The sequence below is a fragment of the Lentzea rhizosphaerae genome, from assembly GCF_042649515.1.
GTDB lineage: Bacteria > Actinomycetota > Actinomycetes > Mycobacteriales > Pseudonocardiaceae > Lentzea > Lentzea aerocolonigenes.
Map to the genome: position 1 here is coordinate 112,996 of NZ_JBHRZI010000022.1, position 50,912 is coordinate 163,907.

The following is a 50,912-nucleotide window of genomic DNA, read 5'->3' on the forward strand; positions in this document are numbered from 1 at the left end:
TCGCGGTCATGGTGTCCGCGTGGATCCTGCTCTCGTTGTTCGTCCGGCGACTGCCGAGTTTTTCGCGCCACACGACCATCGTGCTGTTGGCGGTGTACGCCGCGATGCCGGTGATCGTGCCGTTGCTCCAGTACGTGGCCAATGACGAGATCACCACGCCAGGTGCCGAAGGACCTGACTACGAGTGGTGGGTCGTCCCGCTGTGGTTCATCGCCTTCTTCGGCCTGGCCTTCGTGGCGACCATGCTGGCCACCACCTACGGCCTGGGCGCGTTGCTGAAGGCCGCCATCCGGCACGTGATCGCCGACCTGCGCAACAGCGTGCACCTGCTCGGCCGGGCACTGCCGCCGATGCTGTTCGTGACGCTGTTCCTGTTCTTCACCGGTGAGCTGTGGCAGGCGATGAACCGGCTGCACTGGCCGCGGGTGAGCCTGATCGTGCTGCTGTTCGCCGCCATCACCGTGCTGGCCGCGGCCACCCGCCTGCGCGACGAGATCGGCAGGGTCGAGCAGGACCTGCGGCCGGAGATCCTCAAGGGTGCCTGCAAGGGCACGCCACTGGCCGCGGTGGACATCGCCGAACCGTTGCAGCCCAAGCGGTTGAACGGCCGGCAGAGCCGCAACCTGCTGGTGATGCTCGCGATCCGCCAGCTCGTGCAGGCGGCGGTGGTCGGACTCGCGCTGTACGCGTTCTTCGTGGTGCTCGGCCTGATCGTCGTCACGCCGGAGATCGCCGAGCAGTGGATCGGGGCGCCGCCGACCATGTCGTGGCTCGGGGTGCCGTCCGCGATGTTGCGCAACGCGACGCTGTTCGCGGCGTTCGGCAGCATGTACTTCTCGGTGATCTCGATGAGCGACGCCGAGCACCGGCGCCAGTTCTTCGCGCCCCTGATCGAGAAGGTCGAACGGACGCTGGAGGTCCGCGCGGTCTACCTGACCGTCAGAGAGCAGGTTGCGGCCTGAGCAGCGCGTCCCGGCTGGGCGGCGCGCCGAACTGGCGGCGGTACTCGCGGCTGAACTGCGACGGGCTGTCGTAGCCGACCCGGTGGCTGACGCTCGTCACGTCCCGGCCGGTCGCGAGCAGCAGCCGTGCCTCCTGCAGCCGGATCTGCTTCTGGAACTGGATCGGGCTCATCGCGGTGACGGCCTGGAAGTTCCGGTAGAACGCCGACTCGCTCATGCCCGCGATCCGCGCGACGTTGCCGACCTTGAACGACTCGGCGTAGTTCTCCCGGATCCAGCCGACCGCCCTGGCGATGTGGCCCAGGCTGCTGTCCCCGGACCCGAGCTGACGCACCACCGCGCCCTGCTCACCGGTCATGACCCGCCAGAGGATCTCCCGCTTGACCAGCGGGGCGAGCGCCCTGGCGTCGCGCGGGTTGCCGAGCAGGCGCGCGAGCCTCGTGACGGCGTCGACGAGTTCCGGGGTCGCGTCGCTGACGGCCAGTCCCTCCGGGGTGCCCGCGGACTGGGGGAGGTCGTTGTCGCCCAGGAGTTCCGCTACGTGCTCCGGACGCAGGACCAGACCGATGCCGAGCGCGGGTGCGGACGGGCTGATGCCGACGTAGTTGCCGGTGATCGGCAGGTCGATCGAGGCCACCAGGTACTGGCCTGCGCGGTAGTCGTACACGCGGTCGCCCAACGCGATGCGTTTGCGGCCTTGAGCGACGAACGCGAGGATCGTGCCGGTCATCGACGGCGTCGGTGGGCCGCCGACGGTGGTCTTCGAGACCAGGACGTCGGGAATCGACGTGGTCAGGTCCGGGCGAGCGTGCTGGGAGAGCAACGCGCGTAGTTCGTCCACGCGCTCGATGGTTCCCGGCGGTGGGACGATCAGGCAAGTGAAACGCTCGGCCGGGACAACCCGGCCGAGCGCTCGGTGGAACTGGGATCAGCACTTGGTCCCGTTGATGATCAGGCCCTTCGGGTTGGCCGGCTCGATCTTCTTGCTGCCCTTGTCCTTCGCCGGAGCGACGAAGCACTTCCAGATGGTCGTGCCGCCGAAGCCGTTGAAGGCGAAGCTGAGCGCCCGGTTCTCGTTGCAGTGGTTGTTGTAGTACACCGTGGTGGTCTGCGAGCCGCTTCCCCAGGAAACGTTGATCTTCTTGCCGCTCGGCGAATCGCAGCTCGCCGACTTGCGGGTCACGTCGTCGGCGGACGCGGCGGGTGCGGCCACTCCGGCCAGCGCGAGGCTGGCGCCGACCATCGCCAGAACGATGTTGCGAGACTTCACGTAATACCCCTTGAGCGATCTGTTCGGGTTGCCCCTCTGACGCTCACAACGGTGGGGCAGCCGTCTGAAACGAACCTAAGATGGATCTTGAATCGGCTGATGGGAGTGTCTTGACGTTCGACTTCGCGTTGCTCGGTGACCTGGAGGTCCGCGTGGACGGGGTCCTGGTCGACATCGGGCACGTCAAGCAGCGGGCGGTGCTGGTGGCGTTGCTTGCGGACCAGGGGCGTCCGGTGCCCCTCGACCGGCTGGCCGACCGCGTCTGGGGAGACCAGACGCCGTTGCGCGCCAAGGACACGCTGTACGTCTACCTGTCGAAACTGCGGCAGGTGCTCGACATCCAGCGGGAGCCGGGTGGCTACCGGCTGCGGGCGGACTCGGTCGACCTGCACCGGTTCCGGGCGCTGGCCGAGCAGGCGCGCGGGCAGACCGGCGAGCGTGCGCTGGAGCTGTTCGACGAGGCGCTCGGGCTGTGGCGCGGGCCCGCGCTCGCCGGGCTGGACTCGCCGTGGCTGGCGGCGTTCAGGGAGGAACTGCACGTCGAACGGGTCGAGGCCGAGCTGGACCGCAACGACCTGGCGATCGAGCTCGGCCGCACCGTGCTGCCGGAGCTGCTCAAGGCCGCCGAGGAACGGCCGGTGGACGAACGGCTGGCCGGGCAGCTGATCCTCGCGCTGCACCGCGCGGGCAACTCCGCCGAGGCCCTGCGCCACTACGAGGCGCTCCGGCAGAGGCTGGCCGAGGAACTCGGGGTGGATCCCGGTGCACCGCTGCGCGCACTGCACGCGCGCATCCTCGCCGCGGAGCCCACCCGCACACCTCGCCAGCTGCCCGCGCCGCAGCAGTGGTTCACCGGCAGGGAGACCGAGCTCGCCGACGTGCGCGGCGAAGGCGTGACGGTGATCGCAGGCGCGGGAGGTGTGGGCAAGACCGCGCTGGCAGTCCAGTGGGCGCACCAGCACCTGGACGACTACCCGGACGGCCAGCTGTACGTGGACCTGCGCGGGTTCGACCCGTCCGGCGAGCCGCTCACGACGGACGCGGCGCTGCGCGGGTTCCTCGACGCGCTGGGCGAGCCAGGCGGGCCGGTGAGCGCCGACCGCTACCGCAGCCTGCTCGCGGACAAGCGCGTGCTGATCCTGCTGGACAACGCGCGCGACACCGGACAGGTGACCGGGCTGCTGCCGGGGAACCCGTCGTGCGCGGTGCTCGTCACCAGCCGCAACCGGATGCCGGGACTGCTGGCCGCCGGTGCTCATCTCCTGCCGCTGGACGTGCTGGGTGCGAGCCAGGCGCGGGAGTTCCTGGAGACCCGGCTCGGGCGGGCGCGCGTCCCCGTCGAGCCCGGTGACCTCAGCGAGCTGGTCTGGTGGTGCGGCGGGCTGCCGCTCGCGCTGAGCATCGTGGCGGCGCGCGCGGCCATGGACCGGGACCTGCCGTTGTCCGCGCTCGCCGACGAGCTGGCCGAGTGCCGCCTCGACGCCCTCGACGCGGGGGAGGCCGAGGCGAACCTGCGGACGGTGTTCTCGTGGTCGCGCGACGCGCTGAGCGCCGAGGCCGCGGAGCTGTTCGCGTTGCTCGGGTTGATCCCTTCCCCGGACGCGAGCCTGGCCGCGATCGACGCCCTCTCCTCGCGGCCGCGGGTGCGGATGGTGTTGCGGGAACTGGAGAACGCGCACCTCGTGCAGCAGCACGTGCCCGGTCGCTACCGCATGCACGACCTCGTCCGCCTGTACGCGGCCGACCTGGCCGGGAAGAACACCGAAGCCCTGCGCCGCTTCGTCGACCACCTCGTGCGGCGCGCGGGGGCCGGTGCGCTGACGCTGGAACCGCACCGGCCGCTGCCGGAGCTGGAACCCTGCGAGAGATTCCCGGACGTCCCGGCCGCCATGCGGTGGTTCGACGAGGAGCACGAGTCGTTGCTCGCCGTGCAGCGGGTCGCGGCCGAGCAGGGCTGGCACGAGTCCACCTGGCTGCTGGCCAGGACGGTGAACCACTACCACCGCAGACGGGGCCGCACGGCCGACGAGCTGACCACGTGGCACCTCGGCCTCAGCGCCGCGGAACAGTTGGGGGACAAGCCGAAACAAGCGGCCGCCCACCTGAGCGTCGGCCTGGTCTACGCCCAGCTCTCGCGTGACGCACTGGCCCGGAACCACCTCACCCGCAGCCTGGAGCTGCACGACGAGGACGACTTCGCGGGCCGCGCGGGCGCCCATCGCGCGATGGCGTGGGCGATGGAACGCGCCGGAGACCTCGCCGGTGCGCTGGAGCACGCGCTGCACACGCTGAACGGCTATCGGAAGACGGACCTGGAGCTGCGGGAAGCCGAGGCCCTGAACGAGGTCGGCTGGCGCTACGCGTGCCTGGGTCGCTACGCCGAGGCCGCGGACTACTGCGAACAAGCGATGGCGCTGAGCAGGAAGCTCGGCCACGCCGAGGGCGAAGCGGCCACTTTGGACAGTCTCGCGCACATCGCGTTCCACGACGGCAGGCCCGCGGCCGCGATCGAGCACTACCACGAGTCGTTGGAGGTGTATCGGCAGCTGGACAACAGCTACGAGGAGGCCACCGTGCTGCACCACCTCGGCGACGTGCACGCCGCGCTGGACCAGCGCGAGCAGGCCCGTGAGCTGTGGGACCAGGCACTCACCCTCTACCTGGCGCAGGGGCGGGCCGACGACGCGGCGTCGCTCGTCGCGCTGCTGGACGGCTGATACGTTGCCGGTAGCCGGGTCGATGAGGATCCGTCGGCCCCCGCTCCAGGAGGTTGGCTCGATGAGCTTGCTGCGCAGCTACGTGTCGGGTGGATGGCACACGCCGTCCGTGGAGGGCGCGCCGTTGCACGACGCCGTGACCGGGGAGGAGATCGCCCGGATCTCGTCCGCGGGTGTCGACATGGGTGCGGCGCTGCGGTACGGCCGCGAGGTCGGTGGGCCGGCGTTGCGCGAGCTCACGTTCCACCAGCGCGCGCAGCTGCTCAAGGCGCTCGGGCTGTACCTGAAGGAGCACAAGGCCGAGCTGTACGCGCTGTCCGCGCGCACCGGTGCCACCAGGTCCGACTCGTGGGTCGACATCGACGGCGGCTTCGGCGTGCTGCTCGGGTACGCGTCCAAGGCCAAGCGCGAGCTGCCGAACGACAAGGTGTTCGTCGACGGCGCGCTGGAGCCGCTGGGCCGTGGCGGTACGTTCGTCGGCCAGCACATCTGCACGCCGTTGCGCGGTGTCGCGGTGCAGATCAACGCCTTCAACTTCCCCGTGTGGGGGCCTCTGGAGAAGTTCGCGCCCGCGTTCATCGCCGGGGTGCCGTCGCTGATCAAGCCCGCGTCCCAGACCGCCTACGTGACCGAGAAGATGGTCGAGCTCATGCTCGCGTCCGGGCTGCTGCCCGAGGGCTCGCTGCAGCTCGTCTGCGGTTCGGCAGGTGACCTGCTGGACCACCTGACGCCGCAGGACCTGGTCGGATTCACCGGGTCCGCGTCGACCGCCCAGCACCTGCGCACGCACCAGGCCGTGATCCGGTCGTCGGTGCGGTTCAACGCCGAGGCGGACTCGCTGAACTGCTCGATCCTCGGCCCCGACGCCACGCCCGGCACGCCCGAGTTCGACCTGTTCGTCGGGCAGCTGGTGACCGAGATGACCACCAAGGCGGGGCAGAAGTGCACCGCGATCCGGCGCGCGCTGGTGCCCGAGTCGTTGATGGACGCGGTGGCCGAGGCGACGGCGGCCCGGCTGGCCGAGGTCGTGATCGGCAACCCGGCGGACAAGTCGGTGAACATGGGCGCGCTGGCCGGTCTGGAGCAGCGCGAGGAGGTCCGCCGGTCGCTCAAGGCGTTGCAGGAGAACGCCTCGGTGGTCTGCGGCGACGGCCCTCTGTCCCTTGTGGACGCTGACGCCGAGCGCGGTGCGTTCATGGCGCCGATGCTGCTGCGTGCCTCCGCTGACGCCGTGCAGCCGCACGAGGTCGAGGCGTTCGGGCCGGTGTCGACGCTGATGCCGTACTCGTCGGTCGACGACGCAGTCACGTTGGCAGCGCGCGGTTCCGGTTCGCTGGTCGGCTCGATCGTGTCCGCCGACACCGACTTCGTGCGCGACGTCGTGATCGGCGTGGCACCGTGGCACGGCCGGTTGCTGGTGCTCGACCGCGAGGACGCCGGCGAGTCGACCGGGCACGGCTCACCGCTGCCGATGCTGGTGCACGGCGGCCCCGGACGTGCCGGCGGCGGCGAGGAGATGGGCGGCATGCGCGGCGTGCTGCACCACATGCAGCGCACGGCCGTGCAGGGCAGCCCGCGCACGCTGGCCGCGGTGACGAACCGCTGGGTGACCGGCGCGCCCCGCCGCGACGACGCGGTGCACCCGTTCCGCAAGACGCTGGCCGAACTGCGCCTGGGCGACACGGTCGTCGCCGGCCCGCGCGAGGTGACGCTGGAGGACATCGAGCACTTCGCCTCGTTCACCGGCGACACGTTCTACGCGCACATGGACGAGGAGGCCGCCGCGGCGAACCCGTTCTTCGGCGGACGGGTCGCGCACGGCTACCTCGTGGTGTCGTTCGCGGCGGGCCTGTTCGTCTCACCGGAGCCCGGCCCGGTGCTGGCCAACTACGGGCTGGAGAACCTGCGCTTCCTCACGCCGACGTTCCCCGGTGACACGCTCACGGTGACGCTGACCGTCAAGCAGATCACGCCACGCGAGGACCAGGAGTACGGCGAGGTGCGCTGGGACGCCGACGTGGTGAACCAGAAGGGCGAGTCGGTGGCGCGCTACGACGTTCTGACGTTGGTGGCGAAGAACTAGGCACCAGGCCAAAACTCCTGTCCGCACCGTCGCTGCCCCGGTTTTGGCGCGAAAAGCACGTTCGGGCCGCTAGATCGCCCGAACGTCACGTTCGCTCCCCAGGCCCGTTTGGCGCGAACGTGACATTGGGGCCAATAGATGGCCAGAACGTGCTTTTCGCGCCAAACAGGAGCAGCGACGGGCAGGACGTTCGGCTACCCGGCCTAGCGGGGGTCGCGCTTGGGGAGGGGCTTGGTCGCCGGCCCCTCCAGCACCTCCCCGTCGATGTCGAACCGCGACCCGTGGCACGGGCAGTCCCAGCTCCGTTCGGCGGCGTTGAACCGCACCAGGCACCCGAGGTGCGTGCAGCGCAACGACACCGCGTGCAGCTGCCCGTCGGCGTCGCGGTAGACGCCGGTCTTGCCCAGCCCGTCGCGGATGACGTGGGCGTGGTCGGGCGGCAGGTTCTCGCTGGACGTCGCGTCGGCGGGAATCACCCTGTCACCGACGAACTCCACCGCGACCTCGGCGTTCTTCTTCACGAGTTCCGGCAACGACTTCAGCGACAGCCGGTGCGGGCTGAAGCGCTCGGCCAGGTCGTTCGGCTTGCTGGTCACGAGGTCCGCGAGCAGTGACGCCGCGAACGTGCCGCTGGTGAGCCCCCACTTCATGTAGCCGGTGGCGGTGAACAGGGTGTCGCTGCCCGGCGTGTAGCTGCCGATCATCGGCAGGTGGTCGTAGGACGTCGGGTCCTGCGCGGACCAGCGGTGGGTGATCTCCTCGACCTGCCAGTGCCTGCGCGCGAAGTCCTCCAGCCGCCGGAACGGTTCCACGGCGGGCTTGCCGGTCGGGTGGCTCTGGCCGGCGAGGATCAGCTTGTCCCCGTGCGCCGCCACCGACCACGACGGGCTGCCGGTGCTGATGGCGAGCGACTCCGGCGGCCTGCTCACCCGTGCGGCGATGCAGTAGGCGCGGGTCAACTCCATGCGCGCGAAGTAGAGACCGCGGTCCAGCGTCGGGAAGTGCGTGGCGATCACGATCTGCGAGGCGTTGACGTGACCGTCCTCTGTGGACGCCCGCGTGCCCGTCACGTCGATCACGCGACTGTGCTCGCAGACCCTGCTTCCGCCGCCGTCGACCGCGTTCGCCAGTCCCTGCAGGTACTTCACCGGGTGCAGCGCGATCTGGTCGTCGAGCCTGATCGCCGCGTGCACCTCGAACGGAAGGTCGACGTCAACGCTCGCCCGGACCGGCAGCCCGACCTGGCGGGCGGTGATCAGCTCGTGGTCGACGTCCTGCACCTCGGACTCGGTGTAGGCGTAGGTGACGGCGGGTGCGCGGCGCAGGTCGCACTCGATGCCTTCGAGCTTCACCAGGTCCGCGACCTGGGCGACGGCCGCCTGGGACGCCGTGGCGTAGTCGGTGGCGGCTGCGAGGCCGTGGGTGCGCCGGATCTGCGAGTACACAGTGGACTGCAGGGCGGTGACCTTGGCGGTGTTGTTGCCGGACACGCCGGACGCGACCCTGTCGGCCTCCAGCACCACCACGCTCAGTCCGCGCCGCTTGAGCAGCAGGGCCGTGGTGAGGCCGGTGATGCCACCGCCGACCACGGCCACGTCGTAGGTGTGCTCGCCGGTGAGAGGAGGCCGGGGAGTGCCGAGGGCGGCGAGCCAGAGCGACTGGTCAGCAGTGGTGGTCATGGCGGGCGGATACCCGGCGTTCGGAGTTGGTATGCGGTCCGGAGTGAGGGGCCGTTCAGCCACCGCTGCCAGGCGTGCCGGATAGCGGGCGCTCCGAGTGGGTACGTGACTGGCATGGGTAAGCACCGCGTAGTCGTTGTCGGTGGTGGTTTCGGCGGCCTGGGTGTCGTGCGCGGGCTCAAACGCGCCGACGTCGAGGTCACGTTGATCGACCGCACCAACCACCACCTGTTCCAGCCCCTGCTGTACCAGGTGGCGACCGCTCTGCTGCCCGCTGGCGACGTCGCGCCGGCGTTCCGGGCGATCCTGCGCAAGCAGCGCAACGCCCGTGTGCTGCTGGGCGAGGTGACCGGGTTCGACACCACGAACCGGCTGGTCCACGTCGACGTGACGGACGGGCGGTCGCGGGAGGTCGCGTACGACACGCTGGTCGTGGCGGCGGGCGCGCGGGACAGCTACTTCGGGCACGACGAGTGGGCCGCGTCGGCGCCGCCGATGAAGACCCTCGAACAGGCCGTTGACCTGCGGTCGCGGTTGTTGCGGGCGTTCGAGACGGCCGTGGCGTCGGACGATCCGAAGCAGTGGCTGTCGTTCGCGGTGGTCGGGGCCGGACCCACCGGCGTGGAGCTCGCCGGGCAGCTCGCGGACCTCGCGCGGCGGGCGTTGAAGGGGCAGTTCCGCGAGATCGACCCGCGCGACATCCGGATCACGCTGCTGGACGCCGCGCCGGACGTGCTGCCGCCGTTCTCCGAGCCGCTGCGGAAGCACACCCGCCGGAAGCTCGAGCAGCTCGGAATCACCGTCATGACCGGCGCCATGGCCGAGTCGATCGACGACGAGGGCATCACCACCAAGAACGGTGACCGGGTCGAGGCGCGGACGATCATCTGGGCGGCCGGGGTGCAGGCCTCTCCGCTGGCGCGCGAGCTCGCCGAGGCCACCGGTGCCGAAACCGACCGCAAGGGCCGCATCAAGGTCAACCCCGCGGACTGCTCGGTCACCGGGAACGTCTTCGCCATCGGCGACATGGTCAACCTCAACGACCTGCCCGGCATCGCCGAGCCCGCCATCCAGGAAGGGCACCACGTCGCCCGCGTCATCAAGGCACGGCTGCAGGGCCGTGAAGCCAAGCCGTTCAGGTACCTCGACCTCGGCACGATGGCGACGATCTCACCCGGTGACGCCGTCGCCGACGTCAAGAAGCTGCGGCTCAAGGGACTGATCGGCAAAGCGGCGTGGGCGGTCGTGCACATCGCGTTCCTGGTCGGGTGGCGCAACCGGGCCGCGGTGCTGATCCAGTGGGCGTGGAACATCGTCACCGGGCGCCGCGCTCAGCCGATCATCCTCGAACCGGTGCAAGCGAAGGAACGGGAAAAGCTGTGAACACGGAGCTGCTGGGCATCTACCTCAACGACCACCTGGCCGGGGCGTCCGCGGGCACCGAACTCGCGCGTCGCATCAGCCGCACGCACCCCGAACTGCGCGTCCTCGCGGACGACGTCGACGCCGACCGCAAGGAGCTCCTCGACGTCATGCGCTCGTTCGGCGTCGAGCCGCGCCCGCACAAGGAGGCGATCGGCTGGCTCGCCGAGAAGGCGGGCAGGCTCAAGCTCAACGGCAGGCTGCTGGGCCGTTCTCCGCTGAGCGACGTGGTCGAGCTGGAGGCGTTGCGCACAGGCATCGACGCCAAGGCGACGATGTGGCGCACGCTGCAGACGTTGCCCGGCGTCGACGCGGAACGGCTGGACCGGTTGCTGCGCCGGGCCGAGAGTCAGGCGGAACTGGCGGAGCAGCAACGACTTCGCCTCGCGCCGCGGTCGTTCAACGCGCCGCAGCAGACCGGTGTCGACGTCGAGCGCACGTTCACCGTCGCGTCCTCGCCCGAGGGGGTCGTGGAGTACCTGCGCGACTTCGCCCGCACCGAGCAGTGGGATCCGGGCACCGTCACGTGCACGCGGCTCGACGAGGGACCGGTCGAGGTCGGTTCCCGCTGGCGCAACGTGTCGACGTTCCTCGGCCGCAAGACCGAGCTGGTCTACGAGCTCACCCGCGACGACCCCAACGGGCTCCAGTTCGTCGGCCGCAACGACACCGCCACCGCGACGGACGACATCTCGATCACCGCCGGCTCCACGCCCGGCACGACGAGGATCGGCTACCACGCCCACCTCGAGTTCACCGGACTGGCGAAGCTCGGCGCTCCGGTGGCGAAGCTGGCGCTCGAGAAACTGGGCAACGACACCGAGAAGAGCCTGATCCGCGTGCTCGGGCCGGTGCGGTAAAGACAAAGGAAAACCGCAGGTCAGAGCGGATTCCCCGTTCTGAACGTGATCCCTAGACTCCCTCGCGCCGGTGGTGAGACAGGCCCCTCGTCCTGTCCGCCCCGGCGAGGACACAGAGGGAGAACTGGGGTGTTCGAGAACAACGTCACCAGGCGCGGCTTCGTCACCGGCGCGGCGGCCGTCGCCGGTCTCGCCGGCCTGTCCACCATCGCTCCGGGCCTGGCGAGTGCCGACCCGAAGATCGCCGACCAGCACACCGACGCGGAGATCCAGGCCGCCGAGGCCGGTGCCCTGGCGATGATGACGTTCCAGAAGATCGACGGCACGCCCGTCTACTACTGGCGTTCCAACCGCGGCAACACCACCCTGCGCAACTGGCAGTGCACCGACGCGTTCTACAACGCGCTCGTCGCCTGGATCCGGGACCTGCGCTCGCTCTCGTCGGCCTACGGCTCGATCAGCTACATCGTCTCCGCCGGTTTCTACGTCGACAAGCCGGGCCAGCACGGCGCCGGCACCGCGATGGACCTCGACCACGTCCGCTGGTCCGGCGGCAACACCATCTCGCCGCTCGACAAGGCCCACGCGTCGGGCACCGCCTCGGTCCGCAAGCGCTACCTGGCGACGGAAGCCGTGTGCCGCCGCAGGTTCCGCTACGTCCTCGACGGCTGGTACAACGCCGACCACGCCGACCACATCCACGCCGACTTCGGTGGCATGCCGGTCCGCGTGCTCAAGGACTCCGAGTCCGACACGAAGTTCGTTCAGGCCGTGTGCAACAACTTCCGCGGTTCGGGCCTCGTGATCGACGGCGACTGGGGCACGAACACGCAGAACGCGTTCAACGGCCTCAAGTCCGCGCTCGGCGTCACCGGTGACCCGCACACCAGCTCCTCGGTGTGGCAGGCCATGCTGTCGAAGATCGCGACCAAGGGCTTCGCGAACCAGAACATCTGACAGCGGTAGCAGCAGAAGGCCCCTTGGTCCCGTGCGGCGGGAACCAAGGGGCCCGGCGGCCTGTCCAGGTGCCGTCTCCTACTTGGGGCACTTCTTCCACGCGAAGTGGTACAACGTCGAGAATGAGACGTCGGTCGAATCCATCGTCATGAAGCTGGTCTTCTTCGGGTCCGACGTGCCCTTCTCCACACGCAGCTCGGTGTTGACGTTGAAGTTCCGCCTCTCCCCGCACGGGTGGTAGATGATGGAGGCGACGGGGGTCTGGTGGGTGACCTGCCAGTTGTCGCTGATACCGCCGTTGAACGTCTTCGAGCGCTGGTCGGTGTCCGACATTCCCTGGAAGTAGTAGCTCGCCTTCGTCGTGCCCTTCGCCCCCCTCTGCAGGTCGGCGAAGCCTCTGTAGTCGGCCTGCGCGATTCCGTAGGTGAATCCGCCCGGCACGTTGACCTTCAGGTTCAGCTGGCAGTTCTTGCGGAAATCGGTGGGCTTCGCCTGCGGGCCGACCTGAGCCAGATACTCGCTGTAGGTCACGGTGAAAGCCTTGTTGTCGGGGGACACCGCGACGGCGGCCGTGCCGAGGCGGCAGCCGGAGCCGTTGACGGTCACGACGTCGATGGTGATCTGTCCCGGCGGGGGCGGATCCACGGCCGGGGGAATGACGATGGTGGACAGAGCCAGACCGGCTGCAGCCAACGCGCTAATCATGGGACACCTTTCCGAATGTGCAGGACAGTTCGGGCGGCGTGATACGAGACCGTATCGGATAAGGGTGTCGAACAACCGTCCGCCAACCAGAGCAACATTGCCGGGTGCGGACGCAATTAAATGCGCGCCAACTATTTGTCACATTTTGTGTTCGATCGGTTACAGCATCTGAAGGCCGAGTCGGGGAGCGTGTCGGTCAATTTCCACCCGTACCGCAAGAACGCTGTTCAGAAACGTGAGGCTCCGGCGCCGCGGGAATGTAACACGCCTCGAACGGAGCAGTGCACGTCTGGGCTGTGGAACTCAATTCGTGAAGCGTCCACACCGGTGTGTCCGGCAGGCACGAAAAAGGCGCGTCCACTGATGGACGCGCCTTTCCGGGTGAAACTCGTGGTGAAGCGGTTTACCGCTGGTTGCCGCCGCCCATCGAGCCGCCGAGGCCGAACAGGATGCGCTGGATGAGCTCGGGATCGACGTCCGGCTCGTCGCCCAGGGCCTCGGCTGCGGGGGAGCGGCGCTTCTCGCGCCGGGGCAGCGGTACCGCGTTGGCGTTCACGCCGGTCGGCAGCGCGAGCTCGCACCAGATCAGCTTGATGCCGCCGGCGAGTTGCAGCTCGCCGGTGCGCAGGTCGGGCGAGGTGGGCGGCATCGTGAACCGGGCCGCTTCGAGCTCGATGACCAGGTAGTCACCGCTCAGCCTCAGTCGCAGCGTGATCAGCCGCGAGGTCTTGGGGTCCGCGGACTCGATCGCCGCTTCGACCAGCGCACACGCGACGGCCGAGCACTCGCCGATCATGTTGCGCAGCCGCCATTCACCGAGGGTGAAGCGCACGAACAGATCCGCGCAGTTCACCGCGGTGGGCAGCGCGATGAGTGTCAGGTCGTCGACCTGGGCGGTCTGGGCGTTCGCCTGCATTCTGCCTCCGTTTCGCGTGCGGCGCGCGATCCAACGACGGTCACCCGAATGGCCGTCGCGGTGTGCGGGAATCTACATGGGTATACGGAGGAAGCAATGGCCTGGTTGACTCACCCGTCAAAAGTCACGTGCGGGTCACGGTGAGAGAGCCCGGCGTTCACCGTGAGTAGAACACCGGGCGCGCTCCGTGATCATTCTTGCTCAGCATCGCTTCCAGGCGAACTGGTAGCGGGTGTTGACGCTGCCGTCGGTCGAGTCCATGGACACGAACGCCGGCTGGTTCGTCGAGGGGTTCGCCGTCACGCGAACCTCGGTGTTCACGTTGAGGTGCCGCACCATGCCGCACGGTGCGAAGACGATCTCCGCGACGGGGGTGGAGTCGGTGAACTGCCAGTTGTCGGTCAGGGGGCTGGGGATGTTGTGCGTGCTCTGGGTGGTCGAGGACGAGCCGGAGAAGTAGTAGCTGGCGCGTTGCATGCCCTTCGCGCCTCTGGGTAAGTGTGCGAACCCGCGGTAGTCGGCCTTCGCGATGCCGAACGTGAAGCCCTGCGGGTAGTGCACGCGCAGGTTCAGCTGGCAGTTCTTGCGGAAGTCCGTCGGTGACGATCCGGAACCGGCCTGCGCCGTGTAGTCGCTGTAAGTGACCGTGAATGCGGTGTTGTCGTCCGCGACGGCGACGGCGGCTGTTCCCGCCGGGCACCCGGAACCGTTGACGGTGACGACGTCGACGGTGATTTTTCCGGGAGGAACGACATCCGCGGTGCTCGGCGCCTCGGGGGCGACGAGGAGCGACACTGCCAAACTCGTTGCTGCCATCACACTGAGCATGAGGCGCCTTCCATTTCGGGGGATGGATGGCGGCGGAGTGGCAGTGACGTTATCTTAAATGGACTTAACCCGAGGACAGCCGACCGGGCGAACTTAAATATATTTAAAACGGATTAATCGTCTGAACGGTGGATTGGCGACGGCGGCCCGTCGGCTAACTTCGTGTCAGATCGCAAAAACGATCACACAGACCAGCTGAATACGCCGGTCCCCACACCAGACGCCGAGAGCCCCGGCTGATCCACCTCTTACACCGGTGTGGGAAGGCGAGCGCGCACTGCTCATCGGGTTCCACCCTCCTGCTCGGAACTCGGTGGTGCGGCAGCGGTGCGGCGCAGCCGGCCGGTGCCCGCCGGCGGCGACGGACCCGTCCCACGGTCCGTTCGCCGCCGGCGGTGTTCTTTCCGCCCCACGAGGGCGCCTAGTGCCTCCGGAGCCTCAATTGCACGCGCGCCCCACCCAACGGCCCGCGGTCGACGTGGAGAGAACCACCCGTGCTCTCCGCGGCGCGGCGGGCGATGTCGAGCCCCAGTCCGGTGGAACCACCACCGCTGGCGCCGCGCCGCACCGCCCGTTCGGTGTCCGCGATGCCGGGACCGGCGTCCTCGACCACGAGCGCCACCAGATCGGCCTGGTGCACCAGGGTGACGGCGAACCGGGTGCCCTCCGGCGTGTACCGGAAGACGTTGCCCAGCAACGCGTCCAGCGCGGCGGTGAGATCGGTGCGGGACAACGGCACGTGGGCCGGCTTGTCGGCGCCCCGGACGGTCCACGGGCGTTCCTGGTCGTCGGCGAGCGCGGACCAGAACACCAGCCGGTCGCGGACGACACTTGCCGCGTCGACCCCGCTGTCGTCGGGCTGGAGGCCGGACCGGGCCGCCTTGATGATCTCGCCGACCTCTCTCTCAAGCCCCTGAACGGCCGTGCGCACGCGATCCGCCCCCGACCCCTGTCCGAGGGCATCCGCGTCCAGGAGAAGGGCCGTGAGGGGGGTTCTGAGGCGGTGCGAGAGGTCGGCGACCACCTCCCGTTCGGCGGCGAGGAGGTGCCGGACGCGTTCGGCCATCGTGTTGAACGCCCTGCCGACCTCCGCGAGCTCCGGTGGTCCCTTGACCGGGACGCGCACCGTGAGGTCGCCCTGGCCCATCCGCCGGGCGCCCTCCGCCAGGCGTCGCGTGGCCTTGACGGCCCGCGCGCCCAGGCGGTCGGCGACGAACACCGAGATGGCGACGAGCCCGACCGCGACACCGGCCAGCGCCCACCACGTGCCGATCACACCGTGGGTGAGCTGCTCGCGCGGGACGAACGCCTCGATGATCGCGACCCCGTTGGCACTGGTGGCCAGCGGCTGGAGATAGGAGATGCCATCAGGCCGCTCGACAGTGGAAGCCGTCGCCAGTTTTCGGGCCTCCTCGAGGTTGGCGGCGGTGATGTGAGAGGTGCCGAGGGTGCCGGCCGGGACACCGGTGTGCACCGCGAGTCGCTGCTGCGCGCCGTACGGGGTGCTGCGGATGGCCTGCCGGATGTCCGCGGCCTTCTTGGTGATCACCAGCGCCGGGACGAGCGCGTTGGCCTGCTTCTCGGCCTCGCCGAGTGCGCGCTCGTACGCCGCGCTCTTGACGACGAGAGCGAGTGGGATGAGGAAAGCCAGCGCCACCAGACTGGTCGCCGCGAGAGCGACCAGGACCAGTGACCGCCTCATCTCGGTGCGACCAGACGAACGCCGACCCCGCGCACCGTGTGCAGGTAACGCGGCTGCGCGGCCCGTTCACCGAGCTTGCGGCGCAACCACGACAGGTGGACGTCGAGCGTCTGGTCGTCGCGCGTCGACGGCCACAGGCTCGCGAGGATCTCGGCGCGCGGGACGACCTCGCCCTGCCGTGCCGCGAGATACGACAACAGCTCGAACTCCTTGTGCGTCAAGGAGAGGTCCTGACCGTCCACAGTGGCCCTGCGGAGGTTCACGTCGATCTCGAGGCCACCGACGACGAGCTGCTTGCTGTCCCGCGCACGCCGGAGCACGGCCTGCAGCCGGGCTTCCAGGTGCTCGCTGGAGAAGGGCTTCACGAGGTAGTCGTCCGCGCCCGCGTTGAGCAGCCGGATGATCTCGGCCTCGTCGTCGCGGGCGGTCGCGATCACGACCGGGGTGTTCGTGACGCCTCGGATCATCCGCAGCGCGTCGCCGCCGTCGAGGTCGGGGAGCCCGAGGTCGAGCACCACGACGTCGTAGCTGTTGGCGGTGACTTCGCGCAAAGCCTCGATCGCGAGCGCGACACCGTGCACGATGTGGCCCTGGCCCGTGAGAGCGCGCGTGATCGCCGCTCGCACCACCGGGTCGTCCTCGACCAGCAGTACCGATGCCATGCTACGGGAGGGTCCTCGCGGTGAGACGGTCGATCGGATACCTGGTCGCCTGGGCGTTGGTGACCGCCGTGACCATCGGCCTGTCCTGGTTCGGCATCCGGTTGGCGATGGAACCCGCGCCCGTGGCCGCGGTGAACTCCCCGACGGGCCCGGCGGTGCTGCCGATGCCGACCGTCACCTCGATCAGCGTTCCGGTGCCCGACGACGGTCCCTCGATCAGCCCGTCCCCTGTCACGCCCTCGTCCACCAGGCCTCCCAGTTCGTCCGTTCCGGCTCCTCCCAGTAGTACGGATGCGCGTCCCACCTCGGCTCAACTTCCGCAGGGGGAATGGCAGTCGGACGGCTCGTACGTCCACGCGTTCCACCTGCGCGGCGGTGACGTGGTCGTGCGCTACCGCCAGGCGGGCGTCGAGGCTTTGTCGGCCACTCCCGCCGACGGCTGGTCGGTGGCCGTGGAACAACCCGGCGGCCCGCTGGTGGTGAACTTCCGCAACGCCGAGGGCCGCCTCTCCCGCCTGGAAGCGACGTGGTCGAACGGCCCCACCGCCCGCGTCATCGAGAAGTAGGTGTGCTCGATGAACGGCGCATTCGTCCACCTGACGTGAACGAATGCGCCGTTCATCGACTCAGAGGCCGATGGCCTTGGCGATCTGGGCGGGCTTGAGCACGCGCAGGATTGCCTCGAAAAGGTAGTAGTCGCCGTAGGGCAGCGAGACCTCCACGCCGTCCTCGGACGGCCGGTTGCGGGTGCCGCGCGCCATGATCGCCTCGGCGCGCGCCGACCTCGTGGTGAGGCACGTGCCGACCAGGCCGTCGAGGATCTTCAGGGCGCGCTCGCGGTAGCGATCGGAGCCGGTGACCTTGGCCAGGTCGAGCAGTCCGCACGCCATGATCGCGCCCGCCGACGAGTCCTTCACGTCGTTGGCGCCCAACGGAGAGCGGTAGTCCCACACCGGCACGTGGTCCGGGGTGAGCGCGGACAGCGCGAAGTCCGCCATCTTGCGGGCGGTGTCGCGGAACTCGCGCAGGCCCGTGCGGCGGTACATCGTCGTGAAACCGTAGATGCCCCACGCCTGGCCGCGCGCCCAGCAGGACGTCGGGCTGTAGCCCTGCACGGTGTTCGGGCCGATCGGCGCGCCGGTGTCCGGGTTGAAGTCGAACACGTGCGGCGTCGAGCCGTCCGCGCGGACGAAGTGCGTCTGCGTGGTTCTGGCGTGAGCGATCGCGATGTCGATGAACTTCCGGTCGCCGGTCTGCTCGGTCGCGAACGCGAGCAGGTCCAGGTTCATCATCGTGTCGATGATGACGCGGCCCGCGTTGCCCGGCGTGCCGAGCTTGCCCCACGCGCGGATGAACTTCCCGGTGGCGTTCCAGCGCTGGATCAGCGTGTTCGCCGCGTCGACCGCGCCGTCACGCCACAACGCGGCGCCGGTGAGCCGGTAGGCGGTGACCCAGGACGGGGAGAACAGGAACCCCAGGTCGTGGTCGCGGGGTTCGAGGCGGCGCGGCGCCAGCCTGTCGTTCGCGGCCTCGGCCAGCGCGCGGAACTGCGCGTCGCCGCTGTCGAGGTGCGCGAGCCACAACGTGCCCGGCCAGAAACCGCCGATCCAGCCGCCGTCGGCGACGTAGGTCCACTTCTCGAACCGGGTGATCTCCGGGAACGACGTGATGCCCGGTGCGACCGCCCTCAGCTTGGTGAGCCCGTAGTCGAGCGCGCCGCGCAGCTCGGCAGGGGAAGCGGCAGCCTCCCCGGCACCGAGTGCGACCCCGGCTCCGGTGAGCAGGGGAGTGGCCGCGGCAGACGCCAGAAGGGTGCGTCGAGACAGATTCACGAGACCGTCCAGTCCCTTTCATGTCCTTGCGCCCGGCGTCACCCTGCCAGATCCGATCAAGGTCTGTAAAGAGAAGTCAAAAATTGATTTGGCTGGTCAGATACGTGAACGCGCTGGATTTCGACGTTGTGAAAGAATTGTTCACAAGGGTGAACAATTCAGATTCGGATCAGCGTGGCGTCGAGAGGGCACGGGTGCAGTCCGTGCCGCCGCTTGAAGCTCGCGTTGCCCCTGCCGTCCTCCAGCGTGGTCCTGCCGAGCCGGATCGCCAGCCTGATCGACTCGGCGAACAGCACGCCGTACGGGCTGTACCGGCCGTCGACCGCGTAGTCGACACCGCATCTCCACGTGTGGAAGCGGGTCGCGTCGGTGAGACAGACCCCGGCCGCGACGAGCCTGCCGTGCTGCCGGACCTCGACCACGTGTGCGAGGTCGCCGAGCGCGGTCACGAACTTGGCGAACGCCGGCCCGGAGAAGAACCCGCCGTTGTCGTAACGGGTCGCGGTCTTGTCGCACAACAGGGTGATCTCGTCGAGCGCGGCGTCCTCGACGCCCACGACCTCGGTCACGACGCCGGCTTCCCGCGCTCGGCGTTCGTTGCGGCGCAGGTTCGCCCGTGCGCGTTGGCTCAGCCGGGCGAGGTAGTGCTCGTACGACCCGAGTTCGGTGGCCCACCTGGCGGCGAGGTGGCGCGCGGGCAGACCGTTCGCCCGCAACGCCACGGAGAGGTCGCTGCCGCGCCGGACGTTCTGGAAGCCGCACCACTGCGCCTTGAAGATCGACGCCGTGCGGATCATGGCGTCGAGCAACCTCGGCAGGACCTCCGCGGTGGCCGGCACGCGCGTGTCGTAGCAGTGCCAGGCGTGGCTGAGCAGTGCCCGCTGGTCGCGTGCCTCCGGGTACGCCTCGTGCAGGCGGCGCAACGGATCCGGCGCCGTCTGGAGGTAGGCGGGCGTCACGGCGACGGGCTTGTCGCCGTCACGCACCACGAAGTACGCGAACGCCTCGACGTCCGTCAGCGGCGCCTGTTCGAAGGCGGTGAGGTACGCGTGCTCGTAGAAGACCGGCGCACCGCTCTCGCGGACCACCGAATCCCAATCGGCAGCATCGATTTCCCTTATGGAGCTCGAAAACTCGATGCGCACACCACCTACTGTACGGCCTGCCAGACCGCGAAGGGCACGTCGATCTCGTCCCGGCTCAGGCCGCCGTGCTCGAACTTCCTGGAAGGGTCCGGGATCGGGAACCTCGGCGACGCGGCGACCGCCACGACCGGACCGGCTTCGGGTTGCGGCAGGCCCAGGTCGCCGGCGTGGTGCACGGTGGCCGAGGAGCCCAGAGTCGTTGCCACGCGGTCGAAAACGGCGTCCAGGCGCTCGGCCTTCGGGTAGAGCCACCTCGTGCGTCCCGCGCCGCCGGATCCGATCACGCACTCCTCGCGCACGATCGCGTCCCAGGCCTCCACGAGGTCGGGATCGGGGTCGACGGCGACCTGGCCGTGGTCGGAGTGCGCCACGACGGTCCAGCCCTGTGCGGCCCAACGGGAAGCGTGTGCGTCCAGACGCAGCATCGCCTCGTGCACCGACTCGTCGTACCCGTTGCGGTGCACGTGGTCGTCGACGTTCACGTACGTCCAGAGGAACCTGGCGTCCGGCAGCGCCTTGTCCAGGTCGGCCACCACGTTCGCGACGAGCAGGGGCGGATCGTCCGCCTGGGCGCCGAGTTTGTGCCGCGGGGGCGCGGGTATCCGGGTGCACCCCCGCAGGAGGGCCTGGGCCCAGGTGCCTTCGAGGTGGTCGAGCTCGCGGGCCGCAACGGTGGCGCCGTGCCGTTCCAGCACGGTCGGCAGGTCCGGGATCACGGGTGCGCCGTTGATGGCGTGCACGAGGCCGGATCCGTTGCGGTACACCGTTCCCGGCACGCGGTGGACGTCGGCGGGAACGCCGGTCAACGCGGTCAGCCACGCCGTCGCGGACGTCGACGGCACGGTCGAGGAGAGCGTGGAGGTGGTGGAGGCCGACAGCCAGGACTGTTTGGCCACGTCCGAGGAGAGACCGTCCACTGCCAGGACGATCACGCCGCGATCTGCCGATTTCAGGGCGCGTTCGAGCCGGGAAGGGATCTCCGCCAGTGACATCGGGTGACTGTAACGCATCTCATCGGTCCAAGATTGCCTGTTCGGGTGCTGAGTTCCGCACAATGGCCGTCGATGGGGTGGTAAAGAAGACTTGGTAGAAGGAAGGTGGCGGATGTCGGTAGGTGTTCTGGACGTCGGGTGCTTCAGCGCACACCTGGTGGTCGTGGAACGAGACCTGCTGCGTCCGCTGGTGTCCCACAAGGTCCGGCTCCGGCTGGACCGGGAGCTGGACTCGGACGGAGCCATCAGCAAGGCCGGCATCGAGTCGCTGTGCGCCGCCGTGCTCGTCGCCCGCAAGAGTGCGGGCGACGTCCCCTTCCTGCCGTTCGCCACGTCGTCCGTGCGGGACAGCGCGAACGCGGCCGAGGTCATGCGCAAGGTCGCGAGACGCACCGGCGTCGAGCTGAAGGTCTTGTCGGGCAAGGAAGAAGCACGCCTTTCCTACACCGCGGCGCGGCACTGGTTCGGTTTCAGCGCCGGCCCCATGGTGGTTCTGGACGTCGGCGGCGGCACTGTCGAGCTGGCGGCGGGATCGGGTGCGGAGCCGGACCGCGCGGTGTCTTTGCCCTTGGGGGCGCGGACTTTGACGCGGGCCGGGCTGACCGTGCAGGACATGCGGGCCGAGGTCCGCGACCGGATCGCCGCCGCGTTTCCCCGCGATGAGAGCGCTCGCGCGGTCGGGTGCTCGAAAGTTTTCGAACAGCTGGCCCGGCTCGCCGGCGCGCGCAACGACACGTACGCGTCACGTCAGTTGCGGCTCAAGGACCTGGAGAAGTGGATCCCCCGGCTGGCGAAGCTCTCGGTGCGCGAACGCGCGGCCCTGCCGGGGATCTCCCGCCACCGGGCCCAGCAGTCGCTGGCGGGCGCGGTGGTCGCGGAGGCGTTGATGAAGGTCTCGGGGCACGACGTCGTGGACATCTCGCCGTGGTCCACGAAAGAAGGCCTGTTGCTGGATCTCGTGGAGCGCTCGCGCAGCCGTGCGGAGTCAGCCGCCTAGCAACCGCTCAGCGCCGTGACGGCGTCGTCGACGTCGTTGAACAGCAACAGAAGCTGGTCGACGGCCGTCATTTCCAAGGGGCGCAACACGACTCTGCTGTCGCTGACGACGCCGAACTTCACACCGAGCTCGTCTGCCTGGCTCTGGGTCTCCACGAGGGTGCGAATCCCCTCGGATCCGAAGAACCGCACTTCCCGCAGGTCGATCACCAGTGCGGGTGGCTTGCGGTCGAGCAGCTCGGCGATCCTGCTGGTCACCGGGGCCGAGGACATCATGTCGATCTCGCCGGTGAGAGCGACGATCGGGATGGACTGGACGTAGGTGGTTCTCTGTCGAAGCTGGTTCATGTGGACTCCCGTCCGCACTGACCGTACGCGCCATCGGAGGGCGACCACAAGCCGAGCCGGTTTTCCCCAGGCCACGGCGGGTACACGCCGAGTGACCGCAAATTCCCTGATAGACGAGGAGGAGCCGTGTCGACCACGGAGACCGGTCACGTCACGGGTACGAAGGACAAGGACTACAACATCCTCTGGTTCACCGAGGCGTGCCTCGACAACGCGCTGCGCCTGGAGACGTTCATCCAGGACGCGGAACGCGACGGAGACAACGAGCTCGCGGAGTTCTTCAAGAAGGCGCAGAACGACAGCCGCAAGGGTGCCGAGCAGGGCAAGCGCCTGCTGGCGTCGCGTCTTTCCGGCAACTAGGCGAGCAGGAAGGCCTGGGTCAGCATCATCGCGGCCACCAGGACGGCGATCAGCACGATGAGCGCGATCACGATCCGCCCGGTGGTCGCCTTCGGAGGGGTCGGTTCGCGGTGGGACAGGCCCGAGGTCTGCCCGGATTCCGGCGGGGTGTCACCCGGCCGCACCCCGCCTCCGGGCTCGAGCCCCGGCGTGCGCTGCGGGTCGGGATCAGGCGGTGTCGCTGTCATAGGGCTTGAGGTACCCGTTTTCAGGACGCCAACTCGGCCCAGACCACTTTCCCGTCATCACCGGGTGTGGTGCCCCAGCGCACGCTCAACGCCTGCACCAGCTGCATCCCCCGGCCACGCGCCGAGCTGGGGTCCACGGGTCTGAGCTGAGGCTGCTTCGGCGACTCGTCGTGCACCTCGACGAGCATGCCGCCCGTCTTCCTGCTCACGGTGAGTGTGATCGGTCCCTCACCGTGGTCGATCCCGTTCGACACGAGCTCGGTCACGACGAGCTGCGCGTCGTCCGAGAGGTCCTCAGGCAGACCCCACGACGAAGCGGCGTCACGCACCACCTGACGTGCCCGAGCGCACGAGCCGCCCTCGGCGGTCAGGGTCACCCGCACCTCAGCCAGTGGGTCGTTCAACACAAGGCGCATCGTCGCACATCCGGCGGCCCGTTCGGATCTTTCAGCCCCCCGGTGGTCGCATGGTCGGCCCCCGTGCTGCACGATTTGGGTCGCACGGAGTCGGGCGTGGCGGAAGGAACGGCGACGATGGAGCTCAACGTCGGCAGCGAGGTCCAGCGGGGATGGCGTGTGCTCGCCGTCGCCGGTGAGCTGGACATCGACACCGTCCCCCTGCTGTCCGCACGGCTCGATTCGGACGTTACGGGCAGGCATGCGGTGCTGGACCTGTCGGGGTTGCAGTTCATGGACTCGACTGGGCTGGCGCTGGTGTTGGACTGGCATCGGCGGTTGGCTGAGGCCGGGGGCCAGTTGCGGATCGCCGCCACGCAGGCGCCGGTGCGCCGGTTGTTCGAGCTGGCGGACGTGGCCGAGGTGCTGAGCCTGCACGAGACGGTGGACGCGGCGGTACAGGAGTCGGCGGACACGGCGAGCTGACGCATCCCTGAGTGCACGCGGGGAGCTTTCGTTCACTCAGAGAGCACGAAAGGGCCCCGCGTGCGTCAAAAGCCTCAGGCCTCGGCTGAGACGCCGAGGTAGTAGGCGATCAACCGGATCAGGTGTTCGGTGTCCACCGGCTTCGTCACGTAGTCCGTGGCTCCCGAAGCCAGTGACTTTTCTCGGTCGCCCTTCATCGCCTTGGCCGTTACCGCGATCACCGGAAGATCGGCGTACCGTTCCATTGCCCGGATGGCCGAAATCGTCGCGTTGCCATCGAGTTCGGGCATCATGATGTCCATCAGGACGATGGCCACGTCGTCGTATTGTTCCAGCGCGCGCACGCCCGTTATGCCGTTGTCGGCGTAAATGGCTTCCAGGCCGTGTAGTTCCAGCACGCTCGTCAGTGCGAAGACGTTGCGCAGGTCGTCGTCTACGACCAGGACCTTTTCGCCGTGGAAGCGGATTGAACCCGACGCCGCGAGTACGGGGGCCGGGGTGACGATCGGGGTGGGTTCTGGGACCACGAAGGTGTCGTTGACGACCTTGCCGAGGGGGAGGCAGAGGGTGAACGTCGAGCCGATGCCCGGTTCGGAGCGGACTCGGAGGGCGCCGTTCAGGAGTTGGGCCAGTTCACGGCTGATGGACAGGCCCAGGCCCGTGCCGCCGTACTTGCGGGAGGTTGTGCCGTCTGCCTGTTGGAACGCCTCGAAGATGACGGCGAGCTTTTCGGCCGGGATGCCGATGCCCGTGTCGTGGACGTCGAACGCCACCGTTGACGGGTCGTCCATGCGGACGTGCAGGCGGATGCCGCCGTCGTGGGTGAACTTCACCGCGTTGGACAGGAGGTTGCGGAGGATCTGTTGCAGGCGGTGCTCGTCCGTGCGGAGGGTTTCCGGGACGTTCGGGTCGACCCTGACGGAGAACTCCAGGTTCTTCTCGGCGGTCAGGGGGAGGCAGAGGGTTTCCACGTAGCGGACCAGTTCGTCCAGGCGGACCGGGTCCTCGTGCAGGGTCATGTGGCCCGCCTCGACCTTGGTGAGGTCGAGGATGTCGTTGATCAGCTGCAGGAGGTCCGAGCCGGAGGAGTGGATCGTGCGGGCGAACTCGACCTGTTTGGCGTTGAGGTTGCCGTCGAGGTTGTCGGCGAGGAGCTTGGCGAGGATCAGGAGGGAGTTGAGGGGGGTTCGGAGTTCGTGGGACATGTTCGCCATGAACTCGGACTTGTACTTCGACGCCGTCTGGAGCTGGCGTGCTCGGTCCTCCAGCTCCTCGGAGCCGGCCCTGAGCTCGGTCGTCAGGCGCTGGGACTCGACCAGGAGGGCATCGGTGCGGGAGTTGGCGAGCATCGTGTTCACGTTGACGCCGATGGCCTCCTTGAGCTGGTCTAGGAGGTCCAGGTGGACGTCGGTGAAGACGTTCAGCGAGGCCAGTTCGATCACGCCCAGCGTCTCGCCCTGGAACAGGATCGGCAGGATCACCAGGTTCACCGGTGCCGACTCGCCCAGGGCCGACGAGACGGTCAGGTAGCCGCCCGGCACGTCCTTGACCAGGATCGTTTTCTTCTCGACCGCGGACTGGCCCACGAGTGACTCGCCCATCGCGACGTGCGTCACGCGGGCGGCGTCCAGGCGGAAGCCGTAGGAGGCGGTGAGCTCCAGGGTCTGCTTGGCGTCGTCGTCTTCCTGGACCTGGAAGAACGCGCCGTGGTGGGCGCTGACCAGCGGCGTCAGCTCGCTCATGATCAACGACGCCAGCGCGCGGAGGTCGCGGTGGCCCTGCATCAGGCCGGACAGGCGGGCCAGGTTGGTCTTGAGCCAGTACTGCTCGCGGTTCGCGCGGGTGGTCTCCTTGAGGTTGGCGATCATCTGGTTGACGTTGTCCTTGAGCTCGGCGAGCTCTCCGGAGGCGTCGACGGTGATCTGCCTGGTCAGGTCGCCCGCGGTCACGGCGGTGGCGACAGCGGCGATCGCGCGGACCTGGGTGGTCAGGTTGGACGCGAGCTGGTTCACGTTGTCGGTCAGCTTCGACCACGTGCCCGCCACGCCGTCGACCTCGGCCTGGCCGCCGAGCTTGCCCTCGGTGCCGACCTCTCGGGCGACACGAGTGACCTCGTCCGCGAACGACGAGAGCTGGTCGACCATCGTGTTGATCGTGGTCTTGAGCTCCAGGATCTCGCCGCGGGCCGAGACGTCGATCTTCTTCGTCAGGTCGCCCTGGGCGACGGCGGTGGTGACCTGGGCGATGTTGCGCACCTGGTTGGTGAGGTTGTCCGCCATGAAGTTCACCGAGTCGGTGAGGTCCTTCCACGTGCCGGCCACGCCGGACACGCGCGCCTGACCACCGAGGATGCCCTCGGTGCCGACCTCGCGGGCGACGCGGGTGACCTCGTCACCGAACGCGCGCAGGGTGTCGACCATGCCGTTCAGCGTGTCGGCGAGGGTCGCGACCTCGCCCTTCGCCTCGACGGTGATCTTCTTCGAGAGGTCGCCGTTCGCGACGGCGGTGGCGACGGCGGCGATGTTGCGGACCTGGTCGGTCAGGTTGTCCGCCATCAGGTTGACGTTGTCGGTCAGGTCCTTCCACGTGCCGGCGACGCCCTGCACGCGGGCCTGACCGCCCAGGCGGCCGTCCGTGCCGACCTCGCGGGCGACGCGGGTGACCTCCTCCGCGAACGACGACAGCTGGTCGACCATCGTGTTCAGGGTCGACTTCAGCTCCAGGATCTCGCCGCGCGCGTCGACGGTGATCTTCTGCGACAGGTCGCCGTTGGCCACCGCGGTCGCGACGTGCGCGATGTTGCGGACCTGGTTGGTGAGGTTGTTCGCCATGAAGTTGACGTTGTCGGTCAGGTCGCGCCAGGTGCCCGCGACGCCGGGCACGGTCGCCTGACCGCCGAGACGGCCCTCGGTGCCGACCTCGCGGGCGACGCGGGTGACCTCGTCCGCGAACGAGGACAGCTGGTCGACCATGATGTTGATGGTCGACTTGAGCTCGAGGATCTCGCCGCGGGCGTCGATGGTGATCTTCTGGGTCAGGTCGCCGCGCGCGATGGCGGTGGTGACCTGGGCGATGTTGCGGACCTGGGTCGTCAGGTTGTTCGCCATGACGTTCACCGAGTCCGTCAGGTCGCGCCACGTGCCGGCGACGCCGGGGACCTGTGCCTGACCGCCCAGCCGGCCGTCCGAGCCGACCTCGCGGGCGACGCGGGTGACCTCGGCGGCGAACGAGCTGAGCTGGTCGACCATCGTGTTGATCGTGGACTTGAGCTCGAGGATCTCGCCGCGCGCGTCGACGGTGATCTTCTGGGTCAGGTCGCCCTGCGCGACGGCGGTGGTGACCTGGGCGATGTTGCGGACCTGCGTGGTCAGGTTCTCCGCCATGAAGTTCACGTTGTCGGTCAGGTCGCGCCACGTGCCGCCGACGCCGGGCACCTTCGCCTGGCCGCCGAGCTTGCCGTCCGTGCCGACCTCGCGGGCGACGCGCGTGACCTCGTCCGCGAACGACGAGAGCTGGTCGACCATCGTGTTCAGTGTGTTCTTGAGCTCCAGCATCTCGCCGGAGACGTCCACGGTGATCTTCTGGGTCAGGTCGCCGTTCGCCACCGCGGTCGCGACCTGGGCGATGTTGCGGACCTGGTTGGTGAGGTTGTTCGCCATCGAGTTGACGTTGTCGGTCAGGTCGCGCCACGTACCTGCGACACCGGGGACCTTCGCCTGACCGCCCAGGCGGCCGTCCGTGCCGACCTCGCGGGCGACACGCGTCACCTCGTCCGCGAAGGACGACAGCTGGTCGACCAGGCCGTTCACCGTCGACCCGAGCGTGGCGAACTCACCGCGCAGCGTCTGGTCGGACATGCGCTTGGTCAGGTCGCCCTCGGCCACGGCGGCGAGCACGCGGCTCAGCTCGGTCGTCGGCCGCATCAGGTCCTCGACCAGGCCGTTCACCGAGTCGGCGATCAGGGACCAGCCGCCGGCGGTGCCGGCGGGCGCCACCCGTTCGGTGAGCCTGCCCTCCTGGCCGACCGCCTGCCGGACCCTGCCCAGCTCACCGGCGAGCCACTGGTTGCGCTCCGCGATCTCGTTGAACACGTCCGCGAGCGCCGACACGGGCCCGTTCCCCGGCACGACGAGCCTGCGGCGGAAGTTGCCGTCACGCAGGTCTCTCATCGCCGAGAGAACCCGTTCGAGGGTCGCGTCCGTCTCTTCGTTGGCCGTGGTCACTCCAAGCCTCCGTGCCTCGGTGGTCGCAGCCAAGACTGCCACGTTAGGTTGGGAGCGAGGTAACTTGATGCCGCGATGCACGCCAACGACCCGCAGGAGGCCGTGATGATCCGGCCGTCTGCGCAGGACACAAGCGGATGAGCAGCGCCGTGGGCATCGACCTGGACGGCTGGCAGCGCCTGGTGGACGGGCTGCGCGAAGCCGTTCTCGTCGTGGACCCCGCCGGGGTGGTGCGCGTGCGCAACGCCGCGGCCGCCGACCGGTTCCCCCGGTTGTGCGTCGGCGAGCGCTTCGACGTGCACGTCGCAGGGCGCCAGCACGACCTCGGCGAGGGCTGGAGTGCCTGGTACTTCACGGACTCCACGCTCGACCACGCGCATCTGCGGCTCGCGGGCGGCACCTCGCGCGAGGTCACGCTGAAGACCATCGTGCAGCTCGCGGCGGAGTTGCTGGGGGAGCACTGCGTCGCCGTGGTGCCCGCCACGCGTGACCGCCTGGAGTGGTGGAGTTGCGGCGGCGGCGAACCCTCGGTGACGCGCACACCCCGTCGCGCCTCCACGTTGACGGAGGTGCTGACGGGCACGTCGACGCTGACCAGGATCACCTCTTTGGGTGAAGGTAGCTGGGGCGTGCCGGAGGACTTCGGCTGCGCCCTGGCCGTGCCGCTGGGCGTCGGCGGCGCGTTGGCGGTGCTGCGCCGCGGCGACTTCGCGCCGCACGACGTCGAGCGCGTCCGGTTGTTCGGCAAGCACGCCGCGGTGGCGCTGGAGTCCGCGTCGAAGCTGACCGAGCAGCAGCGGATGATCGAAGTGCTGCGCTCGGCCCTGCTGCCGTTGCCGTTGCCCGAGGTGCGTGGCGTGACGCTGGCCTCGGTCTTCGTCCCGGCGCACCAACGCGCGCTGGTGGGCGGCGACTTCTACGACGTGCACCCGCGCACGGACGGGACGGCGACGTTCGCGCTGGGCGACGTCTGCGGCCACGGCCTGGAAGCCGCAGTCCACAGTGGACGGGTGCGGCAGTCGTTGCAGGCGCTGTCGCTCGTCGAGACGAACCCGGTGCGGTTGCTGCACCTGCTGAACACCTCGTTGCGCGCCACCGGTTCCAAGCTCTTCACCACGATCGTCGTCGGCGAGCTCGTGCCGCTGGCGTCGGGCGGAGTGCGCCTCTCACTCGCGGCCGGCGGCCACCCCGCACCGCTGATCCTGCGCGCGGACGGCACGGTGCAGGAGGTGAGCGCGCCGGGTGCGATCGTCGGCATCCTGGCCGACGTCCGGTTCCACGGCGAGCAGGTCACCCTGGCACCCGGCGACACGCTGGTGCTGTACTCCGACGGCTTCACCGAGGCCCGCGCCCACGCCGACCGCACCGAGCTGTTCGGGGAGCAGCGGCTGCGGACGGTTCTCAAGGAGTGCAAGGGGTTGTCGGCGGAGGAGATCGCGCGGCACTGCGAGGAGGCGGTGCTGAAGTGGCTGGATCGCGACGACCACGACGATCTGGCGCTCCTGGCTGTTCAGGCCGTGTGATTCCTTTGCGTGGTGGAATTGCAACGTTCTGCGCTCCCGAGACGATCTGAGTGCCATGGCGATTCCCCGGCGGGTGTTCATCAGTCACACGTCGGAGCTGCGGCGCTTCCCGGCCGACCGGTCCTTTGTGGCCGCCGTGGAGTCGGCGGTGTCGCGGGCAGGTGACGCGGTGGTGGACATGGCCTACTTCGCCGCCCGAGACAACACCCCCGCGGACGTCTGCCGCGAAGCTGTGGCCGGTGCGGACGTGTACGTGCTCGTGGCCGGGTTCCGCTACGGCTCACCGGTCCGCGACCGCCCCGAGCTGTCCTACACCGAGCTGGAGTTCGAGGCGGCCGGCGAACTGGGCCTGCCCCGGCTGGTGTTCCTGCTCGGCGACGACACGGACGGCCCTGCGGGCCTCTTCCGCGACCCGCAGCACGGCGCGCGGCAGGAGGGGTTCCGGCAACGCCTGCAGGACAGCGGCGTGACGGCCGCCGTGGTGTCGACACCAGGTGATCTCGAAGCATCGGTGCTGCACGCCCTGACCGATCTGCACCGCCCGCAGACCACCGTCGGCGGTGGGGCGGTGACGCGGGTGTGGAACGTGCCCGGCAGGTCCGCGCTGTTCACCGGCAGGGAGGACCTGCTGGAGGAACTGCGGGCGGCGCTCGCGGGGGACAGCCCCGCCGTCGTGCAGGCACTCCACGCGATGGGCGGCGTCGGCAAGACCACCACGGCGATCGAGTACGCGCACCGGTACGCCCGCGACTACGACGTGGTCTGGTGGGTCTCGGCCGAGCGCCCGGAGCTGATCGCGGAACAGTTCGCCGAGCTGGCGCAGGCGTTGCGCCTCGCGGTGCCGGGTGAACCGGTCGAAGCCGTGCTCGCCAGGGTGCTCGGCCACCTGTGGGCGCACCCGAGGTCGTTGGTGGTGTTCGACAACGCCGAGGAACCCGGCGGGCTGACCCGGTTCCTGCCGGGCGGCGAGGCCCGCGTGCTGATCACCTCGCGGTGCCCCGACTGGCAGGGCGTGGCAACCCAGGTCGAGGTCGCCCTGTTCGAACCGGCGGAGTCCGCCGCGTTGTTGCGGGCGCGGGTCGCGGGTCTGGGCGACGCGGACGCGCGACGACTCGGGGAGGCATTGGGCCACCTGCCGCTGGCGTTGGACCAGGCCGCGGCACTGCTGGCCGAAGGCGGCCTGACCCCCGAGAGCTACCTGAACCTGCTGGAGACGCGTGCCGCGGAGCTCCTGCACCACGACTTCTCCGACGAGAACACGGCTGGTGGCCGGCTGTCGGTGGCGGCTTCGTGGTCAGTTGCCTTCGACGCCCTCGCGGCCCGTGACGTGGCCGGGCTGCAGCTGCTCACGCTGCTGGCGTGGCTGGCGCCGGAACCGGTGCCGCTGACCCTGATCACCGACCACCCGGAGCTGTTGCCCGAGCCGTTGGCCACCACGGCGGCAGACCCGCTCGCACTCGCCGCGACCCTGCGCAGGCTCAAACGCCGTGCGCTGGCCCGGGTCGAGACGGGAAGCGTTCTGCTGCACCGCGTTCCCGCCGCGTTGCTGCGCAGCCGCCTCTCCGCGTCGGACGACAGATGGCCTGTGATCGCACTTCGCCTGCTGCGCAACGCGGATCTTGGCTATGCGTGGAACACCCCCGCTGCCTGGCCTGCCTGGCACCGGCTGCTGCCCCACGTCCTCACCGCCACCGCACCCGATCGCACCGCGTTCCTCAGCTCGAACTCGGAGGACCTCACCTGGCTTCTCCACCTCAGGGCCGTCTACCTCGTCAGCCGCGATCAGCCACGCCAAGCCCTCGCCCCCGCGCAAAGGGCACACGCCATTCGCCGGCGAAGCCACGGCGACGACGATCCCACCACCCTCGACTACGTGCACGACCTCGCGCTGATTCATCGAGTGCGGGCGGAGTACGTGAGGGCGCAGGAGCTGGACGAGGACACCTTGCGACGGCGGCGTCGGCTGCTCGGTGACGATCATCCGGACACCTTGAGGTCGGCCAACAACCTCGCCGTCAACCTGTCCAGCTCCGGGGAGTACGTGAAGGCGCGGGAGCTGGACGAGGACACGTTGCGGCGTCGGCGCCGGGTGCTCGGTGATGATCATCCGGACACCTTGATGTCGGCCTGCAACCTCGCCGTCGACCTTTACGGCTTGAAGGAGTACGTGAAGGCGCGGAAGCTGGACGAGGACACGTTGCGGCGTCGGCGCCGGGTGCTCGGTGACGATGATCCGGACACCTTGCTGTCGGCGAGCAACCTCGCCATCGGCCTGTCCAGCTCCGGGGAGTACGTGAAGGCGCGGGAGCTGCATGAGGACACGTTGCGGCGTCGGCGCCGGGTGCTCGGTGACAATCACCCCGACACCCTGACGTCCGCCAGCAACCTCGCCGACTGCCTGTTCCAGCTGGGCGAACACGACAAAGTCCGGGAGTTGGATGAGGACACGCTTCAGCGTCGGCGGCGTGTCCTGGGCGATGACCACCCAGCCACCATCAAGTCTGCCCGCCACCTCGCCGACGACTTGAGACGGCTGGGGGAACACGACAAAGCACAAGCCCTGGAGCAGTGGGTCCAGGGTCGCGAGGACCTCAACGAACCCCGCGAGGACGGAACTGAACGCTGATCCGCGGCCCCACAAGCTTCGAAGTCTTCGGCACCGCGTGCTCCCACGTCCGCTGACAAGACCCGCCCATCACCAGCAAATCCCCGTGCCCCAACGCGTACTTGTGCGTCTCCCCACCCCCACGCGGCCGCAGCAACAACGCGCGCGGCGTCCCCACGGACAGGATCGCCACCATCGTGTCCTCGGTCTGTCCCCGCCCGATCGTGTCGCCGTGCCACGCCACGCTGTCCCGCCCGTCGCGGTAGTAGCAGAGCCCGGCCGTGGTGAAGGGCTCGCGCAGCTCCGGCAGGTAGTGCTCGGACAGCGCCGCGCGGGCCTCGGTCAGCACGTCGAACGGCAGCGCACCGCTGTAGAAGCAGAGCAGGCGCGGCACGTCGACCACGTTGTCGTACATCTGGCGGCGCTCGGCTCGCCACGGCACCTCGGAGACGAGCTGGTCGAAGAGCGCGTCGGCGCCGGACAGCCAGGCGGGCTGGACGTCGATCCACGCACCGTGGCCCAGCTCGGTGCGGCGCGGGGCCAGCGGGGTCAGCACCGGCTCCGCCTCCAGGTCGAACAGTGAACCCTGGCGCATGGTTCGCAGCATAATCGAACGTGTGTTCTAGTGCTAACGAACTGGGGCTCCAGCAGATAGATCAGGTATGACTGGGGAAGAAGACGAAAACGAGACCGGGCAGTTCGACCAGAACCGCACGAACATCATCTCGGGCGACACGACCGGCGCCGTGATGCAGATCGGTCACATCGCCGGCGACGTGGTGATCAACGCCCGTGAGAGCACGGAGAACGACCAGAGCTAGGGCTTCAGCACGGCCCAGACGGCGTCCGCGATGATCTCGCGCGCCTCGCCCAGGTCGAACACCCCGAGCAGGAACCGGCGCACCGACTCGTGCGCCGGCCCCATCACCACGGGCTCCATCGCCCACGGCGGCACCGCGCGCAGCTCGCCGGACGCCATCCGTTCGAGGAACCACGTCAGGACCGGCTCGAACTCCGCCTGCTTGGCCGACGGGTCGGCGTGGTCGGGAGCCGCGTACAGGAAGCGGGCGCGACTCGGGTTCGCCGTCACCCAGTCCAGATAGCGCAGCACCAGGTCTCGCACCACGTCACTGGCCGGGCGTGCGGAAAGGGCCGGTCGCATCGCCGCGACGCAGCGGGCGTAGCTGTCGGCGTAGAGCTGGGCGAAGACGCCCGCGCGGCTGCCGAAGTGGTGGTAGATGCTGCCGTTCGACATGCCGGAACGCTCGGTCAGCGCCGCGATGGTGACGGCGTCGAGGCCGCCTTCTTCGACGAGCTTCAGGGCGGCGTCGAGGAGAGACTGTCTTCGGTCGGCCACGAGAGTTAGAGTACCGCTCTGGAGCGACGCTCCAGAGAAGGGGAGAAGCAATGGCGCTGTCGATTCCCGGCCTGCTGCGCGACAGGGTCGCCCGCACGCCCGACGCCGAGGCGATGCGGTACCGCGACAACGGTGGCTGGGCGACGCTGACCTGGGTCCAGCTGCAGGAACGCGTCGCGGAGGAAGCGTTCGGGCTGCGCGAGAAGGGTCTGCGCAAGGGCGACCGGGTGGCGCTGATGGGGCGCACCAGCATCGAGTGGATCGTCACCGACCTCGCCGTGCTCGCCGCCGGGGGCGCCACCACCACGATCTACCCGAACAGCACCGCCGCCGAGGTCGCGCACATCGTCAACGACTCGGGCAGCCGCATCGTGGTCGTCGAGACCGACGAGCACGCGGGGCTCGTGCCGGACGGCGTCGAGGTGCTGCGGTTCGGTCAGGTTCCCCGGAAGAACGGCGACTACGACGCGTTGATCGACGAGCTCAGGCCCGACGACCTGGCGACGTTGATCTACACCTCGGGCACCACGGGCACGCCGAAGGGCGTCGAGCTCACCCACGAGAACTGGCTGACGACATCGGAAGCCATTGCGTCCCTAGGCATTCTGCAGCCCACCGACCTGCACTTCCTGTGGCTGCCGCTCTCGCACGCGTTCGGCAAGGTGCTCACGATGGCGATGATCGCCGCGGGCGTGCCCACCGCCGTCGACGGCAGCGTCGAGCGGATCGTCGACAACCTCGGCGAGCTGCGGCCGTCGATCGTGGCCGCCGCGCCGCGCATCTTCGAGAAGATCCACGGCCGGATCGTCGCGGGGGCGCGGGAGAAGGGCGGGCTCACCGAGAAGATCTTCCGGTGGGCCGACCGCGAGCACGGGCCCGCGACGCGCTGGCTCGCGGACCGGCTGGTGTACCGGAAGCTGCGCGAACGCGTCGGCGGGCGGATCCGCTACTTCGTGTCGGGTTCGGCGCCGCTCGCCGGTGAGATCGCGGAGTTCTTCGAACGGGCAGGCATCACGATCCTCGAGGGCTACGGGCTCACCGAGTCGTCCGCGGCGACGTTCTTCAACCGGCCGGGCATGATCAGGATCGGCACGGTCGGCCCGCCGATCCCCGGCATGGAGGTCAAGATCGCCGCCGACGGCGAGGTCCTGCTGCGCGGTCCCGGCGTCATGCGCGGCTACCACAACCGGCCCGACGCCACCGCCGAGACGTTGATCGACGGGTGGCTGCACACCGGTGACATCGGCGAGGTCGACGACGCCGGACGGTTGAAGATCACCGACCGCAAGAAGGAACTGATCAAGACCTCCGGCGGCAAGTACGTGGCGCCCACCCGGATCGAGAGCATGATCAACGCGGCGTCGCCGTACATCAGCAACGTGATCGTGCACGGCGACCGCCGCAAGTACTGCGTGGCGCTGGTGACGCTCGACCCGGACACGGCGAAGGGCCTCACCAACGCCGAGGAAGAGGTCGAGAACGCGATCAAGACCGTCAACGGACAGCTCGCGCGGCACGAGACGATCAAGCGCTTCGCCGTGCTGGAGCACGACTTCAGCGTCGAGGACGGGTTGCTGACCGCGTCGCTGAAGCCGCGCCGCCGTGAGATCGAGAAGCGCTACGCGGACACCCTCGACAGCCTTTACTAGCCGAGCCTGTCCACAACGCCGCACAGCGGGCCGCCCGCCTGCATCTCCGCCAGCGAGGTGCGGAGGTCGGCCAGGCGGCGCTCGGACTCGTCGACCAGCGCGGCGGCCATGCGGCCCCACTCCTGCGTGCCGGCCGACGGTGACAGGTCCGCGAACAGCTCTGCTATCTCCCGGACGGTCAGCCCCACCCGCTGGGCCAGCTTCGCGACCTTGATCCGGCACGAGGCGGAGTCGTCGAACACGCGCCGGCCCCCGCCGTCCCTGGTGGCGGTGATGACGCCGTGCTTCTCGTAGAACCGGACGGCGGAGGGCGCGACACCCGCGGCACGGGCCACGTCGCCGACGGTCAGTGCGATGGCATGCGTCATACCGCCACGGTAGCGAGCTTGACCTCAACATAGGTTCAACTTGCAACCTGGCGATCATGAGTGCACAACTGGAATTCGTCGTCGTGGTCGCGAGTGTGCGGGAGCCGAGGATCGGGCGGACGGTCGCGGACTGGGTGGTCGCGCAGGTGCCCGGCGGCATCCGCACCCGCGTGGTGGACCTCGCCGAGGTCGAGCTGCCACCGGACGCCGATCTGCGGCCCGGCGGTGGGGCGCGGACGCCGGTGTCGGACGTGCTCGCCGCCGCGGACGGCTTCGTCATCGTGACGCCCGAGTACAACCACGCCTACCCGGCGAGCCTCAAGCGCTTCCTCGACTGGCACCACGGCGAGTGGATGTTCAAGCCCGCGACTGTCGTGCCCTACGGCGTGCGTGGCGGGCTGCTGGCGGGGGAGCACCTGCGTCCGGTTCTCGCCGAGCTGTCGATGGTCACCACCCGGCGCATGGTCGCGCTCTCCGCGCCCTGGGAACACCTGTCGGAAGGCCGCTACCACCCGCCCGCCGGTGAGCACACGGCCATCGGCCAGGCCCTGCGCGAGTTGACGTGGTGGGCGCACGCCTTGCGCCGAGCGCGCCACGACCGCCCGTACGCGCTGGTCGACTGGCTGGGCGCGCAGCGCGCGGACACGGACGCGGAGGCGCTCGCCGATCTGGTGGGGCACGCCTCGGTCGTCGGGCTGGGCACCGGGACTCGGGCGGGGCGGGAGACGTTCGCGGTCGTGGCGCGGACGACGTGGTCGCTCGTCGAGCGGGGTTTCCGGGTGATCGCGATCCTCGACAACCCGCGGGTCGTCGAGTTGTACGACCGGTACGTGCGCGGCGAGGACGTCGACGTCGAGGCCGCGCTGCGCCAGGCGTGGGGACCGTGGCGCACCGAGGAGATGCGCGAAGCACTGGAGTCGCTGCGACGACGCAACGCCGAGCACCCCGGCGACCCCGTGCGCGTGGTCGGTGTGGGCGGATCGAAGGTCCTGCCCGCCGACTACGACCGCGTGCTTGACCTGGTCGCCCCGCCGGAGGCAGCGAAGATCCGTGAGCTGTTCGACGTCATCCGCACCGCCCACGACAGCGGTGAACACGTGCAGCGGGCGCACGGCACCCATCCCGGCGTCCCGTTCGTGGAACTCGCCCGCGAGGCACGGGCGATCGCGGGCCAGGCCGGTGCCGAGGCCGGCGGCCTCCTCGACGCGATCGTCGACCACCACGCGAACGCGATCGGCGTGGGGTACGACGCCGACCGCGAGGAGCGCGCGGCCGCCGAGCGGGTGCTGGCGCTGCGCCCCGCACGGGTCGTGCTGTGGGAGGGCAGCGCGCACGTCGCCGCGGACGCCATGATGGGCGGACACCTGCGTGCGGAGCTGGGCGAGGCGTACGCGGCGGTGCACGTGACGTTCGGCCACGGCCGGGCCCACGGCGTCGACGTTCCCCCTCCGGCGACAGGCTCTCTCGAGGACGTCCTGGGCGCGGCGGGCGGTGCGCGGACCGTGCCGCTGGGCGACGGAGTTCCCGCGGCTCTCGACGCGCCGTGGCGGACACGGCTGATCTCCGGCGTCTACGACCCGGCCCGCGACGGCGAGCACTACCTCGAGGTGCGGTCGCTGAGCGGTGCCTACGACGCTCTCGTCTTCGTTCCGGAGATCTCCCCGGTCAGCGCACTGGTGTCCGCCGGGTGAGCGGCCGGCTCACCTCAGCGGCGGTCGTCGTCGCGCTCGACGTCCACGCGTTCCTTGCGGACGTCGCCCTTGACGTTGCGCTGCTCGGTGACCGCGTCCTTCTCGAGCCGGACGCGCTCCACGGCCTCCGTGCGCTTCTGCACCACCGGTTCCTCGCGGTGCAGGGTGACCTCCGCCCGTTCGTCGGCGAACGCCCTGCCCGCGGCGCCCTTCGCGGGCTCGCGCACGACCCGGACCTCCTCGTGCGTCACGGGAACGGTGACGTTGCGCTGCTCGGTGACGGTGTGCTTGACCAGCCGCACCCTGCCCGTCTCGACGTTGCGGGTGCCGACGTCGAGCTTCTCCTCCGAGAGCGTCACCTCGGCCGCGTCACCGCGCTTGCCCGGGAGCCGGTCGTGCTCACCGGTCTTGGCCCGCGGGATCATCCCGTAGTGCCGGTAGAGCGCCTCCTGCTCCTCGTCCGACATGTGGTCGTCGGAGATGTGCACGCTCGGCGCGTCCTTCACCTGCTCCTTGGCGACGGGGACGGTGATCGCGCCGCCCGCCACGTGGCCCTGCTGGATCGGGACGAAGCTCTCCTTCATCCCGAACAGTCCGGTGTGGACCTCGGCCCACATCGGCGCCCCGGTGCCGTCGTCGAGCCACACCTGTTTGACGGAACCGATCTTCTCGCCCTTGTTGTCGATCACGTCGCAGTCGTACAGAGCCTCAACGTGCGTCTGATCGATCATCGTGCTGTCCTCCCGCGTCGGCTGTCCGCTTGCCAACGCGAGGTACCCGCCGCCGCGGGAGCGATCGCAGGTCCCCACCGACCAGGTGACCGCGCCCGCACGGCGGATTCAGCCGATCAGGCGACACTCAGTCGCAGACCGCCCCGCGCGAAGCCGAGCCGACGAGCTTCGCGTACTTGGCCAGCACGCCGCGTTCGTAGCGCGGGGGCAGCGGCGCCCAGCCTTCCCGGCGGCTCTCCAGGTCGGCGTCCACGTCGAGGGTGCCCTCGGCGACGTTCAACGTGATCCGGTCGCCGTCGCGGACGAACGCGATGGGCCCGCCGTCGACCGCCTCCGGCGCCACGTGCCCGACGCACAAGCCCGTGGTGCCGCCGGAGAACCGGCCGTCGGTGAGCAGCAGGACGTCCTTGCCGAGGCCCGCGCCCTTGATCGCCGCGGTGATGGCGAGCATCTCGCGCATGCCGGGCCCGCCCTTCGGGCCCTCGTAGCGGATCACCACGACGTCGCCCGCGGTGATCGTGCCGTCCTCCAGCGCGTCCATCGCCGCACGTTCGCGGTCGAACACCCGCGCGGTGCCGGTGAAGACGTCCGAGTCGAAGCCCGCGGACTTGACCACGGCGCCTTCCGGGGCGAGCGAGCCCTTGAGGATCGTGATGCCGCCGGTGTGGTGGATCGGCTTGTCGAGCGCGCGCAGGACCAGACCGTCGGGGTCGGGCGGCGCGATGTCGGCGAGGTTCTCGGCCACCGTGCGGCCGGTGACCGTCAGGCAGTCCCCGTGCAGCAGGCCGGCGTCCAGCAGCGCCTTCATCACCACGGGCACGCCGCCGATGCGGTCGACGTCGGTCATCACGTGCCGTCCGAACGGCTTGACGTCGGCCAGGTGCGGCACGCGCGCGCCGATGCGGCTGAAGTCGTCCAGCGACAGCTCGACGCCGGCCTCGTGCGCGATCGCGAGCAGGTGCAGCACGGCGTTGGTGGAGCCGCCGAACGCCATCACGACGGCGATCGCGTTCTCGAACGCCTCGCGCGTCATGATCTGCCGGGCGGTGATGCCCCGGTGCAGCATCTCGACCACGGCCTGCCCTGACCGTCGCGCGAACCCGTCGCGGCGCCGGTCGGTGGCCGGGGGAGCGGCGCTGCCCGGCAACGACATGCCGAGGGCCTCCGCCGCGCTGGCCATGGTGTTCGCCGTGTACATGCCGCCGCACGCGCCCTCGCCGGGGCAGATCGCGCGCTCGATCAGGTCGACGTCCTCACGGCTCATCAGGCCCCTGGAGCACGCCCCGACGGCCTCGAAGGCGTCGATGATCGTGACTTCCTTCTCGGTGCCGTCGGTCAGCGTGACCCGGCCGGGCAGGATCGACCCTGCGTAGAGGAAGACGCTCGCGAGGTCGAGCCGGGCGGCGGCCATCAGCATGCCGGGCAACGACTTGTCGCAGCCCGCGAGCAGCACCGAACCGTCCAGGCGCTCCGCCTGCATCACCGTCTCGACGCTGTCCGCGATCACCTCGCGCGAGACCAGCGAGAAGTGCATGCCCTCGTGGCCCATGGAGATGCCGTCCGACACGGAGATCGTGCCGAACTCGAGCGGATACCCGCCCGCCGCGTGCACGCCGTCCTTGGACGCCTTGGCCAGGCGGTCCAGCGACAGGTTGCACGGCGTGATCTCGTTCCACGACGAGGCGACGCCGATCTGCGGCTTCTCCCAGTCCTCGTCACCCATGCCGACGGCCCGGAGCATGCCGCGCGCGGCGGTGCGCTCCAGGCCGTCGGTCACGTCGCGGCTGCGTGGCTTCACGTCCGGTGTCTCGGTCATGAAGGCACGCTAGTCGTTACTAGGCGGGATTCGCTGCGTGGGTCAGCGTCTCCCAGGCCACGAACAGGTTGTTCGTCCCCTGTGGACGCTGTGCCTCGGTGTAGCGCTGGGTGTTCGCCATCGCGATGCCCAGCCGGGTGTTCAGCGCGTTGAACGACACCTCCGACGTCGGCCCGAGGCTCTGGCTGTACGACCCGCCGCACAGCCACGACGGCACCGGCTCACCGTTCTGGTACTTGGTGTGCAGCCCCCACGCGTGCCGCATGCGGTCCTTGATCTCACCCCAGATGTCCTGGCCCTGGTGCCGCGCGGTCTCGGCGAGGTGCGCGGCCGCGGCGAGCCCGTAGCCGGTGTGCGTGAAGTCGCGGCAGGTCTCCTGGGAGAGCCCGTCGACGAACGTGGACTGGCCCTGCCAGTAGGAGATGATCTCCGAGCGGGTGTCGATGCCGCTGCCCGGCGGCGTCTTCGGCAGGGATCCGTCGGTGGTCAGGTAGACGTAGGCGGGCATGCGGGTGCGGAAGATGCCGATGGCCTTGTCGTAGGCGGCGCGGTCCTCCAGGAACACCGAGATGCCGATCGACGCCTCCATCATGCTGAGCTCCCAGTTGCCGTTGGTGTTCGCACGGCCGTTCTGGATCTCGGGCAGGTAGACGTTGCGGAGCATGGTGCCGAACCTGGCGCTGTTGGGCCAGTTCCCGTGGACGTGCTTGATGATCTCGGCGGCCCGCGGCCAGCTGCTCGCCGACCAGGCGGTCTGCAGCGGGGCGTTCGAGTTGGTGTGGTCCTGGATGGTGGCGGACCACGCGTCCATGATCTGGATCGCCTTGGCCGCGTACCTGTTGTCGCGCGTCACGTACCAGGCGAGCGAGAGGGTGTAGGCCGCGATGGCGTCTTCACGCTCGTCGGTGCAGCCGTAGTTCGGGTTGGAGTAGGGACCGCACTCGACGACCGCGCGCGGCCTCGGCGTGCGGTTCAGGTCGGCGTACTTCGACGCCATCATGCGGTCGTAGGCGAGTTTCCACGGCTGGGCGCCGGCCTGGACCTTGGTGCGCATGAAGTCCAGCTGCGGACGGGAGACGAGGACGCCGGGGTGGACGAACGTCGCCGGCGCCGCCGAGGCGGGGGAGCCGGTGACCGGTACTAGCAACGATGCCAGCAGTGCGATCAGCACCGCGCAGGAACGGGTGACCATGCGCCCAGTGTTAGTGGTCTAAACCTTTGCGGTCAATCGTCCCGGGACGATGTTCATGGTGGTGAACGGTTCCTGGTTGTGAACAGCCAGTTCTGCGGCTGCGGACATCCCCTGCGGGACAACGAAAATCCCCCGGTGCGCGGGAGGTGCACCGGGGGATTCTCGCTGTCAGAACTGCGTCACTCCTTGCACTTCTTGCCGGTGTTCACGCAGTTGACCAGTCGGTTCATGATCTGCTGCGACATCACGTTCGCGAAGTCGTCGTGGTCGGTGAGCGGGTTGTGCTCCTCCTCCGGGAAGGAGTCGACCGCGTACCGGCCCTGCTGCTGGATTTCCCTGGGGATGTTGTAGGTCAGGGAGATCCGCAGCTGCGGAACGGCCTTGAAGCCGTTCTTGCACTTGCCGTTCTGGTCCGGGAACACGATGTGGTCGCGGTGGTTGGCCGAGTCGATGTTCTTGCCGTCCCAGCAGCTCGGGAAGTCGTGGATGCGCTTGACCTTCGAGCCCTGCGGGCAGATCGGGTACTTGTTGAGCAGCACCTTGTCCTCGAAGCCGGTGCACGTCCACGAGTCACGGGCGTTCTTCGGGCCGTTCTGACCGGCCTTCGCGTCGCCGTAGAGGACCCGCAGGAACTTCGGCATCGCGACGACCTTGCCGACGGGGGAACCGCGGAACGTCAGGTCGACGACCTCGGGGCGCTGGATCTCGCCTTCGTTGCCCTCGAGCTCGTTGTTCGCGTTCTCTTCCTTGTTGTTCTGGTTCTTCTTGTTCTCGGTGCCTTCGGCCTGGGCCTCGTCGTTGTTCTCGGCGCCGTTGTCCGCCTTGGAGGCCTGACCGGCTTCCTTGACCGTGCAGGCGGCGGCCGGGTTCAGGTCAGGAGCCTGCTTGCCCTGGCGGCTGAAGGCCAGCATCATCCGGTTGAGGATGGCGGCGCGCTTCTCCCGCGTCGGGCCGACGATGATGTTGTTGACGTCCTGCGCCTTGACCTGCTCGAGCCGCTTCTCGGCCTCGTCGGTCACCTTCTCGATGTTCGCGAGTTCCTTGTCGATCTCCGCCTGGGCGGCGTTCGGCACGTCCTCGGGCAGCAGGGAGGCGACGTCGGGGCACTCGAGGCGGGCCGCGGCCTTGTCGGCCTTGTCCTTGTCCTGCTGCGCCTTGTCGTCCTTCTTCGGCGGCTGCTGCTGCTCGGCCTCTTCGCCCTCCTCGCCGTCGTTGATGCGCACGACGGGCCAGAAGTACGCGGACTTGTCACCGTTCTTGCAGGTCGTGCCGGCCTTCTGCAGCGACTTGTTGTTGGAGTCCGCGTTCGTGGACAGGTTGCCGACGTAGTCGTGCAGGTGCTGGGCACCGTTGCGGACACCGGGCTGCGCGATGAAGTTGTCCGGGTTGAAGTGCTGGTTCTCGTTGCGGCCGCAGTCGACGGTGAACGTACCCTTGGTGGCGCCTTGCTGCTCTTTTGGTTTCTTTACGTTCGGCTTCACCTTCGTGATGTCGACGAACTGGGATTTGTCCGCCCCGTCGGCGAGTGCGGCGCCATCAGAAGAACTGATGGCCACCACCGTCGCGCCACCAGCGACCACGGCCATCGCCGCTGCTGCGGCGGTCAGCCAGATCGTGGATTTCCTACGGTGAAAAGCCATTTGCCACCTCGTGTAGTCCGATAAAACGGCATGGTGAAGCTGACGGCGGTTAGGGCCGTGTTGTTCGGGTTGAACTTCGGTGTGCGGTTTTTAGTACGAGCGAGAACCCCGCCGTGATTTCTTCTTCGTTCGGGAGATCATTCTCATTCCGACCAGTGCGAGGGCGAGCACCGCGATCGCGCCGAAGAAGACACCGTTGTTCTCACCGAACACGCCTTGCTCGGCGGTGCGGGTGAACTTGGTGCCCTCCGGCACGGTCGGGACCACGCCGTCGGTCGGGTTCGTCGAAGCTTCCGCTTCCGCGTTGTCCCCGGTCGGTTCCGGTTCCCCGGCGGCAGCCGTGGGCGGTGCGAGCGGCTGCGGGGACTCCAGCCCCGCGAAGTCCACGCGGCCGGTGTCTTCCAGCACCTTCATGTGGTCGAAGACGGTGATCATCGCCTGCGTGGAGAGGATGCGGACGAGCTCGTTCTTGGTTCCCGCCCGGACCTGCGCGGCGTAGGCGTAGACCTTGCCGTGCGCCGCGCGCAGCCGGTTGGCGAAAACGACGTCGAAGTCCTCGCCGTTCGCCGCGTCCATCTCGGCGAGCCAGCCCTTCTGCTCTTCGGAGGCCTCCGTGGGCAACGTGTGGCCGAGCAGGACGCCCGCCCGGTTCACGACGTTGTCCAGCAGCGTGTGCCCCTCGATGAGGTGCTTGCAGGCTTCCTGGATCTTGGGCTGGTCCGCCCGCTTGGCCTTGCCCTTCTCGCCTGCGGGCTTCTCCCACAACCCGGCCTGCTTGACCCGGTTCATGAAGTCCCGGTCAGCAGGTCCGAGCGGTCCCCACTGCGTCTGCACGACCTCGTCTCCCGTCCCGCCACTGCCGGGCGGCGGGGTGGAGATGGGTGTGGAAGGCGTCGTGGAGGGCTGACCGATCGCGCTCCCGGTGTTGAGCAGCACGGCCAGCGCACAGCCGGCCAGCGCGACCAGCAGTCGCGTCGGCATCGCCAAGTCCATGGGGAGTCGCACGAACTGGAGTACGGCCAGGAATGGGTGTGCGCCTCAGTTCGAGACCCCGGCGTTATCGAACCGTTATCGAACCCCGCGCAACCCCGGCTCGAAAGCACGACCTAAGGTCGTGAGCATGAGCAAGCGTTTTGTGGCGTTGGGGGACTCGTTCACCGAAGGAGTGGGTGACGACGACGCCGGCCGTCCGAACGGCGTGCGCGGGTGGGCCGACCGCGTCGCGGACGTGCTGGGTGCGGCCGACGCGGAGTTCACCTACGCCAACCTGGCGGTGCGCGGCCGGTTGCTGCCGCAGGTGCTCGGCGAGCAGTTGGACCGCGCTCTCGCGATGAAGCCCGATCTCGTCTCCCTCTACGCGGGCGGGAACGACCTCATGCGGCCGAAGGTCGACATCGACGCGTTGATGCGCCGGTACCGCGCGGCGGTGGCGCGTCTGGTCACCGCGGGCGCGCGGGTGATCCTCTTCACCGGTGTCGACGGCGCGGACGACCCCGTGTTCCGCAAGATGCGCGGACGCGTGGCCATCTACAACGAGCACGTGCGGTCCATCGCCGCGGAACACTCGTGCGTTCTGGTGGACATGTGGGCGATGCGTCAGCTCCGCGACCGCCGCATGTGGTCGCCCGACCGCCTGCACCTCAACTCCCTCGGGCACACCGAGGTCGCCATCTCGGTTCTCGACGGCCTGGGCGTGGCCCACTCGCTGGAGCGCACGGTCCTCGGTGTCGCCCCGCTCGTCGACCGGAAGGTTCGCCGGGCGGAGGACCTCAGGTGGGCGCGCGAGCACGTCGTGCCGTGGGTGATGCGTCGCCTGCGCGGTGAGTCCTCTGGCGACGTGATCAGGCCGCGCCGGCCGGAGCTGCTGCCGCCTTCCTGGTAGAACGTGTTCCTTGGACCAAGGTGGTCTAACGAGGAAACACCGGCTCGGTGACGGTATTTCACGCGATTCTTTGCAGATAGAACGTGTTCTAGAAATCGTGTGGGCCGGATGGGTGAAACCGCAGGTGGGCGGCCCGGGCTGAATTGATGCAGTGGCCTAGCGTTCGTCCGCATGCGCCGCCAGACCGCACTGATCGTGTTGATGGTCTGCGCGTTGATCGCGGGCTGTGGAAGCAGGCTCACCGACGAGCAACGCGCAGCCCTCGTCGTGCCCGGAGGCGGGACGGCGGGCACTCAGGAGGGCACGGCGCCGGGCGAGGAAGGCACGGTGCCCGACGGCACCGCGGGCCAGCCGGGCGCGAACAACCCGCAGCAGCCGAACCAGCAGCCGAACCCGCCCGGCAGCATCGCGGGCGGGTGCCAGGGCACCGGTGGCGCCACGGACAAGGGCGTCACCGCGGGCGAGATCACGATCGCCAACATCTCCGACATCAGCGGCCCGGTGCCCGGCCTCTTCCAGGCGGCGCAGCAGGGCACGAAGGCGTTCGTCGAGTACTTCAACGCCACCCAGGGCGCGATCTGCGGCCGCAAGCTGAAGCTCGTCTCGTTCGACTCGCGCACCGACAGCGGCGGCGACCAGCAGGCCACCTCGCAGGCGTGTGAACAGGCGTTCGCGATGGTCGGCTCGATGTCCGGCTTCGACCAGGGCGGTGGCCCGGCCGCCGCCGCGTGCGGCATCCCGGACCTGCGCGCCTCGACGGTGACCACCCAGCGGCAGCGCACGCCGGTGAGCTTCGGCGTCGCGTCCAACGTGGTGAACCTGGTGTCGTCCGCGTATCCCGACCTGATCAAGTCGAGCTTCCCGGGCGCGGCCGGCGCCGCGTCGTTCCTGTACCTGAACGTCGACGCGAGCTCGCAGAACGCACGCAGTATGCAAAAAGCCGCCGAGCAACGCGGATTGAAGTTCGTATACACCCAGGCGATCGACATCGCCGACGTCAACTACGCGCCGTACGTCGCGAAGCTCAAGGAGACGGGCGCGAAGATCGTGTACTGGATGGGATCTGCACAATACGCGGTCCGGTTGCAGCAGGCGATGCGGCAGCAGGGGTACACGCCGGAAGCGTTCATCACGGACCCGTCGGCGTACGACGCGCAGTACGTGCGGCAGGGCGGCGCGGCGGTCGACGGCACCGTCGTCTACACGAACGGTGGCTTGTTCGAGGAGAACAACCCGCAGGTCGCGCTCTACAAGCAGTGGCTGGGGCGGGTGGCGCCGGGCGCGTCGCCCTCCTACTTCGGAATGTTCGCGTGGGCGGCGGCGCGGTTGTTCGTACAGCTCGCCGCGAAGATCGGCCCGCAGCTGACGCGCAAGGCGATGCTGGACCAGGTCCGCGGGGTGCACGACTTCACGGCGGAGGGGATGGTCGCGCCGCAGGACGTCGGGGGGAAGCGGACGTCGGCGTGCATGTCGCTGGTGCGGTTGAAGGGCGGGGCGTGGTCGCGGCTGGCGCCGGCGTCCGGGTACTCGTGCGGGGCGTTGATCGACACGGGGGTGGGCGGATGACCGCGCTGCTCGCCTACACCATCTTCGGCCTCGTCACGGGCGGCGCGTACGCCGTCGTCGCCGGTGGGCTCGTCCTCACCTACAGCACCTCCAAGGTGTTCAACGTCGGCCACGGCGCGATCGGCATGGTCATGGCCTTCCTCTACTGGGAGCTCGCCGAGAACCGCGGCCTGCCGCAGTGGCTCGCGCTGCTGATCGTGGTCGGCGGCTGCGCGCCGTTGTTCGGGCTGGTGATCGAGCGGTTCGTGATGCGCAGGCTCGCGGGGGCGCCGGTCGGCATCACGCTCGTCGCGGGTGTGGGGGTGCTGGTCGGGTTGATCGGTGCCGCCCAGGTGATCTGGCCGCCGCAGGCCCGGCCGGTGCGGCCGTTCCTCGACCAGCTCGGCGTGCACATCGGGCAGTCGTTCGTCAGCGGGCACGACCTGGTGACGCTGGCGTGCGCGGTGCTCGTCGCCGGTGGGCTGTACGTGCTGTTGAACCGGACGCGGACCGGCCTTGCGATGCGGGCCTGCGTGGACGCGCCGGAGCTGGCCTCGCTGTACGGGACGCGGCCGCACCGGTTGTCGGCGTTGAGCTGGGCCATCGGGTCGGCGTTGGCCGCGTTGGGCGGGATTCTGCTGACTCCGGTCGTGCAGCTCGACTACGTGACGATGACGTTGCTCGTGATCACCGCCTACACCGCGGCGCTGGTCGGGCGGTTGCGGAGTCTGCCGTTGACGTTCGTGGGTGCGCTCGGTCTGGGACTGGTGCAGTCCTACGCGGTGGCGTACCTGCCGTCGTCGCCGTTCTGGATCTCGTTCCGGGCGGCGATTCCGGCGCTGCTGCTGTTCGTGGTGCTGCTCGCGATGCCGCAGTCGCCGTTGCGGATCGGTGGCGTGCGCGGGTCGCGCGGGGTGGCGGTGCCGACAGGGCTCACCGCCGGGGTCGGCGCGGGGTTGTTCCTGGGTGTGGTCGTGGCGCTGGCGTTGCTGGTGGACTCGGTGGTGGCCGGTCAGCTCGCGCTCGCGCTGGTGTTCGGGATCGTGCTGCTGTCGATGGTGCTGCTCACCGGGTACGGCGGGGTGGTGTCGCTCGGGCAGTTCACGTTCGTCGGCGTGGGCGCGGTGACGGTGGCGCGGCTCGGGTCCACCTCGCCGCTCACGTTGCTGGCCGGGGCGGCGGTCGCGGCCGCCATCGGGGCGTTGATCGCGTTGACGGCGTTGCGGGTGAGCGGGCTGTACCTGGCGCTGGCGACGCTCGGGTTCGCGCAGCTCATGGACAAGCTGGTGCTCCAGTCGCCGATCGCGTTCGGGGTGCGGGGCAGCCTTCAGGTGCCGAAGCTGGTCGAGTCCGCGACGGCCCAGCTGCTGCTGGCCGCGGGGGTGTTCGCGCTGGTCGGCATGGGAGTGCTCGCCGTCAGGCGCGGGCGGCTCGGGCGCAAGATGATCGCGGTCAAGGACAGTTCGGCTGCCTGCGCGACGCTCGGCATGAACGTGCGCTGGATCCGGGTCGGCGTGTTCGCGTTGTCGGCGGCGATCGCGGGGCTCGCGGGCGGGTTGTTCGCGCAGCTGCGGGAAACCGTTGCGGCCAGCGACTTCCAGCTGTTCAACAACCTGCCGTTGCTGCTGTTCGCGGTGATCGCCGGCGTCACGTCGGTGTCCGGCGCGGCGCTCGGCGGGCTGCTGCTGATGCTGCTTCCCGTGCTGCAGAGCGGTTTCCCGGCGTTCGCGGGCGCGGCGGTCGTGCTGCTCGGTGTCGCGGCGGCCGGGCTCGCCCGTGATCCCAACGGCCTGGTCAGCTGGTTCTTCCGGGCCTGGTCCTGGCGGCGCGCATGAGCACGTTGCGGGTGGAGGGCGTGACGGTCCGCTTCGGCGAGGTGACCGCAGTGAACGACGTGTCCCTCGTGGTCTCACCGGGCGTCACCGGGCTGATCGGTCCCAACGGTGCGGGCAAGACGACGCTGTTCGACGTGATCAGCGGGTTGCGCAGGCCGTCGGCGGGCCGGGTGCTGCTCGACGACTCGGACATCACCGCCAAGGGGCCGCACCAGCGCTCGAGGCTGGGGGTGGCGCGGACGTTCCAGCGGCTGGAGGTGTTCGGGTCGCTGACGGTGTGGGAGAACGTCGTGGTGGCGCTGGAAAGCCGCCGCAGGTCGCCGCGGCTGGCCTCGAAGCTGCTGGAACGGGTCGGGATCGCGGAGTTCTCCGACAACCAGGCCGACACCGTGCCGACGGGCGCCGCGCGGCTGCTCGAACTCGCTCGTGCGCTGGCCACGGAGCCGCGGCTGCTGCTGCTCGACGAGCCGTCGTCGGGGCTCGACCGCGCGGAGACCGACGCGTTCGGCGAGCTGTTGCAGGAGCTCAGCGCTGAGGGGCGTTCGGTCGTGCTGGTCGAGCACGACATGGATCTCGTGATGGGCTACTGCGATCGCGTGCACGTGCTGAACCTGGGCCGCCTGCTGACCTCCGGCACGCCTGCCGAGATCCGTGAGCACGAGGGAGTCCGGGAGGCGTATCTCGGATGATCGACCTGATGGACCTCCACGCCGGCTACGGCCGCATCGAGGTGCTGCGCGGGGTTTCGCTTTCCGTGCCGCGCGGCACCGTCACGGCGTTGCTGGGCCCGAACGGCGCGGGCAAGTCGACCTTGGTGAAGGTCCTCAGTGGACAGTCGCGGGCCACCTCCGGCCACGTGCACCTCGGTGGCGTGCACGTCAACGACGCCGCGCCCGACGAGCTGGCCCGCGCCGGCCTGTGCACGGTTCCGGAGGGGCGGGCGATCTTCCCGAACCTCACCGTCGCGGAGAACCTGCGGTTGATGCGCGGTGATCCGGCGGTGGTCTACGAGCGGTTCCCGAAGCTGAAGGCACGTCACCGCCAGCTCGCGGGCTCGATGTCGGGCGGAGAGCAGCAGATGCTCGCGTTCTCCCGCGCGCTGATCACCGACCCGGCCGTGCTGGTTATCGACGAGCTGTCGATGGGCCTCGCGCCGGTGATCGTCGCCGAGCTGTACGAGGTCGTGGCGGAGCTGGCGTCGTCCGGCGTGACGATGCTGATCGTCGAGCAGTTCGCCGAGACCGCCTCCGCCGTGGCCGACCAGGTCGTGGTGATGAAGCACGGTGAGATCTCTGAGGATTCCGACCTCGCCACCGTCTACTTCGGAGGGACATCGTGAGGTACGCACTGGTACTGCTGCTGCTTCTGCTGTCCCCGGCACCGGCCAGGGCCGCGGACATCGGCGGCTTCACGCTGTCCGCCCACGCGGCGCCCGTGTCCGTGCTGCTGCACACCGATCTTCTCCCGGTGCCCGCGGAACCCCAGGGCGAGGCGCACCTCTCGTACACGCAGACCGAACTGGGCTCCGGCCCGATCGGCCGGTCGCTGGCGAGCTCGCTCTGGCCGGGCGCGGCCGTGGGCACCGGGTTGCCTCAGCTGCTGGGCTTCGCCTACCCGGTGCAGGCCAACGCCTCGCACCCCGGCGGCCCCGCCGACGCGTCGCAACCGGGCATGAAGGCCGCCGCGGGCGCCTCGAAGGCCGAGTCCTACGCCGGAGCCAAGCAGGAAGTCCCGTTCCTGCTCACGACCGACGGTCTGTCGTCGACCAGCGTCAGTTCGGTGTCCGGCACCGAGGCGCGCTCGTCCGCCGTGACGTCCGCGCAGACGATCTCGTTGCTGGCAGGCGTGGTCGTGCTGTCGGGCGTCAAGTTCGAGTCCGTGGCCGTGAGCGACGGCAGCAAGGGCAGTGGCACGAGCACGTTCTCCGTCGCGGAGTTCACCGTGCTGGGCCAGAAGTTCCCGGTGAAGTCCCCGGCCGCCCCGCCCGACGGGTTGCTGAAAGTGTTGGAACCACTGGGAATCACGCTCACCTGGCCCACCTCCGCGACGAAGCTGGAGGGAACGGCCGCGACCTCGTCGAGCCGCGGCCTGACCCTGACCGTCGACGTCCTGGCGTTGCGCACCAAACTGGGCCTCGGCGGCATCCTCGACGGCGTGGTGGCACCACTGCTGCCCAAGGAACTCGTGCCGCTGCTGAATCCGTTGCGCAAGATGGTCGTGATCGTCGGCGACACGGAAGCCGTGGCCAACGCCTCCACCGCCGCCCCGCTGACCCCACCCGACACCCAGGTACCGCAAGCACCTCTGGTACCACCGCCCGCAGCAGGAGCACCACCGGTGTCGGCAGGCTCTCCACCACTCGCCGTAGCGCCACCCAAGTCCGTCACCCCGGTGGCCTCGGCCCGCGCGAAACCCCGCTCGCTGCTCGACTTCCCAGGCGTGCCGGCCCTCCTGGTCCTGGCCGGACTGGGCGTAGCAGCAGCCTCGGCGTTCGGCATGAAGTCGTTCGGCACGTTCCTGCTGGGCGGCGCTCCCTGCCCCTCCGGACACCCGACCGGTGTCCCCGACCTGCGGGTGAACCCATGACCATCCAGGACCGGCGCCGCGCACGAATGCGCAGCGGCCTAGGACTCGTCGGCACGATGCTGATGACGGCGGGAATCGCCGCGATCCTCTTCGCCTGGTGGGGCGTCGCGCACACCGGGTACGTGTGGGAGCAGATCCCGTACGTGGTCTCTGGCGGGATCCTCGGGGTCGGGCTGATCGGGGTCGGCGGGTTCCTCTACTTCGGATCGTGGCTGACGAAGCTGGTGGAGGAGCAGCGGCAGACCACGTACGCGTTGTTGCAGCTGCTGGAGGAGCGGGCTGCTGAGCGGGTCGACCAGCTGTAGCGCGTGACGTGACCGGGCGGGGTGTCGACACGGTGGCCCGCCTGTTTCGGTGTGCGCGGGGTTGGCTTGCGTTGGGGCGTGTGCGGGGTTGGCTTGCGTTGGGGCGTGTGCGGGTCGGTTTGGGGTAGTTCGGCGCGGGTTCCAGCGGGGTGGTCGCCTTTTGCTGGTTGTGTCGCCTTGTGTTGGTGGTCGCTTTGGGTCGTATGACGAGCTTTGGTTGCGTCATCGCCGCTTCGCGACGATTGCGATTGGGGCTTGACTTCGGGGCCCTTGCGAGGCGCTCATCGGCCTTAAAAAGCCGGGCATAAGGAGCCCGGCCGATCCAACCAGCATAGCACCTCGCACCCAAAGTCAAGCCCCATCGCAAGCGTGCGTGGTCCCGTTTGTTGGTCGGCTTCCGTCATTACCGCTTGCCTGCGT

General features: G+C 69.1%; 45 protein-coding genes (1 of these 45 running past the window's edge). 22 read left to right on the forward strand and 23 right to left on the reverse strand.

What is annotated here, in order from left to right:
- Nucleotides 1–962 carry the 3' portion of a hypothetical protein gene (locus ACFOWZ_RS26960; RefSeq protein WP_382376683.1) on the forward strand. Its footprint begins 205 nt before the window's first position, so 962 of the gene's 1,167 nt are visible here — the last part of the coding sequence; the start codon falls outside the window, past its left edge; the stop codon is at nt 960–962.
- On the opposite strand, the gene ACFOWZ_RS26965 is transcribed toward ACFOWZ_RS26960, so the two are convergent.
- Together ACFOWZ_RS26965 and ACFOWZ_RS26970 are read right to left on the reverse strand one after the other, a co-directional pair.
- Nucleotides 940–1,803, reverse strand: a complete 864-nt coding sequence (locus tag ACFOWZ_RS26965) for an AraC family transcriptional regulator (RefSeq protein ID WP_382376684.1) — start codon at nt 1,801–1,803, stop codon at nt 940–942. The genes ACFOWZ_RS26960 and ACFOWZ_RS26965 overlap by 23 nt on opposite strands.
- Before the next feature lie 87 nt (nt 1,804–1,890).
- The gene (locus ACFOWZ_RS26970) at nt 1,891–2,232 is read right to left on the reverse strand and encodes a hypothetical protein (protein ID WP_382376685.1); all 342 of its coding nucleotides are present in this window, start codon (nt 2,230–2,232) and stop codon (nt 1,891–1,893) included.
- Nucleotides 2,233–2,342: 110 nt separating this feature from the next.
- Here ACFOWZ_RS26970 and ACFOWZ_RS26975 point away from each other — a divergent pair, with 110 nt between their 5' ends.
- Complete coding sequence (locus ACFOWZ_RS26975; protein WP_382376686.1) at nt 2,343–4,949, forward strand: AfsR/SARP family transcriptional regulator; 2,607 nt, start codon at nt 2,343–2,345, stop codon at nt 4,947–4,949.
- A 61-nt stretch (nt 4,950–5,010) separates the two neighbouring features.
- Entirely contained in the window at nt 5,011–7,032 is a 2,022-nt protein-coding gene (paaZ, locus tag ACFOWZ_RS26980) for a phenylacetic acid degradation bifunctional protein PaaZ (RefSeq protein WP_382376687.1), read from the forward strand.
- Nucleotides 7,033–7,235: 203 nt separating this feature from the next.
- Here paaZ and ACFOWZ_RS26985 read toward each other — a convergent pair whose 3' ends face one another.
- Nucleotides 7,236–8,711, reverse strand: a complete 1,476-nt coding sequence (locus ACFOWZ_RS26985) for an FAD-dependent oxidoreductase (protein ID WP_382376688.1) — start codon at nt 8,709–8,711, stop codon at nt 7,236–7,238.
- 114 nt (nt 8,712–8,825) lie between these two features.
- On the opposite strand from ACFOWZ_RS26985, the gene ACFOWZ_RS26990 reads away from it, so the two are divergent.
- The 3 genes from ACFOWZ_RS26990 to ACFOWZ_RS27000 all read left to right on the forward strand — a co-directional run bounded on the left by ACFOWZ_RS26990 (nt 8,826) and on the right by ACFOWZ_RS27000 (nt 11,950).
- A complete protein-coding gene (locus tag ACFOWZ_RS26990; protein ID WP_382376689.1) occupies nt 8,826–10,094 on the forward strand; it encodes an NAD(P)/FAD-dependent oxidoreductase in 1,269 nt (422 codons plus the stop codon).
- Complete coding sequence (locus ACFOWZ_RS26995) at nt 10,091–10,993, forward strand: SRPBCC family protein (protein ID WP_382376690.1); 903 nt, start codon at nt 10,091–10,093, stop codon at nt 10,991–10,993. The genes ACFOWZ_RS26990 and ACFOWZ_RS26995 overlap by 4 nt, the downstream gene beginning before the upstream one ends.
- Before the next feature lie 129 nt (nt 10,994–11,122).
- Nucleotides 11,123–11,950 carry an extensin family protein gene (locus tag ACFOWZ_RS27000; protein ID WP_382376691.1) on the forward strand — a complete coding sequence of 276 codons (828 nt, stop codon included), beginning with the start codon at nt 11,123–11,125 and terminating at the stop codon, nt 11,948–11,950.
- Nucleotides 11,951–12,028: 78 nt separating this feature from the next.
- Here the strand turns inward: ACFOWZ_RS27000 and ACFOWZ_RS27005 are convergent, their stop codons facing one another.
- The 5 genes from ACFOWZ_RS27005 to ACFOWZ_RS27025 form a co-directional block, all read right to left on the reverse strand.
- Nucleotides 12,029–12,655 carry a DUF4360 domain-containing protein gene (locus tag ACFOWZ_RS27005; RefSeq protein ID WP_382376692.1) on the reverse strand — a complete coding sequence of 209 codons (627 nt, stop codon included), beginning with the start codon at nt 12,653–12,655 and terminating at the stop codon, nt 12,029–12,031.
- 403 nt (nt 12,656–13,058) lie between these two features.
- A complete protein-coding gene (locus ACFOWZ_RS27010) occupies nt 13,059–13,571 on the reverse strand; it encodes a hypothetical protein (RefSeq protein ID WP_030468799.1) in 513 nt (170 codons plus the stop codon).
- A gap of 201 nt (nt 13,572–13,772) precedes the next feature.
- The gene (locus ACFOWZ_RS27015) at nt 13,773–14,399 is read right to left on the reverse strand and encodes a DUF4360 domain-containing protein (protein ID WP_382376693.1); all 627 of its coding nucleotides are present in this window, start codon (nt 14,397–14,399) and stop codon (nt 13,773–13,775) included.
- 421 nt (nt 14,400–14,820) lie between these two features.
- Entirely contained in the window at nt 14,821–16,101 is a 1,281-nt protein-coding gene (locus tag ACFOWZ_RS27020) for a HAMP domain-containing sensor histidine kinase (RefSeq protein ID WP_382376694.1), read from the reverse strand.
- A complete protein-coding gene (locus ACFOWZ_RS27025) occupies nt 16,098–16,763 on the reverse strand; it encodes a response regulator transcription factor (RefSeq protein ID WP_382376695.1) in 666 nt (221 codons plus the stop codon). Before ACFOWZ_RS27025 ends, ACFOWZ_RS27020 begins: the two co-directional genes overlap by 4 nt.
- A 20-nt stretch (nt 16,764–16,783) precedes the next feature.
- Between ACFOWZ_RS27025 and ACFOWZ_RS27030 the strand changes: the two genes are divergently transcribed.
- Complete coding sequence (locus ACFOWZ_RS27030) at nt 16,784–17,329, forward strand: hypothetical protein (RefSeq protein ID WP_382376696.1); 546 nt, start codon at nt 16,784–16,786, stop codon at nt 17,327–17,329.
- Nucleotides 17,330–17,389: 60 nt separating this feature from the next.
- On the opposite strand, the gene ACFOWZ_RS27035 is transcribed toward ACFOWZ_RS27030, so the two are convergent.
- From ACFOWZ_RS27035 to ACFOWZ_RS27045, 3 genes are all read right to left on the reverse strand, one after another.
- Nucleotides 17,390–18,595, reverse strand: coding sequence for a glucuronyl hydrolase (locus ACFOWZ_RS27035; protein ID WP_382376697.1), 1,206 nt, complete (start codon nt 18,593–18,595; stop codon nt 17,390–17,392).
- A gap of 158 nt (nt 18,596–18,753) precedes the next feature.
- Entirely contained in the window at nt 18,754–19,740 is a 987-nt protein-coding gene (locus ACFOWZ_RS27040; RefSeq protein WP_382376698.1) for a GNAT family N-acetyltransferase, read from the reverse strand.
- 5 nt (nt 19,741–19,745) lie between these two features.
- Nucleotides 19,746–20,732, reverse strand: coding sequence for a hypothetical protein (locus ACFOWZ_RS27045; protein ID WP_382376699.1), 987 nt, complete (start codon nt 20,730–20,732; stop codon nt 19,746–19,748).
- A gap of 112 nt (nt 20,733–20,844) precedes the next feature.
- Between ACFOWZ_RS27045 and ACFOWZ_RS27050 the strand changes: the two genes are divergently transcribed.
- On the forward strand, nt 20,845–21,729 hold the full coding sequence (locus ACFOWZ_RS27050; protein ID WP_382376700.1) for a Ppx/GppA phosphatase family protein: 885 nt from the start codon (nt 20,845–20,847) through the stop codon (nt 21,727–21,729).
- Here the strand turns inward: ACFOWZ_RS27050 and ACFOWZ_RS27055 are convergent.
- Nucleotides 21,726–22,076, reverse strand: coding sequence for an STAS domain-containing protein (locus ACFOWZ_RS27055; RefSeq protein ID WP_382376702.1), 351 nt, complete (start codon nt 22,074–22,076; stop codon nt 21,726–21,728). The genes ACFOWZ_RS27050 and ACFOWZ_RS27055 overlap by 4 nt on opposite strands.
- A gap of 126 nt (nt 22,077–22,202) precedes the next feature.
- On the opposite strand from ACFOWZ_RS27055, the gene ACFOWZ_RS27060 reads away from it, so the two are divergent.
- Complete coding sequence (locus ACFOWZ_RS27060) at nt 22,203–22,436, forward strand: hypothetical protein (protein WP_382376703.1); 234 nt, start codon at nt 22,203–22,205, stop codon at nt 22,434–22,436.
- Here ACFOWZ_RS27060 and ACFOWZ_RS27065 read toward each other — a convergent pair.
- Complete coding sequence (locus ACFOWZ_RS27065; protein WP_030468811.1) at nt 22,433–22,663, reverse strand: DUF6480 family protein; 231 nt, start codon at nt 22,661–22,663, stop codon at nt 22,433–22,435. The genes ACFOWZ_RS27060 and ACFOWZ_RS27065 overlap by 4 nt on opposite strands.
- 20 nt (nt 22,664–22,683) lie before the next feature.
- Entirely contained in the window at nt 22,684–23,079 is a 396-nt protein-coding gene (locus ACFOWZ_RS27070; RefSeq protein WP_382376704.1) for an ATP-binding protein, read from the reverse strand.
- 96 nt (nt 23,080–23,175) lie between these two features.
- Between ACFOWZ_RS27070 and ACFOWZ_RS27075 the strand changes: the two genes are divergently transcribed.
- Nucleotides 23,176–23,544, forward strand: coding sequence for an STAS domain-containing protein (locus tag ACFOWZ_RS27075; RefSeq protein ID WP_382376705.1), 369 nt, complete (start codon nt 23,176–23,178; stop codon nt 23,542–23,544).
- A gap of 74 nt (nt 23,545–23,618) precedes the next feature.
- Here the strand turns inward: ACFOWZ_RS27075 and ACFOWZ_RS27080 are convergent, their stop codons facing one another.
- Nucleotides 23,619–27,767 carry a hybrid sensor histidine kinase/response regulator gene (locus tag ACFOWZ_RS27080; RefSeq protein WP_382376706.1) on the reverse strand — a complete coding sequence of 1,383 codons (4,149 nt, stop codon included), beginning with the start codon at nt 27,765–27,767 and terminating at the stop codon, nt 23,619–23,621.
- 137 nt (nt 27,768–27,904) lie between these two features.
- Here ACFOWZ_RS27080 and ACFOWZ_RS27085 point away from each other — a divergent pair, with 137 nt between their 5' ends.
- Nucleotides 27,905–29,290, forward strand: coding sequence for a PP2C family protein-serine/threonine phosphatase (locus tag ACFOWZ_RS27085; RefSeq protein WP_382376707.1), 1,386 nt, complete (start codon nt 27,905–27,907; stop codon nt 29,288–29,290).
- A 55-nt stretch (nt 29,291–29,345) separates the two neighbouring features.
- Complete coding sequence (fxsT, locus tag ACFOWZ_RS27090; protein ID WP_382376708.1) at nt 29,346–31,916, forward strand: FxSxx-COOH system tetratricopeptide repeat protein; 2,571 nt, start codon at nt 29,346–29,348, stop codon at nt 31,914–31,916.
- Here the strand turns inward: fxsT and ACFOWZ_RS27095 are convergent.
- Nucleotides 31,882–32,490, reverse strand: a complete 609-nt coding sequence (locus ACFOWZ_RS27095) for an alpha-ketoglutarate-dependent dioxygenase AlkB (protein ID WP_382376709.1) — start codon at nt 32,488–32,490, stop codon at nt 31,882–31,884. The genes fxsT and ACFOWZ_RS27095 overlap by 35 nt on opposite strands.
- A 67-nt stretch (nt 32,491–32,557) precedes the next feature.
- Between ACFOWZ_RS27095 and ACFOWZ_RS27100 the strand changes: the two genes are divergently transcribed.
- The gene (locus tag ACFOWZ_RS27100) at nt 32,558–32,716 is read left to right on the forward strand and encodes a hypothetical protein (RefSeq protein WP_382376710.1); all 159 of its coding nucleotides are present in this window, start codon (nt 32,558–32,560) and stop codon (nt 32,714–32,716) included.
- Here ACFOWZ_RS27100 and ACFOWZ_RS27105 read toward each other — a convergent pair.
- Complete coding sequence (locus ACFOWZ_RS27105; RefSeq protein WP_382376711.1) at nt 32,713–33,252, reverse strand: TetR/AcrR family transcriptional regulator; 540 nt, start codon at nt 33,250–33,252, stop codon at nt 32,713–32,715. The two genes, ACFOWZ_RS27100 and ACFOWZ_RS27105, sit on opposite strands and share 4 nt — an antisense overlap.
- 50 nt (nt 33,253–33,302) lie before the next feature.
- Here ACFOWZ_RS27105 and ACFOWZ_RS27110 point away from each other — a divergent pair, with 50 nt between their 5' ends.
- Entirely contained in the window at nt 33,303–34,901 is a 1,599-nt protein-coding gene (locus ACFOWZ_RS27110) for an AMP-dependent synthetase/ligase (RefSeq protein ID WP_382376712.1), read from the forward strand.
- Here ACFOWZ_RS27110 and ACFOWZ_RS27115 read toward each other — a convergent pair.
- Complete coding sequence (locus tag ACFOWZ_RS27115) at nt 34,898–35,269, reverse strand: MerR family transcriptional regulator (protein ID WP_382376713.1); 372 nt, start codon at nt 35,267–35,269, stop codon at nt 34,898–34,900. The genes ACFOWZ_RS27110 and ACFOWZ_RS27115 overlap by 4 nt on opposite strands.
- A 56-nt stretch (nt 35,270–35,325) precedes the next feature.
- Here ACFOWZ_RS27115 and ACFOWZ_RS27120 point away from each other — a divergent pair, with 56 nt between their 5' ends.
- Nucleotides 35,326–36,960 (forward strand): NAD(P)H-dependent oxidoreductase, encoded by a 1,635-nt coding sequence (locus tag ACFOWZ_RS27120; protein ID WP_382376714.1) that lies wholly within the window; start codon nt 35,326–35,328, stop codon nt 36,958–36,960.
- Nucleotides 36,961–36,974: 14 nt separating this feature from the next.
- Here ACFOWZ_RS27120 and ACFOWZ_RS27125 read toward each other — a convergent pair whose 3' ends face one another.
- The 5 genes from ACFOWZ_RS27125 to ACFOWZ_RS27145 all read right to left on the reverse strand — a co-directional run bounded on the left by ACFOWZ_RS27125 (nt 36,975) and on the right by ACFOWZ_RS27145 (nt 43,320).
- Nucleotides 36,975–37,691 carry a DUF2382 domain-containing protein gene (locus tag ACFOWZ_RS27125; protein WP_382376715.1) on the reverse strand — a complete coding sequence of 239 codons (717 nt, stop codon included), beginning with the start codon at nt 37,689–37,691 and terminating at the stop codon, nt 36,975–36,977.
- A gap of 127 nt (nt 37,692–37,818) precedes the next feature.
- Entirely contained in the window at nt 37,819–39,507 is a 1,689-nt protein-coding gene (gene ilvD / locus ACFOWZ_RS27130; protein WP_382376716.1) for a dihydroxy-acid dehydratase, read from the reverse strand.
- Nucleotides 39,508–39,526: 19 nt separating this feature from the next.
- Nucleotides 39,527–40,699 carry an alginate lyase family protein gene (locus tag ACFOWZ_RS27135; RefSeq protein ID WP_382376717.1) on the reverse strand — a complete coding sequence of 391 codons (1,173 nt, stop codon included), beginning with the start codon at nt 40,697–40,699 and terminating at the stop codon, nt 39,527–39,529.
- A gap of 179 nt (nt 40,700–40,878) precedes the next feature.
- On the reverse strand, nt 40,879–42,339 hold the full coding sequence (locus tag ACFOWZ_RS27140; protein WP_382376718.1) for a DUF1996 domain-containing protein: 1,461 nt from the start codon (nt 42,337–42,339) through the stop codon (nt 40,879–40,881).
- Nucleotides 42,340–42,429: 90 nt separating this feature from the next.
- Entirely contained in the window at nt 42,430–43,320 is an 891-nt protein-coding gene (locus tag ACFOWZ_RS27145; RefSeq protein WP_382376719.1) for a DUF4142 domain-containing protein, read from the reverse strand.
- 139 nt (nt 43,321–43,459) lie between these two features.
- Here ACFOWZ_RS27145 and ACFOWZ_RS27150 point away from each other — a divergent pair, with 139 nt between their 5' ends.
- From ACFOWZ_RS27150 to ACFOWZ_RS27180, 7 genes are all read left to right on the forward strand, one after another.
- Entirely contained in the window at nt 43,460–44,221 is a 762-nt protein-coding gene (locus ACFOWZ_RS27150; protein WP_382376720.1) for an SGNH/GDSL hydrolase family protein, read from the forward strand.
- Nucleotides 44,222–44,392: 171 nt separating this feature from the next.
- On the forward strand, nt 44,393–45,787 hold the full coding sequence (locus ACFOWZ_RS27155; protein ID WP_382376721.1) for an ABC transporter substrate-binding protein: 1,395 nt from the start codon (nt 44,393–44,395) through the stop codon (nt 45,785–45,787).
- Nucleotides 45,784–47,601, forward strand: a complete 1,818-nt coding sequence (locus tag ACFOWZ_RS27160) for a branched-chain amino acid ABC transporter permease (RefSeq protein ID WP_030468828.1) — start codon at nt 45,784–45,786, stop codon at nt 47,599–47,601. Before ACFOWZ_RS27155 ends, ACFOWZ_RS27160 begins: the two co-directional genes overlap by 4 nt.
- The gene (locus ACFOWZ_RS27165; RefSeq protein WP_382376722.1) at nt 47,598–48,290 is read left to right on the forward strand and encodes an ABC transporter ATP-binding protein; all 693 of its coding nucleotides are present in this window, start codon (nt 47,598–47,600) and stop codon (nt 48,288–48,290) included. The genes ACFOWZ_RS27160 and ACFOWZ_RS27165 overlap by 4 nt, the downstream gene beginning before the upstream one ends.
- On the forward strand, nt 48,287–48,940 hold the full coding sequence (locus ACFOWZ_RS27170; RefSeq protein ID WP_382376723.1) for an ABC transporter ATP-binding protein: 654 nt from the start codon (nt 48,287–48,289) through the stop codon (nt 48,938–48,940). Before ACFOWZ_RS27165 ends, ACFOWZ_RS27170 begins: the two co-directional genes overlap by 4 nt.
- Nucleotides 48,937–50,187 carry a choice-of-anchor P family protein gene (locus ACFOWZ_RS27175; RefSeq protein ID WP_382376724.1) on the forward strand — a complete coding sequence of 417 codons (1,251 nt, stop codon included), beginning with the start codon at nt 48,937–48,939 and terminating at the stop codon, nt 50,185–50,187. Before ACFOWZ_RS27170 ends, ACFOWZ_RS27175 begins: the two co-directional genes overlap by 4 nt.
- Complete coding sequence (locus ACFOWZ_RS27180; RefSeq protein WP_382376725.1) at nt 50,184–50,492, forward strand: hypothetical protein; 309 nt, start codon at nt 50,184–50,186, stop codon at nt 50,490–50,492. The genes ACFOWZ_RS27175 and ACFOWZ_RS27180 overlap by 4 nt, the downstream gene beginning before the upstream one ends.
- The last annotated feature ends 420 nt before the right edge of the window (nt 50,493–50,912 follow it).

Bases quoted from the DNA above. Each gene is read 5' to 3' on its own strand.
- ACFOWZ_RS27140 (WP_382376718.1), bottom strand. From the start codon at position 42,339: ATGGCTTTTCACCGTAGGAAATCCACGATCTGGCTGACCGCCGCAGCA.
- ACFOWZ_RS27150 (WP_382376720.1), top strand. From the start codon at position 43,460: ATGAGCAAGCGTTTTGTGGCGTTGGGGGACTCGTTCACCGAAGGAGTG.
- ACFOWZ_RS27085 (WP_382376707.1), top strand. From the start codon at position 27,905: ATGAGCAGCGCCGTGGGCATCGACCTGGACGGCTGGCAGCGCCTGGTG.
- ACFOWZ_RS27025 (WP_382376695.1), bottom strand. From the start codon at position 16,763: ATGGCATCGGTACTGCTGGTCGAGGACGACCCGGTGGTGCGAGCGGCG.
- ACFOWZ_RS27095 (WP_382376709.1), bottom strand. From the start codon at position 32,490: ATGCGCCAGGGTTCACTGTTCGACCTGGAGGCGGAGCCGGTGCTGACC.
- ACFOWZ_RS27165 (WP_382376722.1), top strand. From the start codon at position 47,598: ATGAGCACGTTGCGGGTGGAGGGCGTGACGGTCCGCTTCGGCGAGGTG.
- ACFOWZ_RS27055 (WP_382376702.1), bottom strand. From the start codon at position 22,076: ATGAACCAGCTTCGACAGAGAACCACCTACGTCCAGTCCATCCCGATC.
- ACFOWZ_RS27050 (WP_382376700.1), top strand. From the start codon at position 20,845: ATGTCGGTAGGTGTTCTGGACGTCGGGTGCTTCAGCGCACACCTGGTG.
- ACFOWZ_RS27115 (WP_382376713.1), bottom strand. From the start codon at position 35,269: ATGACGCATGCCATCGCACTGACCGTCGGCGACGTGGCCCGTGCCGCG.
- ACFOWZ_RS27070 (WP_382376704.1), bottom strand. From the start codon at position 23,079: ATGCGCCTTGTGTTGAACGACCCACTGGCTGAGGTGCGGGTGACCCTG.
- ACFOWZ_RS27125 (WP_382376715.1), bottom strand. From the start codon at position 37,691: ATGATCGATCAGACGCACGTTGAGGCTCTGTACGACTGCGACGTGATC.
- ACFOWZ_RS27010 (WP_030468799.1), bottom strand. From the start codon at position 13,571: ATGCAGGCGAACGCCCAGACCGCCCAGGTCGACGACCTGACACTCATC.
- ACFOWZ_RS27155 (WP_382376721.1), top strand. From the start codon at position 44,393: ATGCGCCGCCAGACCGCACTGATCGTGTTGATGGTCTGCGCGTTGATC.
- ACFOWZ_RS27160 (WP_030468828.1), top strand. From the start codon at position 45,784: ATGACCGCGCTGCTCGCCTACACCATCTTCGGCCTCGTCACGGGCGGC.
- ACFOWZ_RS27045 (WP_382376699.1), bottom strand. From the start codon at position 20,732: ATGTCACTGGCGGAGATCCCTTCCCGGCTCGAACGCGCCCTGAAATCG.
- ACFOWZ_RS27180 (WP_382376725.1), top strand. From the start codon at position 50,184: ATGACCATCCAGGACCGGCGCCGCGCACGAATGCGCAGCGGCCTAGGA.
- ACFOWZ_RS26985 (WP_382376688.1), bottom strand. From the start codon at position 8,711: ATGACCACCACTGCTGACCAGTCGCTCTGGCTCGCCGCCCTCGGCACT.
- ACFOWZ_RS27135 (WP_382376717.1), bottom strand. From the start codon at position 40,699: ATGGTCACCCGTTCCTGCGCGGTGCTGATCGCACTGCTGGCATCGTTG.
- ACFOWZ_RS27110 (WP_382376712.1), top strand. From the start codon at position 33,303: ATGGCGCTGTCGATTCCCGGCCTGCTGCGCGACAGGGTCGCCCGCACG.
- ACFOWZ_RS27020 (WP_382376694.1), bottom strand. From the start codon at position 16,101: ATGAGGCGGTCACTGGTCCTGGTCGCTCTCGCGGCGACCAGTCTGGTG.
- ACFOWZ_RS27100 (WP_382376710.1), top strand. From the start codon at position 32,558: ATGACTGGGGAAGAAGACGAAAACGAGACCGGGCAGTTCGACCAGAAC.
- ACFOWZ_RS27170 (WP_382376723.1), top strand. From the start codon at position 48,287: ATGATCGACCTGATGGACCTCCACGCCGGCTACGGCCGCATCGAGGTG.
- ACFOWZ_RS27005 (WP_382376692.1), bottom strand. From the start codon at position 12,655: ATGATTAGCGCGTTGGCTGCAGCCGGTCTGGCTCTGTCCACCATCGTC.
- fxsT (WP_382376708.1), top strand. From the start codon at position 29,346: ATGGCGATTCCCCGGCGGGTGTTCATCAGTCACACGTCGGAGCTGCGG.
- paaZ (WP_382376687.1), top strand. From the start codon at position 5,011: ATGAGCTTGCTGCGCAGCTACGTGTCGGGTGGATGGCACACGCCGTCC.
- ACFOWZ_RS27145 (WP_382376719.1), bottom strand. From the start codon at position 43,320: ATGCCGACGCGACTGCTGGTCGCGCTGGCCGGCTGTGCGCTGGCCGTG.
- ilvD (WP_382376716.1), bottom strand. From the start codon at position 39,507: ATGACCGAGACACCGGACGTGAAGCCACGCAGCCGCGACGTGACCGAC.
- ACFOWZ_RS27065 (WP_030468811.1), bottom strand. From the start codon at position 22,663: ATGACAGCGACACCGCCTGATCCCGACCCGCAGCGCACGCCGGGGCTC.
- ACFOWZ_RS27120 (WP_382376714.1), top strand. From the start codon at position 35,326: ATGAGTGCACAACTGGAATTCGTCGTCGTGGTCGCGAGTGTGCGGGAG.
- ACFOWZ_RS27015 (WP_382376693.1), bottom strand. From the start codon at position 14,399: ATGCTCAGTGTGATGGCAGCAACGAGTTTGGCAGTGTCGCTCCTCGTC.
- ACFOWZ_RS26990 (WP_382376689.1), top strand. From the start codon at position 8,826: ATGGGTAAGCACCGCGTAGTCGTTGTCGGTGGTGGTTTCGGCGGCCTG.